Genomic DNA, 56,615 nt, shown 5'->3' with positions numbered 1-56,615 from the left:
CGTCGATCCCGGAATCGGCTTCGGCAAGACACTTGCGGAGAACCTCGCCTTGCTCAATGGCCTGGCGATCTTCCACGGCCTCGGCTGCCCGGTCCTGCTCGGCGCGAGCCGCAAGCGGATGATCGGCGCGCTGTCGAACGAAGCCGCGGCGGATGCACGGCTCGGCGGGTCGATTGCGCTTGCGTTGAAGGGTGTCGAGGCTGGCGTTCAGCTGCATCGCGTTCACGATGTCGCCGAAACGGTTCAGGCGGTGCGGGTGTGGCGCGGGTTGCGCGATCAGGCGCTGGTGGCGGGGTGAACGCCTGGTCGGCTCAATCGCCCCGTTCGTCACGGTCAAGCGTCCGTAGCGGAAAATAACACTCTGGTTATACGTATGACACGCAGGGATGCGTACCGGCGGCGCGTGGTAAGGGCGCGCTCAGTCCCATGGGTTCCATGCTGAACCTAATGGCGCCATGTTCGTATCGCACTGCAACATCGCAACGCCTGGAGGAAATTGATGATCATCGACGCAGTCCCACGATATCGGCAGATCGTCGCCGAAGTGTGGCGGCCGCTGCTCGCGCTGTTCGTGTGGGACGTGATCGTTACGGTTACCTACTACATCCTGCCGTTCAAGGCACCGTCGCTGCCGCTGACGCTGTTCGGTTCGGCGCTCGCGCTGTTCCTCGGGTTTCGTAGTACTTCGGCGTACCAACGCTGGTGGGAAGGGCGCGAACTGTGGGGTCGGATGATCAACGCGTCGCGCAGCCTGTCGCGTGCGGCGCGCAGCTACCTGCCCGACGAAGAGGGCCGCGACCTGCAACGCGCGATCATCCTGCGCCAGATCACCTACGTCCACGTCCTACGGTGCCAGTTGCGCAAGCAGGATACACGCGAGGAAGCGCTGCGCTTCCTGTCTCCCGACGAGGCCAAGCCCCCGCTGTCGCGCAACAACGTCGCCAACGGCATTCTCGACGGCACGGGTCGCCGAGTCGACCAGGCGCGTCAGAAGGGTTGGATCGACACGATCCAGCAGGCGTCGATCGAGCGCGTGCTGGTCGATATCGCCAACGCGCAGGGTGGGATGGAACGGCTGAAGAACACGCCTTTGCCCAACCAGTATCGCTTCTTCCCCGAATTCTTCGCACGGCTGTTCTGCATCCTGCTTCCGATCGGGCTGGTCGAGACGCTGGGGTTCGCCACGCCGATCGGATCGACGGTTGCAGGGTTGATGTTCCTCGCCGTGCTCAAGATCGGCGACGATCTGGTCGATCCGTTCGCCAACACCGTGCACGACGTACCGCTGACGTCGATGTGCACGACGATCGAAATCGATCTTCTTCAGGCACTCGGCGAACCGGCGCCCGAACCGGTCAAGCCAGTGAAGGGAATCCTCTGGTAAAGCCCGATCAGGCGGCGGCGTTGTCGATCCCGAGTTCGCCGAGCTTGCGATACAGCGTCGACCGTCCAATCCCGAGCCGCCGCGCAACCTCGGTCATTCGCCCGCGATAATGGCCGATCGCGAGGCGGATGACGTCCGCTTCGATCTCGTCCAGCGCGCGCAAATTACCATCCGCGTGAAACAGTGTGACTCCGCCCGATGTCCCCAGCGGCGCGGAAGCAGGGGCGGCGTGGCGTTTGCCGCCGAGCGCCGCGATCTGCGGGAAATCGGCCTGGGTCAGCGCGTCGCCGTCGCACAGTACGGCGGCGCGGAAGAGCGCGTTCTGCAACTGGCGGACGTTCCCGGGCCAGTCATAGCGTCCCAGCAAAGCCAGCGCGTCGTCGGTGATGCCGAGTTGGCGGAGCCCGGGTTGCTGCGCAATTCGCGCCATCAAGTGGCGGGCGAGTGCGGGGATGTCGCCGGTGCGTTCGCGCAAGGGGGGAATCGTCACCTGGACGACGTTGAGGCGATAATAGAGGTCTTCGCGGAAGCGCCCGGCTTCGACTTCGTCGGTCAGCCGCTTGTTGGTGGCGGCAATCACGCGGACATCGACTTCGCGCACTTGTCGCGCGCCGATCGACTGGACCTCGCCCGATTGCAGGACGCGCAACAGTTTGACCTGTGCCTCGATCGGCATTTCGCCGATTTCATCGAGGAAAAGCGTTCCGCCGTCTGCTTCCTGGAAGCGACCGGTCTTGCGTTCGAATGCGCCGGTGAAGGCGCCTTTTTCATGGCCGAACAGTTCGCTTTCAACAAGATTGGCGGGGATCGCACCGCAATTGACCGCGATCATCGGCTTCTTGCCGCGCGGCGACGCTGCATGGATCGCCTCCGCGACGACTTCCTTGCCGACACCGCTCTCGCCTTCCAGCAGAACAGGCACGCGCGCCCGCGCGGCCTTGGCCGCGATCGCGAGGGCCGCACGGAAATCGGGGGCGGACCCGACGATCTCGTCGAACGCCAGCAAGGCTGGAATTTTTTCTGTCAGGGGGCGTAATTCGCCCGCGGTCTTTTCGGCGACTGCGGCATCGAGCGCCGCAAGCAGCCGTTCGGGTGCCAGCGGCTTGACCAGAAAATCAGTCGCGCCGGATCGCATGGCGTTCACCGCCTGCGCTACGGAGCCGTTGGCGGTCAGCAGCAGCAGGGGGAGCGCGGGGCGGCGCGCCCGGATTTCGGCGATCAGCGCGGTGGGATCCGCTTCGGGCGCCCAATGGTCGAGGAGGATCGCATCGAGTTGCATCCCTTCCGCCGAGCCGAGCATGGCGATTGCGGTATCGCCGTCGTTGGCGAAGATCGCACGCCATCCGCGCCGCGCGGCGATTGCCGCGATCAGCCTGCGCTGCGCGGGTTCGTCGTCGATCAGCATCAGCAGGCGTTGGCCGTTACGCGTCATGCTCTTCCCCGAATTCACTCTGTTTGGAGCGATTCTCTAACGGCAAGGTGTAAAAGCCGCCTTAAACGACCCAGCGCGGGACGCGAGAGACACGCGGCTCTAAGTAATTGCAGGGGTTGAGGGGTTGCAAGACGCCCGCTAAGCACAGGCGGAACGATAAGGTGAGGAACGATCCGATGGCGAACGAGGGCGATCTGCAAGTCCACCGCGCGACCTATACCAAGGTCATCGGAGTCCTTAAATACGGAGCGGTTGCATGCTTCATCATCGCGTTTGCGGTGGTGTGGCTGATCTCGGGTAAGTAGCGGTGAAGATCGCCGTTCTCCGCGAAACCGCCGAAGGCGAGCGCCGCGTCGCCGCCACCCCGGAAACGGTCAAGAAATTCATTGCCTTAGGGGCCAGCGTCGCGGTCGAGGCGGGTGCCGGCAGCACCGCATCGATCACGGACGCGGACTATGCCGCGGCCGGCGCGAGTGTTGCGGACCGTGGTTCGACGCTTGCGGGCGCCGATATCGTATTGGGGGTACAGGGGCCGGACGCGGCTTCACTGGCAGGCACGACGTCCGGCGCGTGGCTGGTCGCCGCGCTCAATCCCTTCGCCGACCGTGCGCGGATCGATGGCTATGCCACCGCGGGGATCGAGGCGCTGGCGATGGAATTCATGCCGCGGATCACGCGTGCGCAGTCGATGGACATCCTGTCATCTCAGTCGAACCTCGCGGGCTATAAGGCGGTGCTGGATGCAGCGGCGGCGTATGGCCGCGCTTTCCCGATGATGATGACCGCGGCGGGGACGATCTCGGCGGCGCGGGTGTTCGTGATGGGGGTCGGTGTCGCCGGGTTGCAGGCGATCGCGACCGCACGACGGCTCGGCGCGCAGGTGTCCGCAACCGATGTCCGTGCCGCGACGCGTGAGCAGATCCAGAGCCTTGGCGCCAAGCCGATCTTCGTCGAGAAAGTCGCCGGGATCGAAGGCGAAGGGTCGGGCGGCTATGCGGGCGAGATGAGCCCCGAATATCAGGCGGCGCAAGCCGAACTGGTGTCGGGCCATATCGCCAAGCAGGACATCGTCATCACCACCGCGCTGATCCCGGGACGCCCGGCACCGCGGCTGATCTCGGCGGCGCAAGTCGCGAGCATGCGGCCTGGTTCGGTGATCGTCGACCTTGCGGTCGAGAGCGGCGGGAATGTCGAGGGTTCGGTCGTTGGTGAGGTGGTCGTCGTCAACGGTGTGTCGATCGTCGGCCATCGCAACGTTCCATCGCGGCTTGCGGCGGATGCCTCGGCGCTGTTCTCCCGCAACCTGTTCAATTTCCTGAGCGCATTCTGGGACAAGGAGCAGGGCAAGCCCGTGCTCGACGCCGAGATTGGGGATGCGATCCGGCTGACCCAGGACGGCAAGATCGTCAACGCACGGTTGTTGGGGTGATGGGGCTGCTTAATGCAACCGCGGCCTCGGCGGCCGAACTGATCGACAAGCACGGGGATGCGTTGACCGATCAGGAAGATGTGCGGTTCGTGTTCAAGACCGTCCGCGATTTCATCGCGTTCACGAATTGGCGCGTGCTGTACATCAACGTGCAGGGTCTGACTGGCGCAAAGCGGGAATATCTGACTGTGCCGTACCGGTCGATTACCGCCTTCTCGATCGAGACGGCGGGCACGTTCGATCTCGATGCAGAACTGAAGATCTATCTATCCGGTCGGGCGCCGATTGAATTTCGGATCGGGCGCGATTCCGACATCCGCGGGCTGCAGGGTTGGATGGCAACCAAGATCGACCGATAGGGGCACAATCCATGGACTTTATCTCAATCCTGTCGATCTTCGTAATGGCCTGCTTCGTCGGCTATTACGTCGTCTGGTCGGTTACTCCGGCGCTGCATACGCCGTTGATGGCGGTGACCAACGCGATCTCCTCGGTGATCATCGTCGGCGCGCTGATCGCGTCTGCGGCGGAAGGGTCGGTCTGGTCGAAATGGCTCGGGCTGCTCGCGGTGGTGCTGGCGAGCGTCAACATCTTCGGCGGCTTCGCGGTGACGCAGCGAATGCTGGCGATGTACAAGAAGAAAGAACGACCGGTCGCGAAGTGACGCGATACGGGCGGCTGAACGGGCGGGCAGGGGTTTAGACGATGGAACATACGGCACCGGTAAATCCCTGGGTTGCGCTCGCGTATCTCGTCGCGGGGGTGTGCTTCATCCTCGCGCTCCGCGGCCTGTCGTCGCCCGCGACTGCGCAACGCGGCAACCGGCTCGGCATGATCGGCATGGCGCTCGCGGTCGGCACGACGCTGTTCGCGCATCATCTCGCGTCGCCGTTCGAGATCGGGGTCGCGATGGCGATCGGTGCGGCGATCGGAATCGTTACCGCGCGACGGATTGCGATGACCGACATGCCGCAGCTTGTTGCGGCGTTCCACTCGCTCGTCGGCATGGCGGCGGTGCTGGTTGCGGCGGCGGCGTATCTCAACCCCGGCGCGTTCGGGATCCTGGGCGATGACGGGCAGATCCTGACCGTCTCGCGGATCGAGATGGGGCTTGGCATCGCGATCGGTGCGATCACCTTCTCCGGCTCGGTGATCGCCTTCCTCAAGCTCAACGGCAACATGTCGGGCAAGCCGATCCTGCTGCCCGGACGGCATGTCATCAACATCGCGGTGCTGGTGGCGATCGTCGGTCTCGTCGGCTATTTCACCCAGGATCAGAGCGCCTGGATTTTCTGGACGATCACCGGCCTCAGCTTCGTCATCGGCTTCTTGCTGATCGTGCCGATCGGCGGTGCGGACATGCCGGTCGTCGTGTCGATGCTCAACTCCTATTCGGGCTGGGCGGCAGCCGCGATGGGGTTCACGCTCCACAACAGCGCGATGATCATTACTGGCGCGCTGGTCGGGTCTTCGGGTGCGATCCTCAGCTACATCATGTGCAAGGCGATGAACCGCAGCTTCGTCAGCGTCATCGCAGGCGGCTTCGGCGGCGATGCGGCGGCTGCGGGCGGCGAAGCGAAGGAGCAGCGTCCGTGGAAGCGTGGGTCCGCCGACGACGCGGCGTTCCTGCTCGGCCAGGCGGAACAGGTCATCATCGTCCCCGGCTACGGCATGGCGGTCAGCCAGGCGCAGCACGCGCTGCGCGAAATGGGCGACAAGCTGAAGGAGCACGGCGTCCGCGTGAAATATGCGATCCATCCGGTCGCCGGCCGCATGCCCGGGCACATGAACGTGCTGCTCGCGGAAGCGAACGTGCCGTATGACGACGTGTTCGAGCTGGAGGACATCAACAGCGAGTTCGCACAGACCGACGTTGCTTTCGTGATCGGCGCGAACGACGTCACCAATCCGGCGGCAAAGACCGACAAGACCTCGCCGATCTATGGCATGCCGGTGCTCGACGTCGGAAAAGCGAAGACCGTGCTGTTCATCAAGCGGTCGATGGGCGGGGTCGGCTATGCCGGCGTCGACAACGATGTCTTCTATATGGACAATACGATGATGTTGCTGGGCGACGCCAAGAAAATGGTCGAGGAAATCGTGAAGTCTCTGGACTGATAGCGCAATTCCCCATTTCGAATCGGCCTGTTTCTCCTATGGGCGCAGACTGACCCGGCGATTTGAGTGTACTTAGGCAATTGGGTCCGTTCTGGTGCAATCCGGAGTGGGATGCTCTGGATCTTGCATAATGATCGCCGAAGTGGCGCGAATTGTGCTGTTCCCTTTTGGCAGAATGCGTACTTTACGAAAGCGAGGGCTGGGGAGCCTCGCAGCGTGGGGGAGCGCAACCATGACCGAACCGATGGCCTTCGACAATTTCGGTCGATACGGACGCGACCCGGCACGTATCGACCAACGATCCGTCCTGCTGATCGCGAATGATTGTTCGGCGGGGGCGGAGGCAATCCATGCCTGTGATGCGCGGCTTCTCGGCCCGGTGCCGTGGGAAGAAGCAGCCGGCAGGCTCGAACGCCAGGGATTGTGCCATGCGATTCTGGCGGAAGCCTCGAGCGTTCCCGATGCGGTATTAGAACGCGTGCTGTCCGTGCTTGCCGATCTGGCCGTCACCGGGGCGACCCGCGCGGTGATCGTGCTCGATCCGTCCCAGATCGATTGTGTTACGGGGACAATCGGGACCGCGCCGATCGACCTGCTGTGTTCCCCGACGACGACCGAGCGAGTCGCCAGTCTATGCGTGGCGCTGAGCCCTGACTCGCGGCGATTACAGGATATTGGCGGAACACCCGATTCGGTTAGGTTAATGCGTCTCAACGAGGAAATCGCTCGAATCGCGGAGACGTTGACGCGGCTTACCCGTGGCGAGGATGAACTATCGCGCCTGCCTGCGGTCTCCGACCCGGGTCTGACCTATCGCTCGGCGCCCCTGCTGGAACGGCCCGACATCCGCGTCCGGGACGTACGCGACGCGATCCGCGCGCGCCGCCTTCGCGACCAGTTCTTCGGGGCGGGGCTGTTCGAGGATCCAGCGTGGGACATGTTGCTGGACCTGTTCGCCGCCGAACTCGAGCGCGTCCAGGTTTCGGTGTCCAGCCTGTGCATCGCCGCCGCCGTCGCGCCGACCACGGCGCTGCGCTGGATTTCGCGGATGACCGATGCGGGGTTGTTCGAACGCCGCCCCGACCCGTTCGACCGCCGTCGCGCCTTCATGGCCTTGTCGTCGCAAACCAGTCTGGGGATGCGAACCTATCTGTCGGCGGTCCGCCGGACGGGGTCGGCGTTGCCCTGACGAGGCTCGTTTCGCTCCCGCCGGTAGCGGGGGAGGCGCTCCGAGCGCCCCCCCCCGGGTACCGACAATCTTCAAACACATGCGGAAGCCGTAACGGCTCCTTGGGTTTGGCCCGACCTTAAACAGTTCGGGCCATTGGCTCGGGCAATAATCCAACGCTGCGATGAGAGCGGGATGCAACCCACTTGCGAGACCAATTGTTCATTGGTCGCTTGATCCATCGATAGCTGATCGCCGCACAGCCGAGTGTCATGGCCAGCCTAAGGATCGACATCGCGTCACCGCCGCTGTTGGGATCATGCGTCTCGTTGATAAGGTGCGGAGATCAACAGATCGGTTTCGGGAAGGTAACATTTAGCGGACTTCCCGCCCCGCGCAGAATCGCTTCGGGAATCCTTCGGGACTTCGCGTTCCGGATGCGTCCTCCCGTTTCCCGTTTGATCCGCGAATTATCTGCAATCATGCGCTTGCTCGCGGTCAAAACCACGCTATTACGCGAGTCCCCGTCACGGGGGCGATTAGCTCAGTTGGTAGAGCGTCTCGTTTACACCGAGAATGTCGGCGGTTCGAGCCCGTCATCGCCCACCACCCCCCCTTCATAGCCAGTACCGGCTAATCGAGCCCAGGCCGGCGATCACATCGATTGAGCCTTGTTAGCGTTAGCATAGGGCCGTATCCCCACTCGAGCGTTGCGTGAGACAACAGGAGAGAGTGGAATGCGGATTGTTGGCGCCCTTGTGGCTGGGGGAATGGTGCTTGCGGCGACGGCGGTGTCGATCACCGCGGCAACGCCCGCCCCGAAGCTCTCGAACCCCATCGTCCGGGACAAGTTCACCGCCGATCCTGCGCCGATGGTCGTGGGGGATACGCTGTACCTCTACGTCGGTCATGACGTTGCGCAGCGCGACGAGATGTTCAACATGCGCGAATGGATGGTCTATTCGACCAAGGACATGAAGCGCTGGACCGATCACGGGCCGATCATGAACGTCGCCGACTTCAAATGGGCGAAGCAGGACGCCTGGGCCTCGCAGGCGATCCAGAAGAACGGCAAGGTCTGGTTCTATGCTGCGGTCGAGCACGATGCCACGCACCCCGGCAAGGCGATTGCGGTGGCCGTTGCCGACACGCCGACCGGGCCGTTCCGCGACGCCAAGGGTTCCGCGCTGATCACCAACGAGATGACGCCCAAGGGCACGCATAGCTGGGAAGACATCGACCCCACCGTGATGACCGACGAGGACGGGATGACCTGGATCGCGTGGGGCAACCGGCAATGCTATATCGCCAAGCTCAAGCCCAACATGATCGAGCTCGACGGCCCGATCACCGAGATCACGCCGCCGCATTTCGAGGAAGGCCCATGGCTGCACAAGCGTGGCAAGATCTATTACCTGACCTACGCCTCGCTCGACCGGAAGACTCAGCGCGACGAGCATGTCTCCTACGCGACCGCATCGTCGCCACGCGGGCCGTGGACGCCACACGGGCTGCTGACCGGATCGGGCAAGTACAGCTTCACCATCCATCCCGGGATCGCGGAATTCCGGGGGCAATCGTATCTGTTCCTCCACAATGCCGATCTCGCGATCGACGATCAGCGCGGCGCGATCGGGCGGCGTGCGGTGACGGTGTATCCGCTGACGTACAACAAGGACGGGACGATGCGCCCGGTCGTGCAGACGCCGAATGCGGTGACGATGGCACCGCCCAAGTAAGCGCGGTGGTGCTCGACCCGGTCAGCGATCGTGGTCGAGGATCGTCTCCATCGCGACAAAGGTCGACGTGCTCGCGACATGCGGCAGGCTGGAGATCTTCTCCCCCAGCACATAGCGGTAGCGGCGGATGTCGGTGGTGCGCACCTTGAGCAGATAGTCGAAGCTGCTCGCGATCAGATGGCATTCCTCGACTTCGGGAATACGGCGCACCGCGGCGTTGAAATCGCGCAGCGCATTCTCGCGCGTGTCGGACAGCTTCACCTCGGTGAAGGCAACATGGTCGAGCCCCAGCTTGGCGAGATTGGTCACTGCGCGGAAGCCGAGGATATAGCCCTGGTCGACCAGCCGCTTGAGCCGCACCTGCGTCGGCGTCTTGGACAGCCCGATCTGCGCGGCGAGATCGGTGACGGACATCCGCCCATCCTGTGCCAACAAATCGATGATCGCACGGTCGAACCGGTCCAATTCACTGTCAGACGGTGGTTGTGCAGGCGATTTGTCTTTCATAGCCCCGAAATGCGGTCGAGATTGAGTGCTCGTCAAGTTTGAACGGGAAGATTCTCTCCGGAATACGCGCGTATGGCGAAGATCTACCCAGAGGATCGCCATGACCACCGAACCGTCCATGCCATTTGCGTGCTTTGCTCCGACGGTGCGCACGCCCGATCCAATGCGTGCGGCAATCACCGCGGCGATGCGGACGCCCGAGCCAATCTGCGTGCCGCCATTGGTCGAGGCGGCAACCGTTCCCGACACCGTTCGCCGCGCTGCCGCCGGGACTGCACGCGCGCTGATCGAAGGGTTGCGCGGGTCGAAGGCGCGCGGCGGGGTGCAGGCGCTGGTGCAGGAATATGCGCTGTCGAGCCAGGAAGGCGTCGCGTTGATGTGCCTCGCCGAAGCGTTGCTCCGCATTCCCGACACCGCGACGCGCGACGCGCTGATCCGCGACAAGATCGCGGGCGGCGACTGGGCGGCGCATATCGGGGACGGGCGCTCGCTGTTCGTCAATGCCGCGACCTGGGGGCTGGTCGTCACCGGCAAGCTGGCGGCGAGTGCGGACGACCGCGGTCTCGCGACCGCGCTGACGCGGCTAGTCGCGCGGGTGGGCGAGCCGGTGATCCGGCGTGGGGTCGATCTGGCGATGCGGATGATGGGCGAGCAGTTCGTCACCGGCCAGACGATCGACGAGGCGCTGCGACACGCAAAGGACCGCGAGGCGCGAGGCTATGGCTTCTCCTACGACATGCTCGGCGAGGCCGCGACGACCGCGGCGGATGCGGCGCGCTATCTCAAGGATTACGAGCAGGCGATCCACGCGATTGGCAAGGCATCGGACGGGCGCGGCGTGTATGGCGGGCCGGGTATCTCGATCAAGCTGTCCGCGCTCCACCCGCGCTACAGCCGCGCGCAAGCGGGGCGGGTGATGGCCGAGCTCCTGCCGGTCGTGCGTGGCCTCGCGCTGCTCGCCAAGGGCTATGACATCGGCTTCAACATCGATGCCGAGGAAGCCGACCGGCTCGAACTGTCGCTCGACTTGCTTCAGTCGCTTGCCGAGGATCCCGCGCTCGACGGCTGGAAGGGGCTCGGTTTCGTTATCCAGGCCTATGGCAAGCGGTGCCCGCTGGTGATCGATTTCGTCATCGCGCTGGCGCGGCGGACCGGGCGGCGGATCATGATCCGGCTGGTCAAGGGCGCCTATTGGGACGCCGAGATCAAGCGCGCGCAGGTCGACGGGCTGTCGGGCTATCCGGTCTATACGCGCAAGATCTACACCGACGTCGCGTATATCGCGTGTGCGCGCAAACTGCTGGCGGCGCGCGATGCGGTGTTCCCGCAATTCGCGACACACAATGCGCAGACGCTGTCGACGATCTATCAGCTAGCGGGCGAGGATTTCGTCGTCGGCGATTACGAGTTCCAGTGCCTCCACGGCATGGGCGAGCCGCTGTACGACCAGGTCGTCGGCGCGAACGGCCTCGCGCGGCCGTGCCGGGTCTATGCGCCGGTCGGCACGCATGAGACGTTGCTGGCGTATCTCGTCCGGCGCTTGCTCGAGAACGGCGCGAACTCGTCGTTCGTCAACCGGATCGGCGATCCCGCGGTGCCGATCGAGGACCTGATCGCCGATCCGGTCGAGATCGTCCGCGCGATGCCGGTGCCCGGCGCGCCGCATGACGAGATCGCGCTGCCCGCGGCGATCTATGGCGCGCGGCGCAATTCGCAGGGGCTCGATCTCAGCGACGAAGCGACGCTCGCCATGCTGTCGCAGACGCTGGTAGCGAGTGCCGCGTCCGAATGGACCGGCGGCGTCGATACGGGCGCACGCCTTGCGGTCGTGATCCGCAACCCGGCGGACCACCGCGACATCGTCGGCCATGTCTTCGAAGCGGACGAAGCCGCGGCGCAAGCGGCGGTCGATCGCTCGGTCGATGCGGCGGCGCGGTGGGCGGCGACTCCCGTTGCGGAGCGTGCGGACTGTCTCGATCGCGCGGGCGACATGCTCGAAGCGGCGATGCCGACGCTGCTTGGGCTGATCATGCGCGAAGCGGGCAAGTCCGCCGCCAATGCGATCGCCGAAGTGCGCGAAGCGGTCGATTTCCTGCGTTATTATGCTGCTGAGGCGCGTGCCACCCTGGACGGCACTACGCCGCTCGGGCCGGTGGTGTGCATCAGCCCGTGGAATTTCCCGCTCGCGATCTTCACCGGGCAGATTGCGGCCGCATTGGTCGCTGGCAACCCGGTCGTCGCCAAGCCCGCGCAACCGACCCCGCTGATCGCGGCGGAAGCGGTGCGCGTCCTGCACCGCGCGGGCGTGCCCGAGGACGTTGTGCAACTGGTGCTGGGTGACGGCGCAGTCGGCGCGGCGCTGGTCGGCGCGGCGGCGACGGCGGGGGTGATCTTCACCGGATCGACCGGGGTCGCGCGGACGATCCAGCGGCAACTCGCCGGGCGTTTGACCGCAGAGGGCAAACCGATCCCGCTGATCGCCGAGACCGGCGGGCAGAATGCGATGATCGTCGATTCCTCGGCGCTCGCCGAACAGGTCGTGGGCGACGTCCTCGCCTCCGCGTTCGACAGCGCGGGGCAGCGGTGTTCGGCGCTCCGCGTGCTGTGCCTGCAGGAAGAGGTTGCGGACCGCACGCTCGCGATGCTGCGCGGCGCGGTGGCGGAACTGACGATCGGCCGCACCGACCGGCTCGCGATCGACGTCGGCCCGGTCATCACCGCGCAAGCGCGCGACGGAATCGACGCGCATATCGCGCGGATGAAGGCGGCGGGGCACCGGGTCGAGCAGGCGCCTTTGCCCGCCGCGACGGGGTACGGCACGTTCGTGCCCCCGACGATCATCGAGATCGACGACATCGCGCAGATCGAGCGCGAGGTGTTCGGGCCGGTGCTGCACGTGCTCCGCTTCCGCAGCGGGGCGATGGAGGCGCTGGTCGAGTCGATCAACGCGACCGGCTATGGGCTCACCTTCGGCCTCCACACGCGGCTCGACGCGACGATCGATCGCGTTACGCGCGCGATCGGCGCGGGGAATGTCTACGTCAATCGCAACACGATCGGCGCGGTCGTCGGCGTCCAGCCGTTCGGCGGGCGCGGGCTTTCCGGCACGGGGCCCAAGGCGGGCGGCCCGATGTATCTGACGCGGCTGGTCCATGCCGCGCAGACGGCGGCGGTTTCGGCGACGGGCGGCGATCCGGTCGCGCGGACGCTGGCGACGTGGCTCGGAACGCAGGGCGAGCCCGAGATGGCGGCGGCGGTCGGCGCGATCGCGGATCGGTCGCGGCTTGGGCTTGAAGTCGAACTGGCGGGGCCGGTCGGCGAGATCAACCGCTACGCGCTCCACCCGCGCGGGCGGATCGCGGCGATCGCGCGGACCGCGCACGGGCTCTGGCGACAGATCGGCGCGGTGCTGGCGACGGGGAACCATGCGGTGGTGATTCCGGGCGGGCCGCTGGCGGTGGCACCGGCGGGCTTGCCCGCTGTGGTTGCGGCGCGGATCGACTGGGCGACGCAGGGGCTGGCGGAGGTCGATGCGCTTGCGGGCGCGCTGGTCGAGGGAGATGCGGCGGACGTTGCCGCCGCGTCGCGGGCGTTGGCGGAGCGGGATGGGGCGATCGTGTCGCTTCATGGCGCTTCGAGCGCGGACGTGGTGGCGCGGGCGGATGCGTATCCGCTCGACTTGCTGTGCGAGGAGGTTTCGGTTTCGATCAATACCACCGCAGCGGGTGGGAATGCGAGTTTGATGACGCTGGCGTAGGGACCGGGGTTCGCCCCTCCCCTTCAGGGGAGGGGTTGGGGGTGGGGCTGTGCCTCGTAGAGAGCGCGCCTCTGCTGGACTGCCCCACCCCAACCCCTCCCCTGAAGGGGAGGGGCTAAGTGGTTACAACGCCGTTGCGAACGTGATCGCGCCGAGCACCACCCCCGGCGCGTTCGCCAGCGCCACCGGCCAGTCGCGCTGCGGCTTGAGCAGCCCGTACGCCACCCACAAGGTACAATTCACCGCCGTCGCGAGCGGCTGGATCACCGAGCCCTTGTGCCCGGCGATGTTGAGCTGGATCTGCGAGATGTACGACACGTACATCATCACCGCCGTCGCCGTCGCCACCCAACCGAGGATCAGGATCGCGCGCTCGGCGGTGAGGGGTTTGGCCGTGCTGGCCATAAGCAAATCTCCCTTTGTGTTGCAGTGCACAACAAAGGTTGGACCGTTCGGTTCACTCCGGAAGCGGCATCGCCGTCTGCGTGAGGCTCGCGGCGACCGCTTCGGCGATCTTGATCCCGTCGACCGCCGCCGAGAGAATGCCCCCCGCATAGCCAGCCCCTTCGCCCGCCGGATACAATCCACGCGTGTTGAGGCTCTGCAGATCGTCGCCGCGCTTGAAGCGGACCGGCGAGGAGGTGCGCGTCTCGACCCCGGTGAGCAGCACGTCGGGATGGTCGTACCCCGGGATCTGCCGCCCGAACACCGGAAGCGCCTCGCGCATCGCGGTGATCGCGAATTCGGGGAGGCATTCGGACAGGTCGCCCATCGTCACGCCGGGGCGATAGGACGGCACGACTTGCCCGAGCGCGGACGACGGCTTGCCCTCGAGCAGATCGCCCAGCCGTTGCGCAGGGGCCTTGTAGCTCGATCCGCCCGCGACATAGGCGAGCGACTCCCAGTGTCGCTGGAACGCGATCCCCGCGAGCGGGTCGCCCGGATAGTCGCGCTCGGGGTCGATGCCCACGACCAGCCCCGAATTGGCGTTGCGCTCGTTGCGCGAATATTGGCTCATGCCGTTGGTGGCGACACGGCCTTCCTCCGAGGTCGCGGCGACGACGGTGCCGCCAGGGCACATGCAGAAGCTATAGACCGTCCGCCCGTTCTTGCAGTGATGCGACAGGCTGTAATCCGCCGCCCCCAGGATCGGGTTGCCAGCACTCGGCCCGAAGCGCGCGGTGTCGATCCACGATTGCGGATGCTCGATCCGCACTCCGAGCGAGAACGGCTTGGCCTCGACATAGACCCCCGCCTCGTGAAGCATCGCGAAGGTATCGCGCGCGCTATGCCCGATCGCGAGGACGACATGATCCGCGCGCAGATAGCTGCCGTCGTGAATGTGGAGCCCGCGCACGTGGCGGCTGCCGTCGCCGCGCGTCTCGATGTCGATTCCCTCGACGCGCTGCTGGAAGCGATATTCGCCGCCGAGCGCCTCGACGCTTTCGCGCATGCTCTCGACCATCGTCACCAGCCGGAAGGTGCCGATGTGCGGATGCGCTTCGGTCAGGATCTCCTCGGGCGCGCCCGCCTTGACGAACTCGGTCAGCACCTTGCGGTCGAGGTGGCGCGGGTCCTTGATCCGGCTGTAGAGCTTGCCGTCGGAGAAGGTGCCCGCACCGCCCTCGCCGAACTGGACGTTCGATTCGGGGTTGAGCACGCTCTTGCGCCACAGCCCCCAGGTGTCCTTGGTCCGCTCGCGCACGACCTTGCCGCGATCGAGGATGATCGGGCGGAACCCCATTTGCGCGAGGATCAGCCCGGCGAACAGCCCGCACGGCCCCGCGCCGATTACGACCGGGCGGATCTCGCTCTGAACGGCGGGGGCCTGCGCGGTGAATTTGTAGCGCGTGTCGGGGGTGGTGCCGACGTTGCGGTCCTTGCGGAACTTGGCGAGCACGGTCGCTTCGTTCTTCACCGCGACGTCGAGCGAATAGACCAAAAGGATCGCCATCTTGTCGCGCGCATCGTGCGCACGGCGCGCGATCTTGAAGCGGATCAGGTCGCGTGGGCTGATCTTGAGCCGCTTGCAGATCGCAGCGGGGAGCGCCTCATCGGGATGATGGAGCGGAAGGGCCAGTTCGGTAATGCGCAACATCGCCGGCCCTTACCGCGAGATGCGCCATGATGCCATGACCGGCGTTGTCGTTTGAGAGGTGGTGGCAAATCAGCCCTTGGGCGTGACCCACACCGCCACCGGCACCGCGAACTTGCCCGGCGCGGGCTTGCCGACTTCGACGCGGTCGGCGGTGACGAGCTCGCCCGTCTCGAGATTGAAGGATACCCACGGCTTGGGCATCCGGCCGAATACCATTTTCTGGATGGGCTGGCCGGTGGCCGTGTTCATGATCGTTGCGGTAATGCTCATGGGCGGGGGCGATACCGGCGGCGCGCCCCGGCTGTCCAGACCGGAACGCGCATTCCCCCCCGTCCGTCTATTTCGAAGAGGCGGTGACCGTAGCAAACGCCTGCGGGGCATCGCGCAATTGCAGGTAGACCTTTCCGTCACGGCTGCCGGTCGTGGTGATCTTGGGTGCGACGAACCCGTCCGGGATCTCCTGCAGCGCATCCGGCTGCTCGCTCGCGCCCGCCGCCTTGATGAGGAACAGACGATCCCCCGCGATCTGGCATTTCTCGCGCGCGGGGCAACTGACCGATCGTATGTCGGGCAGCCGAACGATCGTCGCGAGCGAAGTCCAGTTGGAGGCGACATCGCCTTCCAGGATACGGAACCGCACCGGACCATAAGCGAGCGCGCCAAGCGCTTCGACCGGCGAGAAGGCGACGATCCCGGTGGTCGCATCCTGCAGGTCATAGCCCTTGCCGGCCTTGATGATCCCGGAGGCGCGCCCGTCCGCGGTCGCGATCTCGACCGATTCCTGCCCGTCGAGCGTTTCCATCGCATCCTTGTGGAAGGCAAAGCTGATTCGCGCATCCTGTGCGAAAACGGCGTCGGTGCGCATCACGAGGGGTACCGTGCCTTCGTGTGCCGGCACCTGGCCTGCGATGTGGACCAGTGTCGCGCCCGTGCGCCGTGCCGCGATCGTTACCGGGACGGTCTTCTTGCGACCAGCGGCAAAGGTGACTTCCGCACTCAGGCTCGTCCCCGCGCCGATCGTCTGCGCCTTGGTGGGGTCGTCCGCGAGCAAGGTCAGTCGATCCTGATTGTCGACTCGCGTCAGCCCACCAGGGTGGAACGACAGCTGGCCCAGCGTCATCCCGCGCACCTGATCGAGCCGCGCACCGGTCAGGATCGCCTCGGCATCGCCGGCGTGGAAGGTCAGGTCGTCGACGCTGCCCGCTTCCTGCAACGCGGACAGGGTCACCACCGCGGGCGTTGTGCCCGCTGCACCCTCGATCACGATCGACACTGGTCCGGGCGCCATCTTCTCGAGCGGGAGCGTCGCGACAATTCCACGGGTGCCCGCCTGTTTCCACGTCACGGGCCGGGCCGCGCCGTCACCGCGGCGCAGCGACACTTGCGTTACGCATCCCGAACCACCGCCCAGCACCTCGACATCGTTCGCGCGCCCGACGACGAGCGACGTGCCGTCGGCGGTCTTCCAATTGTTGAGCAGCGGGTTGGACAGCGCGAAGCTCGGTCCCTCGAACGGGGCAAAGCCCCAGAACCCGTGGATTTGCGCCGGGATCGCGCCGCCGAACGGGCCGTCCAGAATCGGCTTGTCGAGGACATAGCCGCCGCGACGCGGATCGGCATGGATCGGCACGTCGACCAGCGTTCCGTCCGGGCGCTTCAACCGCAGCGCCATCTCGCGCGCATATTGCGTGGCGTAGATTAGCGGCGCACCCTCGACCGGCAAGGTCATGCCCGCGTTGGCGCACAAGGCGATGTCGGGCGTGGTGGCGCGGAGCGGGGGCGGCTTGGCCGCTTCCACCGCGGGCATCGCGACGACCATCACCGAGGTCGGTTTGGAAAAGGACAGCGGCGTGTTGAGCAGCAGCGTCGCGCGACCGTTGCCGATTTGCGCCAGCGCCGGGATGAACTGCAACTGGGTCGACTGGAACGCCCCCATCAGCCGGAACAGGTCGCGGACCACGCCGATGTACGAGCTGTATGACCCATATCCGCCCTGCGGAGTCGCGCTCAGCTGGAACGCGAGGTCGGTCGGCGCCCCCGCCAGCGTCGAGGCCAGTTGCGAGCTGTGCGTATCCGCCAGCAGCAGCGTCTCACGGTCGCCGGTGAGGCACGCCGCCTGCAGTTCGGCGGGTTGCTGGAGGCATTCCGCCTTCAGCTTGATCGACAGGCTGCGCGTCAGGCTCTGCGACGCCGCCGAGACGCTGTCGGGATTCTCGCGCTCGACCTTGAGTGTTTCGCGCAGGAACGCATCGAGCCGCGCGCGATCGAGCGTTGCCTGGTTGAGCTCTTGAATTGCGCGGACGAACGCGCCGGGGCGTTTGCGCACGGTACTGATTACCGCATTCGCGCCACCACCGCTCTCGGGGATGACGAGCAGCGCCATTTGCTGCGCGCCCTTGGGGACGGTCAGCGAAAAGTCCGCGCCCTTGCCCTTCCAGCTGCGCGCCTCGTGAAACCAGTCCTTGGACGGACGGTCGATCACGCCACGCAGGAACCCCGCGACGATCCGGAACCCCTCGGTCTGGTTCTCCGGCAAGTCGAGCTTGACCGAGACGACGTCGCCCTCGACGAGATTGGGGACCGATTCGAGCGGCAGCGTGACCGCCCCGTGCTTGACCGTCACGATGACGTTCGGACCGACCAGATCGAACGAAGACGATGCGCCGAGGGAAGGCGATGCAGCGCACAGGCCCGTCAGGGATACGCCCAGAACAAGCGATAACGATCGCGCGCGGCGCAGTACGGATTTCGGCATCGCTCTGAAAAGCATCAGATCTCCTGCTTCCGACCTGTGTTCACAATAAGGCCCGCGGCGGTGTTCAACGGCGGTGGACTTAACCTCTGTGCCACATGGCGCAAGGGGGCGCGGGTTCGCCGCCCGCGATACGGCTCGGTCCGCCGCGCCGTATCAGCGGCAGGCACGCCACCCCGTGTCGCCGCGATCCGCCTGATCGAGATGCAGGTGATCGCGGTGCGCGGCATTGTAATCCGGCGACAGGACCGTCGCGAACAGCGTGCATCCCCCGTCGCGCACCGCGTGCAGGAAGCGTCCACGCGCATCGTCGCGCGACCAGTCGCGGAGCACCGCGATGCGACGGCCGTCGGTCAGCACGAAGGCGCTGACGTCGATCGCGTTTCCGGTCGCATGCTCGCTCCAGCTGCCTTCCTGGCGACCGTACATGCGGCGGCAGGAGTAGCTGCCGAAATGCTCGATCCGCGCCACCGTCGTGCCGAACAGGCGTTGCGCTGCGGGTTGAACGACGTTGGCCTGCCACGCAAGCAACCCAACCGTGATCGGGCAGGCGGTCGTCACTACGGGGCTGAGCGTCAGCATGTCCTGGCGTGGGGCCGCGCGAACGCTGTCGGGCGCCCGGCACTGGTCCGGGCCACGTGGCGGAACGGCAGTGAATTTGAGACCCGCCGTTTCCAGCAGCGCACGGCAGGCGGCGGGATCGCGGCCAAGCGCGACGATCTTGCGCCCGGTGAACAGCCCGGGCGGCTGGTCCAGCCGCAACGGCGTCCACGGCAAGTCCTGCGGGGCGGGGCGGAACAGCGCAAACACCACCAGCGCGACCGCCGCGCACAGCACGAGCACGATGATCCGGCGCAGCCAGCGGAGAGCGATCGGGTAAGCCATCAGCGCAGCCAACGCGGCGAGGGCCGCTTTGGCTGCGCCCCGTGCGCGCGATCAGTCGTAGCGCGCTGCCCACATCCCCGATGCGATGTCGCTTTCGTCGACGACGGCGCAATCGGGCCGGGCGACTCCCTCCACGATCGCCTGCCGCGCGACCGCGGTGGCGATGCGCAGCGCGATATCGCGCAGATGCGTGATCGGCGGGAGGAGCGTGCCGCCTTCACCATCCATCGTCGCCAACTCACGCGCAGCGGCCATGAACATGCCCTCGCTCACGCACCGGGCGCCTACTGCTAGCGCGCCAAGCCCGACGCCGGGGAAGATGAAGACGTTGTTGACCTGGGTCACGCCCGCGACCCCGAACGGGCTGCCGGTGCCGACGATTGCGCGGCCCCCGGTCCAGTCGAACAGGTCGGCCGGATGCGCTTCCGCACGCGAAATCGGGTTGGACAGCGGGAAGATGATCGGATGCTCGACGCTCGCGGCCATCGCGCGGATTGCCGCCTCGCTGAAGCCGCCGCTTTGCCCCGACGTGCCGACCAGCACCGTCGGCGCAACTAGCTCGATGGTGGCGAGCAAATCGTACCCGTTCGGATTGAACAGATCGCGCGGGGTGTCGTGACGGGCAAACGCCAGCTGCGATTCGGTCAGCCCCGGCATGTCGTCGACGATCAGTCCGTTTCGGTCGACCGCCCAGATCCGCGTGCGCGCCTCGGCATCGCTCAACCCGTCAGCGACCATCGCGCGGACGAGCAGTTCGCCGATCCCGCAGCCCGCTGCGCCCGCCCCGAACAGCACGATTCGCTGGTCCGCCAGCGTGCCGCCGGTCCGCCGAACCGCGGACAAGAGCGTGCCGAGCGCCGTGGCGGCGGTCCCCTGAATATCGTCGTTGAAGCTCAGCAACCGGTCCCGGTAGCGGTCGAGCAGGCGGTGCGCATTGTGGCCTGCGAAATCCTCCCACTGGAGCAGGACGCCCGGCCACCGCTCGGCCACCGCGGTGACGAAGCTTTCGAGGAAGCCGTCATACTCGTCGCCCCGGACACGGGCATGGCGCCAGCCGACGTACAGCGGGTCATCGCGTCGCGCAGCATTGTCGGTGCCCACGTCGAGGAGGATCGGCAGCACTTCGGCCGGGTGCAGCCCCGCGCACGCGGTGTACAGCGCGAGCTTGCCGATCGGGATCCCCATCCCGCCCGCACCCTGATCGCCAAGCCCAAGGATCCGCTCGCCGTCGCTGACGACGATCACCTTGACTCGGTCGAACGCCGGGTCCGCCAGGATATCGGCGATGCGGCTCTGGTTGGGATAGCTGAGGAACAGCCCGCGCGGGCGGTGCCAGATTTCGCTGAACCGCTCGCATCCTTCGCCGACGGTTGGGGTGTAGATCAGCGGGAGCATCCGCGGCAGGTCGCGCTGGACCAGCGCGTGGAACAGGATCTCGTTCGAATCCTGCAGTTCGCGCAGGAAGGCGTAACGGTGAAAATCGTCCGCCATCCCGTCGAGCGCGCGCATCCGCCGCTCGATCTGGCTGTCGAGCGTTCCGATGTGCGGCGGAAGCAACCCGTGCAATCCGAACGTGTCGCGCTCCGTCTCGGTAAAGGCGGTGCCTTTGTTGGTCAGCGGATCGGCGAGCAGTGCGCGTGCGGCGGCGTGATGGGCGGGAGCGATGAGAAGGGGGTCCTTTCAGAAGCGCAGGCTGATCCAGCCTGCCAGGAAGTCCGAGCTCTTATAGCCTGCGTCGCGCAGCGCCGGCCCGGCGGCGAGATGTTCGTAGCGTCCCGTCAGCGAGACGCGGGGCGACAGCGTCCACACGGCCTGCAACCGCGACACGTTGGCGATTCGCGCGGCGCGGAAGTTCTGCGTTCCCGCGAACGGTGCGCCGCTGGCACGGTACACGGCATCGGTGACGTTTGCGCGCCAATTCAACGCATATTCCGCCGTCACGCGCAGCGCCTTGGTCGGGGATACTGTCACGTTGGGGGCAAGCGTGACGAGGTTCGACGGCGTCAGGAACAATTGATAGCTGTAATAGATGTTGTTCCCGAACGGCGCATAGGCGTTGCGCAACGTCTGCCCGCCATACCCGCCGCCACCGCTCGAATAGTCGAAATGCACGCCGACGCGTGGCGCGGTCTTGGCCTTGCTCACGCGGTACGTCTGCGCGATGAAAAACTGCCACGCGTCGATCCGCTGGTCGATATAGGTCCCGAACTGGTGGTTGACGGTCCAGTCGATCGTCACCGGGCCAGCATCGCCATATGCGTGAACGCCCGCATAGAAGCGTTCCGCGGGGCCGATCCTGCCGCCCCAGGCTCCGACCGAATTCTTGCGCCGCCAGAAGAACGGATCGACGAACAGGTTCGACCCGCCGAACGTGGTCTTGGGCACCACGAACCCGAGCGACACGCCCGAGAAGCGGCGCGCGGGGTCGCTCACGTCATCGTCGGTCCCGAGATCGCCGTAGGCGGTCGGCTTGAGGTCGAACAGGTCGGCACGCACGGTCTTGCCCTTCGCCCACAGCCGGATGCCGTTGAGCGTGTAGCGGATCGTGTTGTTGTCGCGCTGTGAGACGAGCAAATTTGGGCCGTCGGTAAATTCCTGGCGACCGTAGCGTGCGCCAAACTGCACCGAACCGACATCGACGTCGCCTTCGACGAACGCCTGCTGGACCGATAAATCGTTGCGCAGGTTGGCGGCGGGCTGGCCCAGTTCGACCCCGCCAATGCCGCCGTGCGCCAGCTCGATGTAGCCGCGCAGATGCGGCCCGACGTGCAGGTCCGCGCCTCCGACGATGCGGGTGATGTCCTGCCGCTGCGCTTTGCTGTCGCGCAGGTTCGGGTTGGTGGTGTGGTTCATCCGCAGCCGCAATTCGCCCGACAGCGTCAGGTAGACGTCACCGTTCGAATCGAGCGGCAGGAACTTGAGCCGGTCGAGCGGATCGTCGCGCTTCGCCGGATCGCGGAGATTGCTCCAGTCCTCGGCCCAGCGGGAGAGGTTGTAGCCGTTGGTATTGGCGCCTTCGCCCCCGCCTGCGGCGGGATAGCTGGTGGCGATCTCGGTCGCCGGGGCCTTTTCTCCCGCACTCTTCTGGGCATACGCGCCCGATGCGGCGAGGGCGGCGTAGGGCGCGAGGAACGCCGTGGCGACACGCAGTCGCGAAGCAATCATCATGACAAACGTCCTTTCCGGATCAGTTCGCGACGCCGAGCGTCACGGCAGCCGGGCTGGCAGGCGCAGGCGAGGCGACCGTCGTCTTGCCGGAGAGCGCGGCATTGAGCTGCTCCAGGTCGAGCTTGCCCTCCCATTTCGACACAACGACGGTTGCGACCGCATTGCCGATGAAGTTGGTCAGGCTGCGGCATTCGGACATGAAGCGGTCGACCCCGAGGATCAGCGCCATCCCCGCGACCGGCACCGACGGCACGATCGACAGCGTTGCGGCGAGGGTGATGAACCCTGCGCCGGTAACGCCCGCCGCGCCCTTGGACGACAGCATCGCGACGCTCAGCAGCAGCAACTGCTGCCCCAGTGTCAGGTCGACGTTGCACGCCTGCGCGATGAACAGCGCGGCCAGCGTCATGTAGATGTTGGTGCCGTCGAGGTTGAAGCTGTAGCCGGTCGGCACGACCAGCCCGACGATCGACTTGGGGCAGCCGGCGCGCTCCATCTTCTCGATCAGCGAGGGCAGTGCGCTTTCCGACGACGAGGTGCCGAGCACCAGCAGCAGTTCGGCCTTGAGGTAGAGGATCAGCTTGATGATCGAGAAGCCGGTCAGCCGCGCGACCAGCCCGAGCACGACCAGCACGAAGATCAGCGAGGTCGCATAGAAGGTGCCGACCAGCGTCGCGAGATTGGCGAGCGTGCCGACGCCGTATTTGCCGATCGTGAACGCCATCGCGCCGAATGCGCCGATCGGGGCCGCGCGCATCACGATGCCGACCAGCTTGAAGAAGGTGATCGACACATCGTTGAGCAGATCGAGCACCTTGGCCCCGCGTTCGCCAATCAGCGCGAGCGCGATCCCGAACAGGATCGAGATGAACAGCACTTGCAGGATGTTGCCCTGCGTCATCGCCGACAGGAACGTGTCGGGAATGATGCCCGTCAGGAAGCCGGTCAGCGTCGTCTCATGCGCCTTCGCGGCATATTCGCTGACCTTCGATGCATCGAGCGAGGCGGGATCGATGTTGAGTCCCGCGCCTGGCCGGACGACGTTGGCGACGACCATCCCGACGATCAGCGCGAGCGTCGAGAAGAACAGGAAATAGGCGAACGCCTTGCCCGCCACGCGTCCGACCGACCCGAGATCCCGCATCCCGGCAATGCCGGTGACGATCGTCAGGAAGATGACCGGCGCGATTACCATCTTTACCAGCTTGATGAAGGCATCGCCGATCGGCTTCATCGCTTCGCCCGTCTGAGGCGCGAAATGGCCGAGCAGCACGCCCGCGACGATCGCGAGCAGAACCTGGAAATAGAGTTGCGCGTACCACCGCTTTGGAGCGGCAGGCGGCTGTTCGCCGGCAGCGGGGATCGAAATGGACATGGGGCCTTCATCCTCTGAACACGCGGTTCGGCTCTGCGGCGATACCTGCTGCCCGAAGTATCGCGTCCATTGCCGCGCGGCTTGGCACATATTCGTAATTCACCAAAAACCCCCGCTTTTCGGTGGTTTGTGGAAGTTTCTCATGAAACCAAGTGTCGAAAATGGCCGTCACGATCCGGCGCTTGTGCCGAAAGTTGCACATCGTCGCCACGATGCTAGGGTTTCGCATGCGGATGGTCTTTTCTGGACGACGAGTCGGCGTTGCCGTCGTTGCGATCCTCCTCGCGCTTGCGGTCGCGTGGGCCGTTGGCGGGGTGATCGAACACCAGGCCCGTATCCGGCTCGTGGCATCGTTGACGGCGGATGCGCGGCTGCGCGCCGCGCTGCTCGCCAGCGAAGTCGCGCGGTTCCGCCTCCTGCCGCTTGCGCTGGCCGATGATCAGGATGTCGTCGCAGCGTTGGAGGGGCGGACGAATGCGCGAGCGATCCTCGATCGCAAGCTCGAACGCCTGGCCGTCGAAACCGGCGCGGAGGCAATGTACGTAATCGCGCCCGATGGTCGAGCGATCGCAGCGAGCAATTGGCGCAGTAGGAAGAGTTTCGTCGGCAACGATTATCGCTTCCGCCCGTATTTCCAGCAGGCGCGCGGCGGCGGTGAGGGACGGCAGTTCGCGCTCGGCACGGTCAGCAACCGCCCCGGCCTCTATCTTGCGCGACGGACATCGGCGGCTGGCGTCGTCGTGGTGAAGCTCGATTTCGGGTCGATCGAACGGCAATGGGCGGCGGCGGGTGGCGTCACCTTCGTCACCGACCCAGCCGGGCTGATCCTCATTGCGAGCCGCCCGCAGTGGCGCTTTGCGATGACACGACCGCTGTCGTCCACCGAACGCGCGACCGCCTTGCGAACCAGCGGCGCCGCTGCCTTGCTGCAGGTCCCGTTCCGGGCGGCACGGGGCGGACGGATCGCGGTTCCGGGGGAGAAAGGCACCTTGCTCGTCGTGCAGACCGCGCCGGACGGCGCGGGGTGGCGCGTAACGCTCGCGCAACCGACGCGCGTCGCGGTGGACGATGTCGCCCGGGCGGGGGCGATCGTCGCGGGGATGGTCACGCTAGTGCTGTTGTGGCTTACCGGGGCGGGATGGTCCGCGGCGCGGCGCCGGGCGGACCGGACGAGCCAGCTCGAACAGGCGGTCGCCGACCGGACCGCCGCGCTCCGCCACGAAATCGAGGAACGGACCGAGCTGGAAACGCGCGCGGCGATCCTGCGCGAGGCGTTGCGCCAGGCAAACCGGTTGGCCACGCTTGGGCAGATCACCGCGAGCGTCGCGCATGAAACAGCGCAGCCGGTTGCCGCGATCCGCACTTATGCCGCGACTGGGGAGACGCTGCTCGACCGCGGCGCGACCGAGGACGTCCGCACCAACCTCCGCGCGATCGCCCGCCTGACCGAACGGATCGGCGCGGTCACCGCGCAGCTGCGCGGGTTCTCGCGCAAGGCGAGCGGGGAAATCGGCCCGGTGCCGCTCACCGAAGTGATCGAGGGCGCGCAGTTGATCCTGCGCGAGCCCTTGTCGCACATCCGGGTCGCGTGGCCGGCGGTCGCAGCCGACCTCTGCGTGATCGCGGGGCGGATCCGGCTCGAGCAAGTGTTCGTCAACGTGCTGCAAAACGCGACCGAAGCGCTTCAGGCGCAGCCGGACGGGGCGATCGTCGTGACGGTCGACCCCCGGGACGACAACGTCGTCGTCCGGATTCACGACAACGGTCCGGGTATCGCGCCCGAGATCGCGGAGCGCCTGTTCACGCCGTTCGCGACCAGCCGGGCGGCGGGACTGGGCCTGGGATTGGTGATCGCAAAGGATATCATGGAAGATCTGGGCGGGTCGCTGCGCCTCGCCCCGGAGCCGCACGGCGCCTGTTTCGAACTCGTATTGCGGAGAGCGCCATGACCGCCGGCCTGCGCGTCGCGCTGATCGAGGATGACGAGGACCTGCGCGTCTCGACGACGCAGTTGCTGTCGCTCGCCGGGTTCACGGTCGATGCCTATCCGGCGGCGACCCCGGCGCTGGCCGCGATCCAGGCAGACTTTCCGGGCGTCGTCGTCACCGACGTGCGCTTGCCGCATCTCTCGGGAACCGAAGTGTTCGAGCAGTTGCGCGCGCGCGATCCGAGCCTGCCCGTGATCCTGATCACGGGGCACGGCGATGTCGAGATGGCGGTTTCCGCGCTGAAGGCGGGCGCGTGGGATTTCCTGACCAAGCCGTTCGATCCCGACGTATTGCTGGCCGCGGTCACACGCGCGGCGACCGCGCGGATGCTCGAGCTGGACAACCGGCGACTCCGCGCCGCGGCGCAGGCGACGGGCGCGCCGGAGGACGATGCCAGCAACGGCCTGATCGGGTATTCCCCCGCGATCGAGCGACTGCGGTCGATGATCCCGGTGTTGGCCGACGCGGACATCGACTTGCTGATCGAGGGCGAGACCGGGACCGGGAAGGCGCTGCTCGCGCGGCGCATCCATGCGGCGGGCAAGCGGCGACGGCATCGCTTGCTCGGCGTCGCCTGTGGTGCGTATCCGGACGCGTTGCTCGACAGCGACCTGTTCGCCCGGGTCGGCAGCGGGAGCGTGGTCGCGGCGAGCCGCGGCACCGTGCTGCTTGATGATCTCGACCAGGCATCGCGCGCGCTTCAGGCGCGGCTGACCGCGCTGGTCGAGGCGCGCGCGCTGGTCACCCCCGGCGTGCGCGATGCGGTTCCGATCGATCTGCGCGTGATCGCCACCGCCGCCGAACCCGGCGCGCGCGCGGAAGATGCGATCGCGCCCGCCTTGTTATACCGGATCGCGGCGGTGCGATTGCGGATGCCGCCCTTGCGCGAACGGCGCGAGGACGTGGTACCGTTGTTCGCCCATTTCGTCGCCGAGGCGGCGCAGCGCATCGAAGGACCGGTGCCCGCGATGACCGCGGCGGCGCAACATCATCTCGCCACGCACGACTGGCCCGGCAACGTTCGCGAACTCGCCCATTTTGCCGAGCGGTTCGTCCTCGGGCTCGACGCGACCGCGGATACCACCGAAGCGCAGCCGGCGAGCCTGCCCGAGCGGCTCGATGCGTTCGAGCGCGCCGCGATCATCGCCGCGATGAGCGCGGCTGGCGGAGAAGTCGGCGTGGCGATCGAGCATCTCGGGATCCCGCGCAAAACCTTCTATTACCGCGTCAAGCGGCTCGGGATCGCGTTGGGGCCTTTGAAGCGCCCAGGGTAGTGGCTGGCCGTGTAGTCCAGCGTTGGCGTTATCCGACGCTGCGTTCGCCATGTTGGAGGAGCGCGGGGATCACGAGATCCTCCTCGTCCTCCAGATGCCGTGCCAGCAACTGGATCAACCGGTCGGTCGCGTCGGAATAGCCGTCGCGGGCAGCGGCCACGGCACTCCCCCCGCGCGGGAGCGCGGTCACGAGCTGGCGGGCGGCGTCGAGGGATGTCAGCACTGCGCCGTGGATCAGGTGGTGATCGCTTTCCAGCAAGTCGAAGCCGTGCTGCATCCGGGGATCGAGCGCGCGGAACTTGGGGAAATAGGCAGCGTCCTCGATCTGGTGATGCCCCTCCAGATGCTGCAGGAACTGGTTAAACCGAGGTACGAACGCTTGCTGGAACGCGTTCGCCTCCAGGGTACCGTCGCGGAAAGCCTGGGTGATCTGCTGCAATTGGTTGCCCTGATCGCGCAAACTGGCGTGAACCTGCAACCAAAACGCGGCGAGTTCGCCAAAATTGTGGTGTTCCCGCCACGTCGGCGCCGGATACGTGTCGCGCAGATAGGCGATCGTGCCGGGCAATCCCGATCGGCTTTCCAGTGGCCAGGCGGTGGAATCATCGGACATGCGAACGGCTTAAGCGGTAGCGGGGCGACGCCGCAACCGCCAACCGCCCTTTTCACGGACGCAAGGGTTTGCTCTACTTCGTGCCATGACCCTTTCCCGCAGCCTCATCGCCCTTTCGCTATCGTCGGCGATCGCCATTGCCACGCCGCTCACGGCCCAATCGACGTACGATCAGGTCGATCCGATGATCGGCACCGGGGGGGAAGGGCATACGTTTCCGGGCGCGGTCGCGCCGTTCGGCATGGTTCAGCTCAGCCCGGACACCGACACCGGGCATCTCGTGCGGGACAGTTACAAATGGGCGGCGGGCTATCGGTATAGCGATCCGACGATCCAGGGCTTCTCGCACACGCATTTCTCGGGTGCCGGGCATTCCGACCTCGGCGATTTCCTCGTGATGCCGGTGGCGGGGAATACGGTGTCGCTAGAACCCGGCGACGCGGCGCAACCCGGCTCGGGCTATCGCTCGCGGTTCGATCACGGCAGCGAGATCGCAGTGCCCGGCTATTATGCGGTGACGCTGCGTGATGCGAGCGTCCGCGCGGAAATGACCGCGGGTACGCGTGTCGGCGTGCATCGCTATACCTTCCCGACGGGCAAGGCGGCGCATCTCGTGCTTGATCTGCGCAGCTCACTTTATACCTATCCGGGCAAGATCCTGTGGTCCTCGCTCCGGCTGCTGCCCGACGGCACCATCGTCGGCGCGCGGCAGACACGGGGGTGGGCCCCCGATCGGCAGCTGTTCTTCGCGATGCGCTTCTCGGCACCGCTGACTGACCATGCCTTCGTCAGCACCGAGCGCGATGTGCCATACAAGGGCTTCCAGGGGCCGGGGCGCGGAAGCGATGCCGTGGCCGAACGGTCGGGACGGGCGCTGGCCGCGCGGCTCGATTTCGGACAATTGACGCAGCCGCTCGAAGTACGGGTCGCGATTTCGTCGGTCGATGAGGCGGGGGCGATCGCCAATCTTGCGAGTGAGCCGACCTCGTTCGACGCGGTCCGCGCGAAGACGGTGGCGGCATGGCACACGGCGCTCGATGTGCTAACGCTGCAGGCACCCGCGCCGATGCAACGCAACGTCGCGACTGCGCTATATCACAGCTTGCTCGCGCCATCGGTCGCGGGGGATTTCGACGGACGCTATCGCGGGCCGGACAATCAGGTCCACCAGGCGAAGGGCTACACCTTCCGCTCGACCTTCTCGCTCTGGGATACGTTCCGCGCCGAACATCCGTTGCTCACCCTGGTCCAGCCGGCGGAGACAACGCGCGAAATCGTCCAGTCGCTGATCGACAGCCGGGTGCACAGCCCGGACGGCATTCTACCGGTCTGGCAGTTCCAGGGCCGCGAGACGTGGACGATGATCGGCTATCACGCGGTGCCGGTCATCGCCGACGCTTATCTGAAGGGGATCCGCGGGTTCGATGCCAACGCCGCGCTCGATGCGATGGTCGCGAGCGCGACCTACGGTCCGTACGGTGGCCTGAACGACTATATGAAGCTCGGCTACGTCCCGATCGACCGGGAGCCCGAAGCGGCCTCCAAGACGGTCGAATATGCCTATGACGACTGGACCATATCCCGGATGGCCGCGGCGATGGGGCGCAAGGACGTTGCGGCAACCTTCGCCAAACGCGCAGGCTATTGGCGCAACAGCTTCGATCCAAAGACGGGTTTCGTCCGCGCGCGAAAGAGCGACGGTGCGTTTCGCGTGCCGTTCGACCCGACCGCGATCAACTACGGGTCGGATTATACCGAAGGCAACGCCTGGCAATACAGCTGGTTCGTACCCCAGGACCAAGCCGCGCTGGTCACCGCGCTGGGGGGCGACCGCGCGACCGTCGCCAAGCTCGATGCGATGTTCGACTATGACAATTCGAAACTCGACTACAGCCACGCCGAGGATATCGCTGGCCTGATCGGCCAGTACATCCACGGCAACGAACCAAGCCACCATGTCGCCTATCTTTACGGTTACGCAGGTGCGCCCTGGCGGACCCAGGCGCGGCTACAGCAGATCGTTGCCAGCCAGTACCATCCGACGCCGGATGGGTTGGCAGGAAACGATGACTTAGGGCAGATGTCGGCATGGCTGGTCTTCACGGCGCTCGGCTTCTATCCGGTGACGCCGGGCAGCCTCGAATATGTCATCGGTCGTCCGTTCGTTGAGCGGGCTGTGCTGGCGCTGCCCAACGGCAAGCGGTTGACGATTGTAGCGGACGGACTTGATCCGACGCACCCCTATGTCGGCAGTGTGACGCTGAACGGCAGACCCGTCACGAAGGCGTATCTTCGGCATGACCAGATCCTTGCAGGCGGCGCATTGCGCTTCCGCATGCAGGCATCGCCGAACATGACATGGGCGACCACGCCCACGGATCGCCCGTTCTCCTTGAGCAGGCAGCGATAAAAATTCGCTTGGGGATGGATCGAAAACGCGGGTCGAGCGTGCCACGTTAATAGCTGTAAATTGGTTAACAAACCCCACTGTCAGTGGATTTTACACATCGAGCGAACGGTTTAGCGGCGTTTCCCACAAAACGTGGGTTGGCACGGAGCTTGCTAGTAAGGTTTCGTCAATTAATGGAGTGTTGTAAATGCGTACCAAGCTTCTTTCCGCCGCTGCTGCCGTCGCCATCGCAGCTGTTGCAGGCGTTGCGCCCGCTTCGGCTGCTGTTTTCCCCGTCAACGCAACTGCACAGAACGCTGCGAACAACGGCTTCTTCACCGCCGCTGCAGGCGGCGCTGGCACGTTCAACGGCTCGTTCGGCGTTCGGAACATTGCCCAGGGCAATTTCTCGGAAATCTTCACGTTCACCCTGCCGACCGACGGTCTGGGCAGCGGTTCGGTAACCTCGATCGCATCGGGCATGCTGTCGGCGCTCACCGACGCCAACTTCACGTCGGTGTTCTTCAACGGTCAGGCTGCTCAAATCGCACCGAACGGTCGTTTTGAGTTCGCTTCGCTCGAGCTCGTTCCGATCACGGCTGGCCAGCTCAACACGCTGACCGTGAACGGCTTCTCGTTCGGCGGCGCATCGATCGGCGGCAGCCTGTCGTTCACGCCGACTGCAGGCGCTGTTCCGGAAACCGCAACGTGGATGATGATGCTCGCCGGCTTCGGCATGATGGGTGCAGGCCTGCGCTATCGTCGTCGCAGCTCGACCGTCGCTTTCGCTTAATCGCGGTAAGTCAGGAAATGCCGCCGGTGAAAACCGGCGGCATTTTTTTGTCCGTCAAAGATCGGGCAGGAAAACTTTCACCAGCGCATTCCCCGACTGCGTGCGGTGGATCGCTTCGTCAGACGTAAGCTCGTCCGCGAGCTCGAGAGCGTCGTCGCGCGAGAAGAACAGGGCATAGAGCGAGCGCGCCACGGCGCCCGTCGACAGATCGCCCGCAGCGGCGTCGATCCGCCGCCGGATGCTCGAAATCTCCAGCCACATCAGTTGCGACGGCGCGCCGACGCTGGTGTTGGTGCGCGGTGTGCCGATCGACTTGAACCCCAGCATTGCTTCGTAAAACCGCCGGTGCCGCGGATTGACCTCGATAAACAGGTCGGTGCAGCGGTGGTGATGATAGCCGTAGATGAAGACGATATGGAACAGCGCGGCGAGCAGCGGCTTGGAGGGCAGGCCGGTTTCGAACGCAAGCCGGCTGAGTTCGCAGATCTTGCGACCCGTCGTTTCGCGGAATGGGTTGAGCTCGTCGGCGAAGATTGCGTCAGCGGCCAGCCCGGCCTCGGAGTCCACCACCAGCGTGACGGTCCCGAGCACCTGGGCGTCGGCCGTTGCGGTAAAGGTTGCGCACGCCCGATGGGCGGGAAGCGCATGATTGCTGCCATAACCACGCCAGGCATAGCGGCGGTTGATCAGAGAACAGGCATTTTCCCGACGATCGCTCGTGTCGGCCAGCTCGATCTGCACCGGCCGTCCGAAAACGCCCGGCGGAAAGCGAGGCGCGTTGTAGGGTTGTGTCCCCATCGACCGACCGCGATGCTGGCGAGGCGAACCCACCGTGCGGAACGAACACCCCCGGCTGCATACCCATCGCAAACCCCCAATTTCAGCAACACATACTGATCTCGCGACCACGTCTTGAAGGCAGTCTCCATAAATTTGTCTTTACGGAATGCCTTACCGGACAGTGCGGAGTTGCCGAATAGGGTTAATAAACGCCAGCCTTTTGAACAGGCTGCTCGGTCAGTCGTGCCGTTTGTAAGGTTAACGCGCGACGGCTACTTGCGGTGCGCCCCAAATGAAACAGACGTTCGTACAAAAGGATGATCTGTCCGGGAGGGGGGTATGAACACGCCATATGCCGCAATCGGCGCGATCGATTCGCGGAAAGGGGGGGCGGAACGCCGCGCGGCGGTGTTATAGAACACCCCATCCTGCCAAGCGAGTCGACGGATCTCGTCCGCCGCATCGTATGGACACGACATCGTCGTTCCCGACCGGTTGCCCGCATCCGTGAACCCCGCCTCGAAGGCGTCGATCAAACTGTCTAGGCAAGTATCGCGCAGCATAAGTGTTAAACCTTGTGTTCCCCCGAGGGTTCCGACTGGTTAAGCATTTTCCAGTACCTACCATATTAGGACGGTCTCGCAAAATCGGGCAGGCGCGGACAGGCCAAGAGGGTCACCGGGCATCATCGAGCGGGTCCTGGTCGCGGTTTGTACGCATCAGCACTGCGGTGACGAACGCCACCGCACAAATTGCGGTCACGTACCAATAGAAGCCGGATTCATTGCCGGCGGCCTTGAACGACAAGGCAACATATTCAGCGGAGCCACCGAACAGCGCGTTGCCGATCCCGTACGCAAGGCTCACGCCCAGCGCGCGGACATGCACCGGGAACAGCTCGGCTTTGAACAGACCGCTGATCGACGTGTACAGGCTGTTGATCGCCAGGCCCGCCAGCACGAGCGCGAAGGCTGCACCCGCACTCTGCACGTTGGCGAGCAGCGACAGCAGCGGCACCGTCGCCAGCGTTGCAAGTGCGCCGAACAGCAGCATGTTGGTTCGCCGCCCAATCCGGTCCGACAGCAGGCCGAACACCGGTTGCAGCAAGGCGAACGGGATCAGCACCGCCGTCATCACCCAATTCGCGGACTTGGCGTCCATGTGCGCGGTATTGACCAGATACTTCTGCATGTACGTCGAGAAGACGTAGAACATCAGCGATCCGCCGGCGGTCAGCCCCAGCACGGTCAGGAATGCTCGCCAATGCGGGATCAGGCCGCGTAGCGTGCCGGCATCGGGATGCTTGGCACCGGTATTGGTCGTCTCGTGCAGGACATGCCGGAAGAGAAGGATCGTCAACGCCGCCACCGCGCCGATCGCGAACGGGATACGCCAGCCGAACGCGCGCATTTCCTCGGTAGTGAGGACTTGCTGCAGGATCAGGATCACCGCGAGCGCGAGCAACTGCCCGCCGATCAGCGTAACATATTGAAACGAGGCGAAGAAGCCGCGCCGCCCGGTGAAAGCGATTTCGCTGAGATAGGTCGCGGCGGTGCCATATTGCCCGCCGGTCGAGAACCCCTGGATCATCCGCCCGAGCAGTAGCAGCGCGGGGGCGAACGCGCCGATCGTTGCGTAGGTCGGCAGCGACGCGATCAGCGCGGAGCCGATCCCCATCAGGATGATCGACACCACCATCGCGCGTCGCCGCCCGTGCTGGTCCGCGAACCGCCCGAAATACCATCCGCCGAGCGGCCGCAACAGGAAGCCGACAGCGAAGATCCCCGACGTGCCGAGCAACTGCGCGGTACGGTCGCCGGTGGGGAAGAACTCGGCGGAAAAGTACAGCGCGGTGAAGGCGTAGACGTAGAAGTCGTACCATTCGATCAGATTGCCCATCGACCCCGCGACGATCGCGCGTGCGCGCGCGGCGGTGCTCAGTTCCGCGGTCGATCCGCTCGAGGCGGGCGCGGCGGGGGCTCGGTCTGGCTGGGCTAAGGTCATGACCATGCTTGTGAACCGTCATGATCCGGGTCGCAACGTCGCGGTAACATTACGTTGCAAACGGACAGGATGGCCGCCGCCTAACCAATGCTTCCCAACGCCCGGACGCGGGCTCTCGCGTGGATTTCGTTCTGCGACAGCACGACGGTCGCGGGGCGGACGCGTTCGATCACCGAGCGCACGAACGGACGGATCGTCGGGTTGGTCAGCAGGCACGGGATCTCGCCATCGCCGGCCAACCGGTCGAACGTCTCGCGCACCGCGGCGATGAAGCCTTGCAACGCGGACGGCGCCATCGCGAGCTGGCGTTCGTCGCCGTGGCCGATGATGCTTTCGGCAAAGGCGGCGTCCCAGTCGGGCGACAGCGTGACGATCGGGATCGCGCCATCCATCGCCTGTTGCGCCGAAATCTGTCGCGCGAGGCGCGCGCGGACATGCTCGGTCATCTGCGTGAGGTTGGCGGTAATCGGCGCCGCCTCGGCAATCCCTTCGAGGATCGTCGGAATATCGCGGATCGACACGCCCTCGCTCAGCAGGTTCTGCAGGATCCGCTGGACCCCCGACACCGAGATGCGGCTCGGCACGATCTCGGCGACCAGCTTGGCCGAATCCGGATGAATCTCGCCGAGCAGCTTCTGCACCTCGGTATAGCTCAGCAGGTCGGCGATGCTGCCTTTGACCAGCTCGGTCAGGTGCGTGGTGATGATCGTGCCCGCATCGACCACGGTCAGCCCGCGGAACCCGGCTTCCTCGCGCAGATCGCGGTCGATCCACAACGCGGGCAGGTTGAAGACGGGTTCGCGCGTCGCGTCGCCGGGAATGCCGGTCGGGCCGCCACCGGGGTTGATGACGAGCAGCCGGTCGAGCCTAATCTCACCGCGCGCCGCCTCGGTTTCCTTGATCGTGACGAGATATTCGTTGGGCTTGAGCGCGAGATTGTCGATGATCCGTACCGCGGGCAGCACGAAACCGAATTCGGTCGCCATCTGTCGCCGCAAAGCGCGGACCTGATCGTCGAGCCTCGGCTCGCGCGCCGTATCGTTGATGATCGGGAGCAGGCCGTAGCCAATCTCGATCCGCACCGCATCGATCGCGAGCGTGCGCGAGATCGGTTCCTCGGCCACTGCGGACGCTTCCGCTTCGGCGGCCGCGCTGGCGGCGGCGGCGCGCGCGGCAGTGACGGTGGCGGCGCGCGACAGCGACCAGGCGGCATAGCCCGCCAGCCCCGAGAACAACGCGAACGGCACGAACGGCAACCCCGGCAGCAACGCCAGCGCGCCCATCAGCGCGGATACCATCCCGAACGCCTTGGGATAACGCCCGAGCTGTTCGCCGAGCGCCGCGCCGGTCTTGCCCGCGACCCCGCCCTTGGACACGAGCAGCCCCGCCGCCATCGACACGATCAGCGCGGGGATCTGGCTGACCAGCCCGTCGCCGATCGTCAGCAACGTATAGGTGTGGAACGCTTCGCCGAACGGTACGCCGTGGATCGCAACGCCGATGATCAGCCCGACCACCACGTTGATTGCGGTGATCAGCAACGCCGCGATCGCATCGCCCTTCACGAACTTGGACGCACCGTCCATCGCGCCATAGAAGCCGCTTTCGGCCTCGACCTCGCCGCGGCGATCTCGCGCCTGTTGCTCGGTGATCATGCCCGCCGACAGATCAGCGTCGATCGCCATCTGCTTGCCGGGCATTGCATCCAGGCTGAAGCGCGCCGCGACTTCGGCGATGCGCCCCGCGCCCTTGGTAATGACGACGAAGTTGATCACGACGAGGATCGCGAAGATGGTGAGCCCGATCACGGTCTCCCCGCCGATCAGGAATTCGCCGAACGCGCCGATCACGCCGCCCGCCGCCTGTGCGCCTTCGTGCCCATGCGCGAGGATTAATCGGGTAGAAGCGAGGTTGAGTCCGAGCCGAAGCATCGTTGCGATCAACAGGATCGTCGGAAAAGCGGATAGCTGCAGCGGCTTTTCGATGAAAAGCGCGGTCATCAGGATCATCACCGACAGCGTGATCGACAGCGCGAGCCCGAGGTCGAGCATCCATGCGGGCAAGGGCAGGATGAGCATCGCAATGATTGCGACCACGCCGATCGCCAGCGCCATGTCACGGTTCGCGCCGATCCGCGCGAACATCTGGTTGAGCACGGGCATCGCCTCAGACCGCCGGTGTCACGGCGATTCCCGCCTCGACGAAGGTCTTGAGCTTGTTGCGCATCGTCCGCACCGAAATGCCGAGGATCTGCGAGGCGGAGGTGCGGTTGCCGCGACACCGTTCCAGTGTCAGCAGGATCAGGTCGCGCTCGACGTCCTCGACCGTGCGCCCGACCAGCGCGTCCATTTCGGCGGGGCCATTCCCGCGCGTCGCAGTCGCCGCGATGCGTGACCCGTCCGCCAGAACCAGCGCGTCCGGCGAGAGGTCCGGTCCCGCGCCGAGCAGCACCGCGCGGTGCATGACGTCCTGGAGTTCGGCGACGTTGCCCGGCCAGTCATAGCCGGCAAGCAGACGGCACGTCTGATCCGACAGCGTCGGAGCAGGGCGCCCTTCCGATGCCGCAAAGCTTGTGGCGAAACTCCGCGCGAGCAAGGGGATGTCCCCGCCGCGCGCGCGCAGCGGCGGCAGGATGATCGTCGCCAGCGCGAAGCGCGCGAGCAGATCCGCGCGGAACCGCCCCGCGTCGACCAGTGCCTCCAGCGCTCTGCGCGCGCTCGCGATCATCCGGGGCGCGCCCGCCTCGTCGATCGCGCCGAGCAGGCGCGCCTGCAACGCCGCGGGCAGCACCTCGATATCGCGCAGGAAGACGGTGCCGCCGCGCGCCGTCGTCATGGCGCCGCGACGGTGTCCGCGCGCCATCGGGAAGGCGGTCCCGTCATGGCCGAACAGTTCATATTCCAGAATGTCGGGGGCGACCCCGGCGCATTCGATCGTCACGAACGTCCCGCCGCCGCGCCCGGCCTGATGAATCGCCTGTGCGACGCGTTCCTTGCCGGTGCCGCGTTCGCCGGTCAGCAGGATCGGAGCGTGGCTCGCGCCCATCGCGCGGGCAAAGTCGAGCGCGCGCAGGAAAGCGGGATGCGCGCCGATCAGCGGCCCGGCCGGAAGGGCGGCGATCTCGCGGATCGCCGCGGCGATCAGTTCGCGGTCCGGCGGCAGCGGCACATAATCACGCGCGCCTGCGCGGATCGCGGCGACCGCGCGCGCCGCCGAGGCATCGATCCCACACGCGATGACGGGAACCGCGAACCGCTCGGCGGCAAGATCCGCGAGGAACCCGCAGACGTCGGTCGCGATGTCGATCATCACCAGCGCGGCACCCTGTTCGCGCAGGCATGCCAGCGCCGCCTCGACCGTGGTCGCGGTCGCGACTTCGGCCCCTGCATCGCGCGCCATTCCGGCGGCGACGTGAAACGCACCATCGGCAGGGCCGACGAGCAGCATCCGAACGATCGAACCGCCCATCCGCTCAGCGCCCCGCCCGGACGATTTCGGTGAGCGTCACGCCAAGCGCATGATCGACCAGCACGACTTCACCGCGCGCAACCAGCCGGTCGTTGACGAACACGTCGACCGGTTCGCCTACGCGACGGTCAAGCTCGAACACCATGCCCGTGGACAGGTCGAGCAAATCGCCGACGGGCATTTGCGCCCGCCCCAGTACCGCCTGCACCTTGACCGGAACCTCGTGCACCGCCTCGAGCCCGGTCGGTCTGGCGCGATGCTGTTCCGTGGGATGGTCGTCGAATTCCTGATAGACGGGGGCTATCCCATCGTCGCCGGCGCCACTCAGGGTCGCGAGATCGTGCGACATCGGATCGCCAGCGGGAAAGGCGTCGTCGGACATGGTCTGCTCCATCATGCGTTCATCCATTGCCGCAGCACCGCGGCGGCTTCGGGCGGGCTGGCCGCCACGCTGTCCCCGATCTTCTTGAGCACCGACGCCTTCACGCGGCCGTCGACTTGCGCGACGGTGATCTCATGGTCGAGCAACGGCTGGTCGGTTTGCGACGCCTGCAGCGCCTCGAGCCGTCGCAGCGCCTCGGGGTCGCCGCCTGCCGCCTGTTCGGCAATGGCGAGCATCTCGGCCTGCTGATCAACCAGCGCGGCTTGCGCTGCCTCGGGGTCGGTCGCCGGCGCCGGGTCCCGGCGGGCGCGGAGCATCCGAAGCGCGATCAGGCCGACGACGGCGATCATCAGCAGCTTGACCAGCCCGACGACCTGGTCCGACGTCAGCACCGACCACCATGCGCTCTTGCTGTCCGCCAGCGCATCGTCCGTGGCAAACGCCATGCTTTCGATGACGACGCTGTCGCCGCGTTGCGCGTCCAGCCCGACCGTGTTCTCGACCAGTCGTGTCAGCCGCTGGATCTGCGGCGCGGGGAGGCCTTTGGCCCCGCCGTCGACCATCACCGCGACCGTCAGCCGATTGATCTTGCCCGGCGCCCGAACGACCACGCTGTGCGTCGCGCTGTTCGAATAGGTCGTATCCTCGGAGGTTTCCTTCTTCGCGGTCTGGCGCGTGTCGCTGCCGCCGGTTGCGGGGGGCTGCCCCTGCGCTTCGGGCAATTGCGTCGCGACGCTGGCCGCGCCGGTGCCCTGGAGTTCACGGTTCTGGTCGTCGCTGTCGACGGTCACCTGATGCGCGATGACCTGCTTGTCGGGATCGAACACGGTCGAATCCTCGCGCGTCTGGTCGCGGTCGATCTGCGCCGACACTTCAGCCCGGACCTTGCCCTGGCCGACGATCGGCTCGAGCAAGGCGATGACCTGATCGCGTAGTTTCGCCTCGACCTGCGTCTGGCGCGTGTCGGCATCCGCGCCGCCGCCCGCGTTCGCTTCCCCCGCCCGCGCGAGCAGCGCGCCGGTCTGGTCGACGATCGACACCGCTTCGGGGGAGAGCTCGGGCACCGCGGACGCAACGAGGTACCGGATCGACTGGATCGTCTCGCCCGGCAGCCGGCCGCGCGTCTTGACCGTGACCGACGCGGACGCGTGCCGCGCTTCGGCGGCGAACATCTGGCGCTCGGGCATGACGAGATGGACGCGGGCGTGCGTGACGGCATCGATACTCTGGATCGACCGGGCGAGTTCGCCTTCGATCGCGCGAGTCTCTTCCATCTTGGCGCGCGACGCGGACACGCCGAACGGCTGCTGGGCGTCGAGCACGTCATAGCCGATCTTGCCGCCCAGCCGGTCCCCGGCGAGCGTCATGCGGAGTGCCGCGACCTTGTCCTGCGGCGCCATCACCGCGCTGCCGTCGGCGGACAATTGGAACGGGATGTTCTGTGCGCGCAGCTTCTCGCCGATCGCGGCGGCGGCGGAGGGGTCGAGATCGGTGTAGAGGAACGCCATCGTGCGATCCTCGCCGCGCAACGCGACCGCGCCCAGCACCGCGAGCAGCGCCGCAGCGACCACGCCCATGATGATCAGGCGTTTCGGCCCCAATTGGGCCATCAGAGTGCGAACCTGCTCCAACCCAGACCCCGTCGCTGCGCGAGGCAGCGGCCCCGCTTTGGCAATTTATAGGGAGGATGCGGATCGGCAGGTCTTGCCGGGGGGAAATTTTTGCCGGGTCGCGACGGCTTCCGCCGCGCGCCGGTCAGCGTTCGAGCAGCGCGGCGGTCTGGCTAGCGAGCGCGGGGCGGCCGAAATGATAGCCCTGGCCGAGTTCACACCCCAGTCCGATCAGCAATTCGGCTTGCGCGGGGGTCTCGATCCCTTCCGCGACGATCGTCATGCCGATCGTCCGGGCAAGCGCGACGATCGCGCGGACGATCCCGTCGCCCTTGCCGTTCCCGTCCATCGCCATCACGAAACTGCGGTCGATCTTGAGCACGTCGAACGGCAGCCGGTGCAACGACGACAGCGACGAGAAGCCCGTGCCGAAATCATCGAGACTGGTCTGCACGCCCCATTTGCGGATTTCCTGGATGACCGCGCAGGTATGATCGATGTCGACGATCGCAGTGCTTTCGGTCAGTTCCAGCCGGATCCGGGTCGGCTCGACGCCCGTTTCGAGCACGATCTGGCGGACTCGCGCGGCAAAGCCCGGTTGCGCGAATTGACGCGCGGCGATGTTGATGCTGATGAACGGGGCCTGCCCGCCGGGCGCCGGCCAGCTTGCGGCGGTGCGGCATGCCTCGCGCAGCACCCAATCCCCCAGGTACAGGATCAGCCCGCTGCTTTCGGCGACGGCGATGAACTCGGCCGGCAACAGCCGCCCCCGCACCGGATGGTTCCAGCGGACCAGCGCTTCGAATCCGCAGACCGACTTCGCCGAATCGAGCGTGACGATCGGCTGATAGTCGAGCTCGAATTCGCAGCGCTCGATCCCCTCGCGCAATTCGTTCGTCAGCCGCGCGCGGTCGCGCAGCGTGTCGCCCAGGGCGTCGGTGAACCCGACCGTCCGTCCGCGCCCGCCGGCCTTCGCCTCGTACATCGCGAGGTCCGCGTCGCGCAGCAGCTGGTCGACGCTCGCGTGGACCGCGCTGCCGATCGCATAGCCGATCGAGGCGCCGACCTGTGCGGGCTCGCTCACCGAACCGAGATTCTCATCGAGCGCGCGGTGAAGCGCGGTGGCAATCGCGTCGATCGCGCCGTGCTGTGCAAGATCCTCACCCGCAAGATCCTCGACCAGGACGGTGAACTCGTCGCCCCCCATCCGCGCGGGGGAGAAGCGTATGCCGTCGAGGTCCGTACCCGGCCGTTGCTCCAGCAGCGTCAGCGCATCGGACAAGGCGCGGCCGACGCGGATGAGCACCCGGTCGCCGGCATGGTGGCCGAGCGTGTCGTTGACTTGCTTGAACCCGTCGAGATCCAGTACCAGCACCGCGAGCGCATGGCGGCGCGCGGGGGTGAGGCGTTCGAAGCTTTCCTGCAACCGGTCGTTGAACAGCGCGCGGTTGGGCAGGCCGGTCAGCGGGTCGTGCAGCGCATCATGGATCAGCGCGCGCTGCGCGCGGTCCCGTTCGAACACGCGGCCAAGCTGGATGCTCGCCTGTTCGAGGATCTCGACGATCTCGGGATCTTCGGGGACCGCCTGGCGCATGTAGAATTCGAGCACCGCGACCACTTCGTCCCCGGCCAGCACCGGAAACGCGCAACCCGTACCAAGATCGCAGCGAATCGCTTCCGGCGCGCGGACGAACATCGCCGAATGACCGGGGTTGGCGATCCATTCCGACCGCCCGGTCGCAAACACGCGGCCCGGAAGGCCTTCGCCGATCGGGAACCGCATCCGACGCGATGCCTCGACGAACGCCATCACGCCGCTTGCGTCGTTGGCGCGCCAGATGTCGCATCCCTCGACGTAGGTGCGGTCCGCCGACACCATCAGGACATTGCCGATCGTCCAGTTCATCCGCTCGCAGATCGCCTCGAGCGCGGTCCCCAGCGCTTCGGCGATGGTCCGCGCGCGATTGGCGACACCCGTGATGTGCTGGAGCAATTGCAGTCGCTGCTTGCTTTCGTACAGCGTGCGCAGGCCGTGCTCGGCGATCCGCTCGGCTTCGAGTCGCGCGGTGCGTTCGCGGATCGTCGCGCGCTCGGCACGAGCAAGCCGCGCCTCGAGCGAAGGCGGTTCCGCCACCCCGGCGTGGATCATTCGACCCACCGGACCCGAATCCGGCATAACGGGCTGCCGTCCAGCATGCACGCGAGGTGCGTAATCGTCACCTGCTCGCCATAATGCGCCGCCGCGCCGAGGATGAACCCCTCCGCCAGCGCGCACAGCCGCCGTGGGGATTGATACCCGATGATCATGGCGCCTTCGGCGTCGGTGCTGAACTGGAAATGCGGGCAACCGGCGCCCGAATAGAGCTTGCGGACTTCGGGGTGGATGATTTCGTTGACGCTGAGGATGAAGCTCCGCGCGCCGGAATGGCCCGTGAAGAACACGCCGTAGCGTTCGGCAAGCAGCGGCATGGCCGCGGTGCCGAACCAGCGGAGCACGTCGCTCGGGGTCTTGCCGGTGGCCGCCGCCGCCGTATCGACGAGCGCCAGCAGCGTTTCGTCGGGATAGCTGCCAAGCGACGTGAACGCTCCGTCGACTCCCGTCGCATCGATCAGGTCGGTCCAGGTGTCGGGACCGTGTTCGAGCACCACGGCCTCTTCCAGGAGATTGAAGATGACACCTTTCATGGACGCACAAACCCTTATGAGCGAAGCGAATTATGATCCAATAAGGTTTCGAATTCGTTGCGGATAGCGGCCTCGCGCGCGGCACGATCCAGGCACGACCCGCCTTCATCCCAATCGATCCGGGCATCGCCGATGGCAAGCGTTTCGTCGGCCTCGACATGCAGCCGCAACCGGCGGCGGTCGTTGCCCTGCCGCACCGCGATCCGCGCTTCGATTTCGGGCAGCAGGTCGGGATGGACCCGGACGACGAGTTCGGTCCCCCGTGCGACTTGCGCCAGCGCGCGCCCGATCGCCGCGTCGATCGGCGCGGCGGGGTCGAGCGCAAGCGTATGCGCGGCCAGATGCGTTGCGGCGGCGCGGGCGAGGTCGGCCGCGTCGTCGATCAGCCGGGCGCGGGTTTCCTCGACCGTCTCGGTAAGCGACTCGACCCCGACGTGGAGCGCATCGATCGCCGCCAGCAGCGCAGTCTCGCGGTCAGCGCGCGCATGGACCAGCCCCGCCTCGAACCCGTCGGCGCGTGCGCGCGTCAATTCCGCGTGGTGGTCCGCATCGCGCCGCGCGATGTCGGCCTGGAGCAGTTCGAGCTCGATCGCGAGCGACACGGCATCGCGGTCGGGCGCGCGGCCCGGCGGCGCCGACGGCGCGGCGGTGAAGATCCGATCGAACGCGAACGGGCGCGCCTGGAACGACAGGTCCATCGTCTTACCTCTGCATCACAGGATCATCGTGTCGTCGCTCTTGGGGTCGACCAGCACGATCTCTCCCCGTTCGGCGAGCGACTTCGCCAGGCGGACGAGCGTGTTTTGGGCTTCCTCGCAATCGCGGGCACGGATCGGGCCCATGCTGCCCATGTCCTCGCGCAGCAGCTTGGCTGACCGTTCGGTCATGGTGGAGAAGAACAGCTGCCGAATGACCTCGGGCGCCCCCTTCAGCGCCAGCGCCATCTGCCGCTTGTCCGCCTGGCGGACGATCACCCCGATCGCGGCAGGGAGCAGATTGGCGAGATCCTCGAAGGTGAACATCAGCGCGCGGATCCGTTCCGCCGATTCGGGCGCCTTGGCGTCGAGTGCCTCGAGCATCGCTTCCTCGGTCGACCGGTCCATCGCGTTGAACAGTTCGGCCATCGCCTCATGCGGGTCGCGCCGTTGCGACCGCGCGAAATTGGCCATGAATTCGTTCTTGAGCGTCGCTTCGACCTGCGCGAGCACTTCCTTCTGCACCGTGTCCATCCGCAGCATCCGTTGGACCACGTCGACCGCAAGATCGCGCGGCAGCGCGGCGAGCACGCGCGCGGCATGGTCCGACTTGAGCTTGGACAGGATCACCGCGATCGTCTGCGGATATTCGTTCTTGAGATACCCCGCGAGCACGCCTTCGCTGACGTTCGACAATTTGTCCCACATCGTCCGGCCCGAAGGCCCGCGAATATCTTCCATGATGTCGCGGACATTTTCCGGCGGCATCATCCCCGCGAGCAACCGCTCCGTCGTCTCGAACGAGCCGTGGCAGGACGCGAGCGTCGAGATTTCGGTGGTGAATTGCAGCAGCAGATGTTCGACCACCGCCGCGGGCACGCGCCCGAGCTGCGACATCGCCGCGGACAGCTCCTTCATTTCCTCGACTGACAGCTGTTCCCAGATCGGTGCGCCATAATCCTGTCCGAGCGCGAGCATCAGCGCGGCGGCACGCTCGCGCTGGGTGAAACGCTTCAGTTCGACGGGTTCGGCGACGGGGGCCATCAGCATGGCAGGACTGCTCCAGCGACATCGTTACCGCGGCCAAACGCTGCGCGGCGCGTCTATTATAGAGGCGCGCCACGGGTATTCGGGCTCGGCATCGCGCAATACGGTCAACGGAGGGACGCAACGACGATGACAGACCTGATGGCGGGCGCCGCGCAACAGATGCACTTTCTCGCGGCACGTCAGCGTGTTGTGGCGCAGAACATCGCCAACAGCGAAACGCCGGGCTTCAAGGCGCAGGACGTGACCGCGCCCGACTTTTCGGATCTGGTCGGTGCGGGGGGGAGCAGTACGCGGGTTGCCGCGCCGCGCGTGGCGGCGACGGCGGCGATGGTTGCGCTCGGCGCGCGCACCGGGGTCGGGGCCGGCGTCGTCGCGGATCCGGACACGTTCGAGACCAAGGCCGACGGCAACAATGTCACGCTGGAGGACCAGTTGCTCAAGATGGGCCAGATCCAGGCCGATTTCGCCGCGGTCACCAACATCTACCGCAAGCAGCAGGCGTTGCTCCAGACGGCGCTGGGCAAGCACGGCGGGTGAAGACTTGAGGTTGTTCTCCCGCGAAGGCGGGAGTCCAGGGTAACGGGCGAAGCGTTCGTAATTCTGGGCTCCTGCCTTCGCAGGAGCACGGCAAGTGCCCCTACAGACTCGCGTTGATCGCGATCGGGGCAGCCTGTTCGGTGCTCCACAATACACCCCCCGCGCCATAAGCGGTGGCGGTGGCGCCGGTCTTGCGTTGCGCTTCCTGTGCGATCACCGCGAGCAGTTCGTCCGACAGCGCGATCTGCCGCGCAAGCACCGCGGCATTCGCGCGCGCTGCATCCATCAACGTTTCGGAGGCCGTCGCCAAGGCGACGCGGTCTTCGGGATCGAGCCGGTCCTGCCATCCGGGCGTCTCGCGCTCGGATTGCGCCAGCCGCGTCTCCAATTGCGCAACGACGCGCGCCTTGGCGGTCGCCAGTTCGCCGATCCGACGATAGCCGCCGGGCTGGCCGAGCAGCGCGCTTTCCTCTTCGATCAGCAACAGCAGCGACTGGACGCAGTCGAGCAGGTCATTGGGCATCGGGGGTTCCTTGCTTGAGCCGGAGGATCTGATCGAGCACCGCGGGCGCGAGGCCCAGTCCGCCGCGTGCCGCCATCGCGGTGCCGAGCTTTTCCGCGAGCACGCCGCGGAACACTTCCTCGCCGTGGCCGCCGGAGAAGGTGCCGGTGTCGACGCTTTCCATCATCAGCTGCGTCATCTGGCCGAGGAACACCGCCTCGAATGACTGCGCGGTGGCGCGGTCCTTCGGGGTGATCGTCGGCAGGGGCGTAGCGCGGGCGGGCGTGATCGGGTCCATCATTGCACCTGGATATCGGCCTGGAGCGCGCCTGCGCTCTTCACCGCCTGGAGGATCGTGATCAGGTCGCGCGGGCTGACGCCAAGCGTATTGAGCCCGCTGACCAGCGCGGCGAGCGTCGGTTCGCCGCCGACAAGGCCAAGCGAGGCGTTGTTGCCGTCGTTGACGGTGATCGCGGTGCGCGGGACGGTCGTCGTCTGGCCGTTCGACAAGGGCGCGGGCTGTGACACGACCGGGCTTTCGGTGACGCTGATCGTCAGCCCGCCTTGCGCGATCGCGACTGGGCTGATCCGCACGTCCGCGCCCATCACGACCGTGCCCGAGGCCTCGTTGATGACGACGCGCGCAGGCTGATCGACCTTGACCGGCAGGTTCTCGATCGCGCCGACGAGGTCGACCATCGATCCGCCGAAGCCGCTGCCCGAATGGAGCTCGACCGTGGCGGGGTCGAGCACCGTCGCGGTGCCCGCGAACCGGCCGTTGACCGCCGCCGCGATCGTGTTGGCGGTGGTGAAATCGGGGTTCTTGAGCGCGAGCTTGAGCGTCGTCGCGGAGCGCAGCGCATAGGGCACCTCGCGCTCGATGATCGCGCCGTCCGCGATCCGTGCGGAGGTGGCGACGCCGCGGCTGACGCTCGCGCCGGCCCCCTGCGCCTTGAAGCCGGAGACCGCGAGCGGCCCCTGCGCGACCGCGTATATCTCGCCGTCGAGCGCGCGCAGCGAGGAGACGATCAGCGTGCCGCCCTGCAGGCTGGTCGCATCGCCGATCGCGGAGACGGTGACGTCGATCCGCGAGCCCGCGCGCGCAAACGGCGGCATCGTCGCGGTAATCGAGACGGCGGCGACGTTCTGCGTCTTGAGCGGCGAGCCGCGGACGTTGACCCCCATCCGCTCGAGCATCGCCTGGAGCGATTCCTCGGTGAACGGCGCGTTGCGGGTGCGGTCGCCCGTGCCCGCGAGCCCGACGACGATGCCGTAACCGACGAGCTGGTTCGAGCGGACGTTCTCGACGTCGACCACGTCCTTGATCCGGCCGCTCGCCATCGCCGGGCTCGCCAGCAGGAGCGCGAGCGCGCCGCCGAGCGGCAGCACCAGCGTGATGCGGAGTATCGCGGCCATGCGCATATTTCCCTTCCCCCCGGCCACCGAAGGCCGTTCGCCTCTCTTATAGAAAGGGAAGGCGAGGTCGGTTCGCCGCGGAGGCTAGGTTTTGCGGGTCGAAGGCGTATCCCTGCCGGTACAGGCGTTGCTCGCGGCGCTGCCGCGCGCGACCGGGGCGTTCCGTGCGAGCGACGTCGCCGCGCCCGCGACCGAGCTGCCCCCGCCGCCGCGTCCGTTGCAGGCGGCGACGTCGGTCCAGATGCTCGTCGCGCTCGCCGCGACCGAACCCCCGCGCGAGCGACGTCGCCGGATGGTGGCGGCGGTCGATCGCGGGCTGGGCTTGCTTGAGCGACTGCACGCGGTGTCCGCGACCGGGCCGGTGGCCCCTGCGATGCTCGCCGAGCTCAGCGACTGGGTGGAGCAGTTCGTGCCGCCCGACGATCCGCAAGCCGCTGAAATCGCGCGCGATGTCGAACTGCGCGTCCGCGTCGAACTCGCGCGGCACGAGCGGCTGGCGTGATCGCATTGACGATCCACGATACGAAACATATACGAACCATATGGTAATAGGTACGGAAGCGCACCGATGGGTATCGTGAAGATCGACGACGTGCTGCACGAGGAAGCGCGCCGCGCCAGCACGGTGATGTGCCGCTCGATCAACGCACAGGCCGAATTCTGGATGAAGGTCGGCATGCTCGCCGAGGCGCATCCGACGCTGTCGTTCAACGACATCGTCGCCGCGCAGCTCGCGTCCGCCAAGGTGCATCTTCCCGCCGACGCGTCAGCCTGAGATGGTCAAGACCACCGACGAGCTCGCCTTGATGCGCCAGTCGGGCACATTGCTCGCGGCGGTGTTCGAGATGCTCGACACACAGGAGCTCGCGGGCCGGTCGACGTTGCAGATCAACGATCTGGTCGAGCGGTTCATCACCGTGGACCTCGCCGCGCGCCCCGCGAGCAAGGGGCAATACGGCTTCAAGTATGTGCTCAACTGCTCGATCAACCAGGTCGTCTGCCACGGGGTGCCGAGCGAAGACGACATCATCGCGGACGGCGACATCATCAATCTCGACATCACGCTCGAGAAGAACGGGTTCATCGCGGATTCGAGCAAGACCTACATCGTCGGCACCGCATCCCCCGCCGCGCGGCGGCTGGTGCGGGTGACGCAGGAGGCGATGTGGAAGGGGATCGGTGCGGTCCGCCCCGGCGCGCGGCTCGGCGACATCGGGTTCGCGATCGAGCGGCATGCCAAGAAGCACGGCTATGCGGTGGTGCGCGACTACGCAGGCCACGGGATCGGGCGCGAAATGCATGAGGCACCGACCGTCCTCCACTTCGGGCGCGCGGGCACCGGCATGGTGTTGCGCGAGGGGATGACCTTCACGATCGAGCCGATGCTCAACCAGGGCACGCGCAAGGTCTCGACCGAGGAAGACGGCTGGACAGTGGTGACCGACGACGGCAAATTGTCGGCGCAGTTCGAACATACCGTCGCGGTGACCGCCACCGGGGTCGAGGTTCTCACGCTGCGGCGCGACGAGACCGCGGGCGGGCCCAAACGCTTCCCATAACGTGCGGCAAGCGCTAACGGGCTCGGCATGAACGCACCGCTTCCCAAGGCCTGGGTCATGGCCATCGCTCCTTATGTTCCGGGTCGCTCGACCACGGATGGCGATGCCCCCGTGATCAAGCTGTCGTCGAACGAGAATCCGCTCGGCACCAGCGCGCAGGCGGTCTCCGCTTTCTCGCGCCATGCGGGTGACCTCGCACGCTACCCCGATGCGGGCGCGATCGCGCTGCGCGAGGCGATCGCCGCGCATCACGATCTCGACCCTGCACGCGTCATCTACGGCACCGGCTCGGACGAAGTGCTCCACCTGATCGCGGGCGCCTATGCCGGGCCGGGCGACGAGGTGATCCAGGTCCGCTACGGTTTCGCGGTGTATGAAATCGCCACCCGCCGCGTCGGCGCGACGCTGGTGACCGCGCCGGACACCGACTATGCGACCGACGTCGACGCGATCCTCGCCTGCGTCACCAATCGCACCCGGATCGTGTTCGTCGCCAACCCCAACAACCCGACCGGCACCTTCGCGCGCAAGGACGAGATCGCGCGGCTTCATGCTGCGCTGCCGGCGCACGTGGTGCTCGTGCTCGATCAGGCCTATGCCGAATATCTCGCGCCCGAGGATGACGACGGCGGGCTCGAACTCGCGCGCACCCAGCCCAACGTGATCGTCACGCGGACTTTCTCCAAGATCCACGGGCTTGCCGCGGAGCGGATCGGCTGGGGCTATGGCTCGGAAGAGGCGGTCTCGGCGATGCACCGCATTCGCGCGCCGTTCTGCTGCACCACCGCCGGACAAGAGGCGGCGGTTGCGGCACTCGGCGCGGCGGATTTCATCACCCAGTCGCGCGAGCATAATCGCGTATGGCGCGCCTGGTTTGCCACCGAAATGGCCAGTCTTGGCAATGCGGGGCTCCGCCCGGTGCCGAGCGAGGCGAACTTCGTGCTCGTCCTGTTCGAAGGCGCGGTCACCGCGGAGACCGCGTACAAGGCGCTGCTCGAACGCGGCTATATCGTCCGCTGGCTGCCGGGGCAGGGGCTGGCGAACGGATTGCGGATGACGATCGGTACCGAAGCGGAGACGCGCGGTCTGGCGGAGGCGCTGCGAGAAATCGTCGCCGGGTAAGCGCCCCAGGGTGGTCGGCGCCTGTCCTGTTCAGACGACGACCTTGCTCGCGATCCGCCCCTCCGCGCCGAACACGCGGAGGTAGCGGTCGATTTCCGCCGGATTCCCCGTCGCCTTGGCGGGGTTGTCCGACAGCTTGACCGCCGGACGACCGTTGGCCTCCGTCACCTTGCACACCAGCGAGATCGGTTCGAGCGTCGCACCCCCGCGCGGGTCGCAGCCACGGAAGTCGTTGGTGAGGTTGGTCCCCCAGCCGAAGCTCATCCGCACCCGCCCGTGGAAATGGCGATAGACCTGCTCGATCGAGTCGACGTCCATCCCGTCCGAGAAGATCAGCAGCTTCTCGCGCGGGTCGACACCGTGCTGTTGCCACCAGGCGATGATCTGCTCGCCCGCCGGAATCGGTGGCGCGCTGTCGGGGCGGAAGCCGCTCCATTCCGATAGCCAGTGCGGCGCGTTCGCCAGGAACGCGGTGGTGCCGAACGCATCGGGCAGCGCGATCAGCAGATTACCTACATAATGCCGGCGCCAGTCCTCGAGCACCTGATAGGGCGCAGCAGCAAGCTCGGCATCGTCCCGCGCGAGCGCCGCGGCGACCATCGGCAGTTCATGCGCGTTCGTGCCGATCGCCTCGAGATCGGTGTCCATCGCGAGCAGCACGTTCGACGTGCCGATGAACCGGTCGCCGAGCCCTTCCTTGAGCGCTTCGACGCACCAGCGTTGCCACAGGAATCCGTGCCGCCGTCGCGTCCCGAAATCCGACAGGACCAGGCCGGGCAATTGCTTGAGTCTTTCAACCTTGTCCCACAGTCGCGCCTTGGCGCGCGAATAGGTGATGTCGAGTTCGAACCGCCCGTGTCCGCGTAGTGCCGCGCGCGAGCGCAGTTCGTTGAGAATTGCGAGCGCGGGGACTTCCCACATGGTGGTGTGCGTCCACGGACCGTCGAAATGCAGCTCATATTGCCCGTCGACCACGCGCAGATCGTACGGCGGGAGCTGGAAATCGGCGAGCCAGCCGATGAAATCCGACGCGAACATGCGCTCCTTGCCGTAGAAGCTGTTGCCTGCGAGCCAGATCAGCTCCTTCTTCCCGAACCGCACCGCACGCGCGTGATCGAGCTGTGCGCGGAGTTCGGCCTCGTCGATCACCTCGGCGAGCCGGACCGACCTCGTGCGGTTGATGACCGAGAAAGTTGCGCTCACCTCGGGGTGGAGGTGGCGGATCATCTGGAGCATCAGCAGTTTGTAGAAATCGGTATCGAGCAGGCTGCGCACGATCGGATCGAGCCGCCAGCCGTGGTTATAGGTACGCGTCGCGATATCGGTGAGGATCATGCGCGCGCTTGTTCCGGGAATGGGCGGGAATGTCCACCATGGGCAAGCGATGGACAAAAGCCCCTCCCCTTCAGGGGAGGGGTTGGGGTGGGGCCGTGCAGCACCCCGACCGTTGGAAGCAGGCACGGCCCCACCCCCAGCCCCTCCCCTGAAGGGGAGGGGAGCCGCCCGCCACCCTCCTACAGCATCTCGAGCGCCCGGCGCTTCTTCGGCCGCGGAAACGCCGCCTCCAGCCGGTCCAGCAACACCCGGTCCAGCACCAGATCGAGCGCGGCGTGGTTGTCGCGGACATGGTCGACCGACCCCGCCTTGGGGATCGCGACTACCGACGGATCGCGCATCACCCACGCCAGCGCGACTTGTGCAGGCGTCGCATCGAACTCCGCGGCGATCGTCCGCAATGTAGCCTTCCCGAGCAGCCGGCCCTGTTCGACCGGACTATACGCCATCACCGGAATCCCGCGCTCGCCGAGCCACGGCAGCAGATCGAGCTCAGGTCCGCGCCGCGTCAGATTGTAGAGAATCTGGTCGGTCATGCAGGCCGTGCCGCCAGCTGCGACCAGCTCGGCCATGTCGTCGGCATCGAGGTTGCTCACCCCCCAGCGCGCGATGAGCCCGTCCGCGACCAGCCGCTCCATCGCCTCGACCGTCTCCGCGAGCGGCACCGAGCCACGCCAGTGCAGCAGATACAGGTCGAGCTGCTCGACGCCGAGCCGCGCGAGGCTCGCCTCGCACGCCGTGCGCAGCCGCGCGCGCGACGCATTCTGCGGCAGCGCCTTGCTGACGAGGAAGACGTGTTCGCGTACCCCCGCGATCGCTTCGCCGACGAGATGTTCCGACCGTCCGTCACCGTACATTTCGGCGGTGTCGATCAGCGTCATCCCACGCTCGATCCCCTCGCGCAGCGCAGCAATCTCGGCGTTGCGCGTGGCGGCGGAGTCGCCCATGTTCCACGTGCCTTGCCCCAGCGCGGGAACCAGCGTGCCATCGGGAAGCGCGACCGTCTTCATGCGAACCCGACCACCGCATGCGGCACGTACGGTTCCTCCAGCCGCGCGATCTCGTCCTCGGTCAGCCCGATCTCGAGCGCCGCGATCGCATCGTCGAGATGCCCCGGCTTGGACGCGCCGACGATCGGCGCGGTCACTTCGGGCTTGGCCAGCACCCAGGCGAGCGCGATCTGCGCCCGGGGCACGCCGCGTTCCTTGGCGATCTCCGCCACCCGCTCGACCACGCGGCGATCCGCCTCGGCGGTGTGGCTGTAGAGCGTCGCGCCGAACTGGTCGGTCTCCGACCGGTTGGTCGCTTCGTCCCAATCGCGCGTCAGCCGTCCGCGCGCGAGCGGGCTCCACGGGATGACGCCGATCCCTTCCGCCTCGCACAACGGCAGCATCTCACGCTCTTCCTCGCGGTACAGCAGGTTGAGATAACCCTGCATCGTCGAGAAGCGCGTCCAGCCGTTCGCGTCCGACACGTGGAGCATCGTCGCGAACTGCCACGCGTACATCGACGATGCGCCGATGTAGCGCGCCTTGCCCGCCTTCACGACATCGTGGAGCGCTTCCAGCGTTTCCTCGATCGGAACGTCGGAATCGAAGCGGTGGATCTGGTACAAATCGACGTAATCGGTGCCAAGTCGCGTCAAACTGGCGTCGATTTCGGTCATGATCGCCTTGCGGCTGAGGCCCGCGCCATTGGGGCCGGGGCGCATCCGGCCATGCACCTTGGTCGCGATCACGACTTCGTCGCGCCGCGTGAAATCCTTGAGCGCGCGTCCGACGATCTCTTCCGAGGTGCCGTCCGAATAGACGTTGGCGGTGTCGAAGAAATTGATTCCCGCCTCGACCGCCTTTTGCAGGATTGGGCGGCTGGTTGCTTCGTCGAGCGTCCAGGCGTGGTTGCCGCGATCGGGAATGCCGTACGTCATGCACCCGAGGCAGAGCCGCGAGACGTCGAGGCCGGTCATGCCGAGCTTCAGATAATCCATCGCTTTTTCCTTCAGAACAGGTTGCGGAGTAGGCCCGCGTTGGTCTTGCCCAGTTCGATCACCGAGTCGCCGCGCCCGCTGAGGATCGCCTTCGCCATGTAGAGCGTGAAGCCCCTCATTTGCTCGAGCGTTATCTTGGGCGGCATCGACAGTTCGTCACGCGCGGTGACCGCGTCGAGCAAGGCGGGGCCCGGATGATCGAGCACCTCGCGCACGCCACGCGCGAGATCGCCCGGGTCGGTAACGCGCACCGCTTGCATCCCCATCGCGCGCGCCATCGCCGCGAAATCCGGGTTGTCGAGCGCGACCCCGGTCTCGACCAGCCCCGCCGCCTTCATCTCCATCTCGACGAACCCGAGCGTCCCGTTGTTGAAGACGACGATTTTCACCGGCAGCCCGAGCTGGCGAACCGTCAGCAACTCGCCCATCAGCATCGCAAGCCCGCCGTCCCCCGATAGCGACACGACTTGCCGCCCCGGCGACGCCGCCTGCACCCCGATCGCCTGCGGCAGCGCGTTCGCCATCGACCCGTGGTTCCACGATCCGATCAGCCGACGCCGTCCGTTCATTTTCAGGTAGCGCGCGGCCCACACCGTCGGCGTACCGACATCAGCGGTGAACACCGCATCCTCGCTCGCCATCTCGCTGACCAGCCGCGCGACATGCTGCGGGTGGAGGACCCCGCCGGGCTGGCCATCCGCCAGCGCGTCGAGATCTTCGCGGGCCTTAGCGTAGTTTTTCAAAGACTTGTCGAGGAAATCCCGATCCCGCCCATCGTCCAACACCGGCAGCACCGCCTCGATCGTCGCGGCGACATCGCCGACCAGCCCCAGGTCGATCGCGGTCCGCCGCCCGAGGTTCTCGGGCCGGAGGTCGACCTGTGCGACCTTGGCGTCGGTCGGCAGGAACTGGCGATACGGAAAGTCGGTGCCGAGCATCAGCAACGTGTCGCACGCCATCATCGCATCATAGCCCGAGGCGAAGCCGATCAGCCCGGTCATCCCGACGTCATAGGGGTTGTCGTACTCAACCCATTCCTTGCCCCCGAGCGCATGCACCACCGGCGCCTGCAACGTCGCAGCCAGCCGGATCAGCTGCGGATGCGCATCGCGGCAGCCGCGACCCGCGAGGATCGTGACCTTGCCCGCATCGTTGAGCAGCGCCGCCAGCTTCGCGATCTCGCCCGCGGCGGGCGTGATGACGGGGGCGGCCGGCAGTAACGCATCGGCCGAGCGCGCGAGCGTGCCGGTCGTGGTGCGCAAGGCAACGTCGCCGGGAATCGCGACGACCGAAACCCCGCGATGCCCCACCGCCGCGCGGATCGCGGTGTCGAGCGTGCGCGGCATCTGGTCCGCGTCGCTGATCGTCTCGCAATAGACGCTGCATTCGCGGAACAGCGCCTCGGGCCGCGTCTCCTGGAAGTAGTTCGAGCCGATCTCGCCGCTCGGCACCTGCGCCGCGATCGCTAGCACGGGGACGCGCGTCCGGTTGCAGTCGTACAGCCCGTTGATCAAATGCATGTTCCCCGGCCCGCACGATCCCGCGCACGCCGCGAGCTTCCCCGTCAGCTGCGCCTCGGCCCCGGCCGCAAACGCCGCGGCTTCCTCGTTGCGGACATGGATCCACTTGATCTTGCCCTGCGCGCGGATCGCCTCGGTCAGGCCGTTGAGGCTGTCACCGACCACGCCGTAGATCCGTTCGACCCCCGCAAGATGGAGCGTCTGGGCGAACAAATCTGCGATCGTGGTCTTCGACATGTGGTTTCTCCTGGGGAGGGAGGGCAGGGGATTACTTCTTGGCGTGATCCGCGACCCACTGGTCGGGGTCCTTGTCGACCGGCTTGACCCCGGTGATGTGCTGCGCGCTGAACGCTGCGAACTTGATCGCGAGGTCGTGCCGCTCCTGAAGCGTCGCATTTTCGCGGAAGTCGGTCAGGCCCTGGCGTTCTTCCTCCGCCAGATGGTCGCCATTTTCCTCGTTCGCCTTGCCGATCGCCTCGAACCACGCGTCCGATCCGACCTCTTCCTTGTTGACCGCAGACGAGGCGTCCCGGATCTTGTTATGATCCTCGATCGCGTCCTCGGTCTCCTCTGCGGCGCTGTCCGCATCGTTGCCGCCGGTGCCGATCTGCATCAGTCGCGGGTAGAAAAAGCGCTCCTCCGCCTCGGCATGCGTATCGAGCAGCGCGTTGAGCCGGCCCCAAATCGCGCCGAGCGAGTCCGTGTCCGATCGGTCGATCTGCTCGATCTGGGCGAACAGGGTGCGGATCTGATGATGGTCGTCGAGAATGAGGTCGGTGATATCCATGAGGCAACTCCTTGATGGTGATGTCGTGCGGGTTTGACGGTGGAAAATTAGCCGAACGTGCAGGGCACGGGGTCGAGCGCACAAACACCCGAGCTGGCGATCCGGTCCCAAGATGAAACGGAAATTAGCGGCGGTCCGCGCTGCTGACGGGGGCGAAGCGAAATTCTTGACTCATGCGTGGCGGTTTCGCGTAAGGGCGCGGAATGGATCGCTTCCCCAGTCCGCGCCCGACTGTGCGCCGTTTATGACCGACATTGCGGCCGAGTCTGGCACCGAGTCGCTTCGCCCGGGCGACACGTGCTGGCGAATCGAGCAGGCGACAGCGGCCTCAGTCATCGTCGATGCAGACGATTATTTTCGTCACGCGCGTTCCGCAATGCTCAAGGCCCGCAAGCGGATCATGTTGATCGGTTGGGACTTTGATGCGCGGATACAACTCGGCACCAGCGACGAGGCGCGTGATGCGCCATCGCGGGTCGGAGATTTCGTCCTCTGGCTGGTCGACAATAATCCTGAACTCGAGGTCTTCCTGCTGCGCTGGGATCTCGGCGCGATGAAGACGCTGTTCCGGGGGCGGACGATCTTCACCGTGGTGAAGTGGATGCGCCATCCGCGAATCCACACCAAGCTCGACGCGAAGCATCCCCCCGCCGCGTCGCATCATCAGAAGATCGTCGTGATCGATGATTGCTTCGCTTTTTGCGGCGGGATCGACATGACCGGCGACCGCTGGGACACGCGCGAACACCGCGATGACGAACCCGGTCGACGGCAGCCCAACGGCAAGCTGTACAAACCGTGGCACGACGCCACCACCGCGTTGACCGGTCCGGTCGCAGCCGCGCTCGGCGAGCATGCCCGGATGCGGTGGGAACGCGCTGGCGGACATCCGATCGAGCCGGTGCGCGGCGGAAGCGATTGCTGGCCCGACGCGCTCGAACGCCACTTCGGGGAAGTCACCGTCGCGATCGCACGCAGCGCGCCCGAAATGCCCGATTGCGAGCCGGTGATCGAGATCGAGCGGTTGTATCTCGACCAGATCGCGCGCGCCAAGCGCTTCATCTACGCCGAAAGCCAGTATTTCGCGTCGCGCAAGATCGCCGAGGCGATCGCCAAGCGGCTCGAGGAGCCCGATGGCCCCGAGATCGTGCTGATCAACCCGGTGTCCGCGCAAGGATGGCTCGAACCGCTCGCGATGGATACCGCGCGGGCGCGGTTATACGAGACGTTGCACCGTCGCGATCGGCAGCATCGCTTCCGCATCTATCACCCGCATACCAGGGGCGGGGAAGCGATCTACGTCCACGCCAAGATCATGATCGTCGATGACGTCAGCCTGCGGGTCGGGTCGTCGAACATGAACAACCGCTCGATGCGGCTCGACACCGAATGTGACGTCACGATCACCACCGCGAGCCCCGGGAACGAGGGGTACGGCCCGGTGATCACCGGGATCCGCGACGGGTTGATCGCCGAGCATTTGGGATGTTCGCAAGAGCAGGTCCGCGCCAAGATCGACGAAACGGACTCGCTGATCGCGACGATCGAATCGCTGCGGGGAACGGGCAAGACGCTGATCCCATACGAAACGCCCGATCTGACCGCGGTCGAGGAATGGCTTGCCGATAACGAGGTGCTCGACGCCGAAGGGCCGGGGGCCGCGATCGAGGGGATCGTCAAGGGCGGGCTGTTGCGCCGATTACGCCGCCGCAAGCGCTGACCGCGGCGGCGCATCTCTCCGTAAAATTCCCGATTCTCGGCGTCCGCGGCCCGACCTAGCGTGGGGCGTAACGCTGACACGGGAGACGGTCGATGAAGAATATCCTGGTTCTTGTTCACGACGACGAAGGGCAGGAAGCGCGGCTTCAGGTCGCGTTCGATATCGTTCGGGCGGTACGCGGGCATTTGACGTGCGTCGATGTCGTGACGGTGCCCGTTTTCGTCGGGGATTATATTTCGTCGGGCGGGGACGCGCTGTTGCTGGCGGACGAGCAGGCGCGGGAATCGCGCAACGCCGTCGTGCTCAAGGAACGCCTCGCGCATGAGGATATCCCCTATGACTGGGTCGATGCGACCGGTGACCCGGCGACTTGCCTTCGGGCGGCGGCAAAACTTTCGGATCTGATCGTGGTGAATCGCCGGCTCGACGGTACGTGGTATCCCGACACGAGCGAGATTACCGGAGAGCTGGTGGCAAAGGGTCGGCGTCCGGTTCTGGCGGTGCCCGAGGGGGTCCATCATCTCGATCTGACCGGAAACGTCGTCATCGCGTGGGACGGGTCCGATCCGGCAGAAGCGGCGATGCGG

General features: G+C 66.2%; 51 protein-coding genes and 1 tRNA gene (2 of these 52 cut by a window edge). 22 read left to right on the top strand and 30 right to left on the bottom strand.

The window, feature by feature from the left end; all coding sequences use genetic code 11:
• Together folP and ABIC16_RS17810 are read left to right on the top strand one after the other, a co-directional pair.
• On the top strand, nt 1–298 hold the end of the coding sequence (folP, locus tag ABIC16_RS17815; protein ID WP_354292091.1) for a dihydropteroate synthase. The gene continues 767 nt to the left of window position 1, outside the view; only the last 298 of its 1,065 coding nucleotides appear in the window; the start codon falls outside the window, past its left edge; the stop codon is at nt 296–298.
• Between the two features lie 201 nt (nt 299–499).
• Complete coding sequence (locus ABIC16_RS17810) at nt 500–1,384, top strand: bestrophin family protein (RefSeq protein WP_277968946.1); 885 nt, start codon at nt 500–502, stop codon at nt 1,382–1,384.
• 7 nt (nt 1,385–1,391) lie between these two features.
• Here ABIC16_RS17810 and ABIC16_RS17805 read toward each other — a convergent pair whose 3' ends face one another.
• Nucleotides 1,392–2,816 carry a sigma-54-dependent transcriptional regulator gene (locus ABIC16_RS17805; RefSeq protein ID WP_277968945.1) on the bottom strand — a complete coding sequence of 475 codons (1,425 nt, stop codon included), beginning with the start codon at nt 2,814–2,816 and terminating at the stop codon, nt 1,392–1,394.
• Between the two features lie 176 nt (nt 2,817–2,992).
• On the opposite strand from ABIC16_RS17805, the gene ABIC16_RS17800 reads away from it, so the two are divergent.
• The 8 genes from ABIC16_RS17800 (at nt 2,993) to ABIC16_RS17765 (ending at nt 9,270) form a co-directional block, all read left to right on the top strand.
• Nucleotides 2,993–3,121, top strand: coding sequence for an aa3-type cytochrome c oxidase subunit IV (locus ABIC16_RS17800; RefSeq protein WP_277968944.1), 129 nt, complete (start codon nt 2,993–2,995; stop codon nt 3,119–3,121).
• Between the two features lie 2 nt (nt 3,122–3,123).
• Nucleotides 3,124–4,245 carry an NAD(P) transhydrogenase subunit alpha gene (locus ABIC16_RS17795; protein WP_354292090.1) on the top strand — a complete coding sequence of 374 codons (1,122 nt, stop codon included), beginning with the start codon at nt 3,124–3,126 and terminating at the stop codon, nt 4,243–4,245.
• A complete protein-coding gene (locus ABIC16_RS17790) occupies nt 4,245–4,604 on the top strand; it encodes a PH domain-containing protein (protein ID WP_277969037.1) in 360 nt (119 codons plus the stop codon). Before ABIC16_RS17795 ends, ABIC16_RS17790 begins: the two co-directional genes overlap by 1 nt.
• Nucleotides 4,605–4,615: 11 nt before the next feature.
• Nucleotides 4,616–4,909 (top strand): NAD(P) transhydrogenase subunit alpha part 2, encoded by a 294-nt coding sequence (locus ABIC16_RS17785; RefSeq protein ID WP_010218984.1) that lies wholly within the window; start codon nt 4,616–4,618, stop codon nt 4,907–4,909.
• A 41-nt stretch (nt 4,910–4,950) separates the two neighbouring features.
• The gene (locus tag ABIC16_RS17780; protein WP_354292089.1) at nt 4,951–6,363 is read left to right on the top strand and encodes an NAD(P)(+) transhydrogenase (Re/Si-specific) subunit beta; all 1,413 of its coding nucleotides are present in this window, start codon (nt 4,951–4,953) and stop codon (nt 6,361–6,363) included.
• Between the two features lie 232 nt (nt 6,364–6,595).
• Nucleotides 6,596–7,552, top strand: coding sequence for a hypothetical protein (locus ABIC16_RS17775; protein ID WP_354292088.1), 957 nt, complete (start codon nt 6,596–6,598; stop codon nt 7,550–7,552).
• Between the two features lie 512 nt (nt 7,553–8,064).
• Nucleotides 8,065–8,140: transfer RNA gene (locus ABIC16_RS17770), tRNA-Val, on the top strand.
• 128 nt (nt 8,141–8,268) lie between these two features.
• Entirely contained in the window at nt 8,269–9,270 is a 1,002-nt protein-coding gene (locus ABIC16_RS17765; RefSeq protein WP_354292087.1) for a glycoside hydrolase family 43 protein, read from the top strand.
• 21 nt (nt 9,271–9,291) lie between these two features.
• Here ABIC16_RS17765 and ABIC16_RS17760 read toward each other — a convergent pair whose 3' ends face one another.
• Complete coding sequence (locus tag ABIC16_RS17760) at nt 9,292–9,777, bottom strand: Lrp/AsnC family transcriptional regulator (RefSeq protein ID WP_354292086.1); 486 nt, start codon at nt 9,775–9,777, stop codon at nt 9,292–9,294.
• Nucleotides 9,778–9,877: 100 nt separating this feature from the next.
• Here ABIC16_RS17760 and putA point away from each other — a divergent pair, with 100 nt between their 5' ends.
• Complete coding sequence (gene putA / locus ABIC16_RS17755) at nt 9,878–13,534, top strand: trifunctional transcriptional regulator/proline dehydrogenase/L-glutamate gamma-semialdehyde dehydrogenase (RefSeq protein WP_502958328.1); 3,657 nt, start codon at nt 9,878–9,880, stop codon at nt 13,532–13,534.
• Nucleotides 13,535–13,657: 123 nt separating this feature from the next.
• Here the strand turns inward: putA and ABIC16_RS17750 are convergent, their stop codons facing one another.
• From ABIC16_RS17750 to ABIC16_RS17710, 9 genes are all read right to left on the bottom strand, one after another.
• On the bottom strand, nt 13,658–13,939 hold the full coding sequence (locus ABIC16_RS17750; protein ID WP_354292085.1) for a SemiSWEET family transporter: 282 nt from the start codon (nt 13,937–13,939) through the stop codon (nt 13,658–13,660).
• A 52-nt stretch (nt 13,940–13,991) separates the two neighbouring features.
• Nucleotides 13,992–15,632, bottom strand: coding sequence for an NAD(P)/FAD-dependent oxidoreductase (locus ABIC16_RS17745; RefSeq protein ID WP_277968937.1), 1,641 nt, complete (start codon nt 15,630–15,632; stop codon nt 13,992–13,994).
• Nucleotides 15,633–15,701: 69 nt separating this feature from the next.
• Nucleotides 15,702–15,902, bottom strand: coding sequence for a hypothetical protein (locus tag ABIC16_RS17740; protein WP_010214848.1), 201 nt, complete (start codon nt 15,900–15,902; stop codon nt 15,702–15,704).
• A 67-nt stretch (nt 15,903–15,969) separates the two neighbouring features.
• Nucleotides 15,970–18,402 carry a hypothetical protein gene (locus ABIC16_RS17735; protein ID WP_354292084.1) on the bottom strand — a complete coding sequence of 811 codons (2,433 nt, stop codon included), beginning with the start codon at nt 18,400–18,402 and terminating at the stop codon, nt 15,970–15,972.
• Nucleotides 18,403–18,540: 138 nt separating this feature from the next.
• Nucleotides 18,541–19,269 (bottom strand): extensin-like domain-containing protein, encoded by a 729-nt coding sequence (locus tag ABIC16_RS17730; protein WP_354292083.1) that lies wholly within the window; start codon nt 19,267–19,269, stop codon nt 18,541–18,543.
• 51 nt (nt 19,270–19,320) lie between these two features.
• Nucleotides 19,321–20,886 carry an NAD-dependent malic enzyme gene (locus tag ABIC16_RS17725; protein WP_354292375.1) on the bottom strand — a complete coding sequence of 522 codons (1,566 nt, stop codon included), beginning with the start codon at nt 20,884–20,886 and terminating at the stop codon, nt 19,321–19,323.
• Between the two features lie 63 nt (nt 20,887–20,949).
• On the bottom strand, nt 20,950–22,437 hold the full coding sequence (locus ABIC16_RS17720; protein WP_354292082.1) for an alginate export family protein: 1,488 nt from the start codon (nt 22,435–22,437) through the stop codon (nt 20,950–20,952).
• Between the two features lie 19 nt (nt 22,438–22,456).
• Entirely contained in the window at nt 22,457–23,812 is a 1,356-nt protein-coding gene (locus tag ABIC16_RS17715; RefSeq protein WP_354292081.1) for a dicarboxylate/amino acid:cation symporter, read from the bottom strand.
• Between the two features lie 7 nt (nt 23,813–23,819).
• Entirely contained in the window at nt 23,820–23,984 is a 165-nt protein-coding gene (locus ABIC16_RS17710) for a hypothetical protein (RefSeq protein ID WP_354292080.1), read from the bottom strand.
• Nucleotides 23,985–24,039: 55 nt separating this feature from the next.
• Here ABIC16_RS17710 and ABIC16_RS17705 point away from each other — a divergent pair, with 55 nt between their 5' ends.
• Both ABIC16_RS17705 and ABIC16_RS17700 read left to right on the top strand, forming a co-directional pair.
• Nucleotides 24,040–25,761 carry a sensor histidine kinase gene (locus tag ABIC16_RS17705; RefSeq protein ID WP_354292079.1) on the top strand — a complete coding sequence of 574 codons (1,722 nt, stop codon included), beginning with the start codon at nt 24,040–24,042 and terminating at the stop codon, nt 25,759–25,761.
• Nucleotides 25,758–27,074, top strand: a complete 1,317-nt coding sequence (locus tag ABIC16_RS17700) for a sigma-54-dependent transcriptional regulator (RefSeq protein ID WP_354292078.1) — start codon at nt 25,758–25,760, stop codon at nt 27,072–27,074. Before ABIC16_RS17705 ends, ABIC16_RS17700 begins: the two co-directional genes overlap by 4 nt.
• Nucleotides 27,075–27,102: 28 nt before the next feature.
• Here ABIC16_RS17700 and ABIC16_RS17695 read toward each other — a convergent pair whose 3' ends face one another.
• Nucleotides 27,103–27,687, bottom strand: coding sequence for a hemerythrin domain-containing protein (locus ABIC16_RS17695; protein ID WP_354292077.1), 585 nt, complete (start codon nt 27,685–27,687; stop codon nt 27,103–27,105).
• A gap of 85 nt (nt 27,688–27,772) precedes the next feature.
• Between ABIC16_RS17695 and ABIC16_RS17690 the strand changes: the two genes are divergently transcribed.
• Both ABIC16_RS17690 and ABIC16_RS17685 read left to right on the top strand, forming a co-directional pair.
• A complete protein-coding gene (locus tag ABIC16_RS17690) occupies nt 27,773–30,097 on the top strand; it encodes a GH92 family glycosyl hydrolase (RefSeq protein ID WP_354292076.1) in 2,325 nt (774 codons plus the stop codon).
• A 187-nt stretch (nt 30,098–30,284) separates the two neighbouring features.
• Nucleotides 30,285–30,869 (top strand): FxDxF family PEP-CTERM protein, encoded by a 585-nt coding sequence (locus ABIC16_RS17685; RefSeq protein ID WP_277968928.1) that lies wholly within the window; start codon nt 30,285–30,287, stop codon nt 30,867–30,869.
• 54 nt (nt 30,870–30,923) lie between these two features.
• On the opposite strand, the gene ABIC16_RS17680 is transcribed toward ABIC16_RS17685, so the two are convergent.
• The 10 genes from ABIC16_RS17680 to ABIC16_RS17635 all read right to left on the bottom strand — a co-directional run bounded on the left by ABIC16_RS17680 (nt 30,924) and on the right by ABIC16_RS17635 (nt 43,543).
• Nucleotides 30,924–31,667 carry an N-acyl amino acid synthase FeeM domain-containing protein gene (locus tag ABIC16_RS17680; RefSeq protein ID WP_354292075.1) on the bottom strand — a complete coding sequence of 248 codons (744 nt, stop codon included), beginning with the start codon at nt 31,665–31,667 and terminating at the stop codon, nt 30,924–30,926.
• A gap of 657 nt (nt 31,668–32,324) precedes the next feature.
• The gene (locus tag ABIC16_RS17675) at nt 32,325–33,653 is read right to left on the bottom strand and encodes an MFS family transporter (RefSeq protein ID WP_354292074.1); all 1,329 of its coding nucleotides are present in this window, start codon (nt 33,651–33,653) and stop codon (nt 32,325–32,327) included.
• An 80-nt stretch (nt 33,654–33,733) separates the two neighbouring features.
• Nucleotides 33,734–35,815, bottom strand: coding sequence for a flagellar biosynthesis protein FlhA (flhA, locus tag ABIC16_RS17670; RefSeq protein ID WP_277968925.1), 2,082 nt, complete (start codon nt 35,813–35,815; stop codon nt 33,734–33,736).
• 4 nt (nt 35,816–35,819) lie between these two features.
• On the bottom strand, nt 35,820–37,121 hold the full coding sequence (locus ABIC16_RS17665) for a sigma-54-dependent transcriptional regulator (RefSeq protein ID WP_354292073.1): 1,302 nt from the start codon (nt 37,119–37,121) through the stop codon (nt 35,820–35,822).
• A gap of 4 nt (nt 37,122–37,125) precedes the next feature.
• On the bottom strand, nt 37,126–37,515 hold the full coding sequence (gene fliN / locus ABIC16_RS17660) for a flagellar motor switch protein FliN (protein WP_277969034.1): 390 nt from the start codon (nt 37,513–37,515) through the stop codon (nt 37,126–37,128).
• Complete coding sequence (gene fliF / locus ABIC16_RS17655) at nt 37,515–39,113, bottom strand: flagellar basal-body MS-ring/collar protein FliF (RefSeq protein ID WP_354292072.1); 1,599 nt, start codon at nt 39,111–39,113, stop codon at nt 37,515–37,517. Before fliF ends, fliN begins: the two co-directional genes overlap by 1 nt.
• 145 nt (nt 39,114–39,258) lie before the next feature.
• The gene (locus ABIC16_RS17650) at nt 39,259–41,262 is read right to left on the bottom strand and encodes a putative bifunctional diguanylate cyclase/phosphodiesterase (RefSeq protein ID WP_354292071.1); all 2,004 of its coding nucleotides are present in this window, start codon (nt 41,260–41,262) and stop codon (nt 39,259–39,261) included.
• A complete protein-coding gene (locus tag ABIC16_RS17645; RefSeq protein WP_354292070.1) occupies nt 41,259–41,798 on the bottom strand; it encodes a heme NO-binding domain-containing protein in 540 nt (179 codons plus the stop codon). Before ABIC16_RS17645 ends, ABIC16_RS17650 begins: the two co-directional genes overlap by 4 nt.
• A 14-nt stretch (nt 41,799–41,812) precedes the next feature.
• On the bottom strand, nt 41,813–42,496 hold the full coding sequence (locus ABIC16_RS17640; protein WP_354292069.1) for a FliH/SctL family protein: 684 nt from the start codon (nt 42,494–42,496) through the stop codon (nt 41,813–41,815).
• A gap of 15 nt (nt 42,497–42,511) precedes the next feature.
• A complete protein-coding gene (locus ABIC16_RS17635) occupies nt 42,512–43,543 on the bottom strand; it encodes a flagellar motor switch protein FliG (RefSeq protein ID WP_354292068.1) in 1,032 nt (343 codons plus the stop codon).
• A gap of 126 nt (nt 43,544–43,669) precedes the next feature.
• Between ABIC16_RS17635 and ABIC16_RS17630 the strand changes: the two genes are divergently transcribed.
• Nucleotides 43,670–44,080: a flagellar basal body protein gene (locus ABIC16_RS17630; RefSeq protein WP_354292067.1), complete on the top strand. Its 411-nt coding sequence runs from the start codon at nt 43,670–43,672 to the stop codon at nt 44,078–44,080.
• A 100-nt stretch (nt 44,081–44,180) separates the two neighbouring features.
• Here the strand turns inward: ABIC16_RS17630 and ABIC16_RS17625 are convergent, their stop codons facing one another.
• The 3 genes from ABIC16_RS17625 to ABIC16_RS17615 are packed head-to-tail and all read right to left on the bottom strand — an operon-like array spanning nt 44,181 to nt 45,998.
• Nucleotides 44,181–44,603: a hypothetical protein gene (locus ABIC16_RS17625; protein WP_354292066.1), complete on the bottom strand. Its 423-nt coding sequence runs from the start codon at nt 44,601–44,603 to the stop codon at nt 44,181–44,183.
• Entirely contained in the window at nt 44,593–44,883 is a 291-nt protein-coding gene (locus ABIC16_RS17620; protein ID WP_354292065.1) for a rod-binding protein, read from the bottom strand. The genes ABIC16_RS17625 and ABIC16_RS17620 overlap by 11 nt, the downstream gene beginning before the upstream one ends.
• Complete coding sequence (locus ABIC16_RS17615; protein WP_354292064.1) at nt 44,880–45,998, bottom strand: flagellar basal body P-ring protein FlgI; 1,119 nt, start codon at nt 45,996–45,998, stop codon at nt 44,880–44,882. The genes ABIC16_RS17620 and ABIC16_RS17615 overlap by 4 nt, the downstream gene beginning before the upstream one ends.
• Before the next feature lie 91 nt (nt 45,999–46,089).
• On the opposite strand from ABIC16_RS17615, the gene ABIC16_RS17610 reads away from it, so the two are divergent.
• The 4 genes from ABIC16_RS17610 to hisC all read left to right on the top strand — a co-directional run bounded on the left by ABIC16_RS17610 (nt 46,090) and on the right by hisC (nt 48,679).
• On the top strand, nt 46,090–46,500 hold the full coding sequence (locus ABIC16_RS17610) for a flagellar assembly protein FliX (RefSeq protein ID WP_354292063.1): 411 nt from the start codon (nt 46,090–46,092) through the stop codon (nt 46,498–46,500).
• 66 nt (nt 46,501–46,566) lie between these two features.
• Nucleotides 46,567–46,773: a ParD-like family protein gene (locus ABIC16_RS17605; protein ID WP_277968914.1), complete on the top strand. Its 207-nt coding sequence runs from the start codon at nt 46,567–46,569 to the stop codon at nt 46,771–46,773.
• A 1-nt stretch (nt 46,774) separates the two neighbouring features.
• Nucleotides 46,775–47,557, top strand: a complete 783-nt coding sequence (gene map / locus ABIC16_RS17600) for a type I methionyl aminopeptidase (RefSeq protein ID WP_354292062.1) — start codon at nt 46,775–46,777, stop codon at nt 47,555–47,557.
• A 27-nt stretch (nt 47,558–47,584) separates the two neighbouring features.
• A complete protein-coding gene (gene hisC / locus ABIC16_RS17595) occupies nt 47,585–48,679 on the top strand; it encodes a histidinol-phosphate transaminase (protein ID WP_354292061.1) in 1,095 nt (364 codons plus the stop codon).
• Between the two features lie 30 nt (nt 48,680–48,709).
• On the opposite strand, the gene pncB is transcribed toward hisC, so the two are convergent.
• The 5 genes from pncB to ABIC16_RS17570 all read right to left on the bottom strand — a co-directional run bounded on the left by pncB (nt 48,710) and on the right by ABIC16_RS17570 (nt 54,308).
• Nucleotides 48,710–50,014 (bottom strand): nicotinate phosphoribosyltransferase, encoded by a 1,305-nt coding sequence (gene pncB, locus ABIC16_RS17590; protein ID WP_354292060.1) that lies wholly within the window; start codon nt 50,012–50,014, stop codon nt 48,710–48,712.
• 179 nt (nt 50,015–50,193) lie between these two features.
• Nucleotides 50,194–51,024, bottom strand: coding sequence for an aldo/keto reductase (locus tag ABIC16_RS17585; protein WP_354292059.1), 831 nt, complete (start codon nt 51,022–51,024; stop codon nt 50,194–50,196).
• Nucleotides 51,021–52,001, bottom strand: a complete 981-nt coding sequence (locus ABIC16_RS17580) for an aldo/keto reductase (RefSeq protein ID WP_354292058.1) — start codon at nt 51,999–52,001, stop codon at nt 51,021–51,023. The genes ABIC16_RS17585 and ABIC16_RS17580 overlap by 4 nt, the downstream gene beginning before the upstream one ends.
• 11 nt (nt 52,002–52,012) lie before the next feature.
• A complete protein-coding gene (gene poxB / locus ABIC16_RS17575; protein ID WP_354292057.1) occupies nt 52,013–53,758 on the bottom strand; it encodes a ubiquinone-dependent pyruvate dehydrogenase in 1,746 nt (581 codons plus the stop codon).
• A 31-nt stretch (nt 53,759–53,789) separates the two neighbouring features.
• Nucleotides 53,790–54,308 (bottom strand): hemerythrin domain-containing protein, encoded by a 519-nt coding sequence (locus ABIC16_RS17570; RefSeq protein WP_354292056.1) that lies wholly within the window; start codon nt 54,306–54,308, stop codon nt 53,790–53,792.
• Between the two features lie 244 nt (nt 54,309–54,552).
• Between ABIC16_RS17570 and ABIC16_RS17565 the strand changes: the two genes are divergently transcribed.
• Nucleotides 54,553–56,028, top strand: coding sequence for a phospholipase D-like domain-containing protein (locus ABIC16_RS17565; protein WP_354292055.1), 1,476 nt, complete (start codon nt 54,553–54,555; stop codon nt 56,026–56,028).
• Between the two features lie 92 nt (nt 56,029–56,120).
• On the top strand, nt 56,121–56,615 hold the 5' portion of the coding sequence (locus ABIC16_RS17560) for a putative universal stress family protein (RefSeq protein WP_354292054.1). It continues 309 nt past the right edge of the window; the window shows 495 of its 804 coding nt (coding positions 1–495); the start codon lies at nt 56,121–56,123; its stop codon lies off the right edge, out of view.

It is taken from the genome of Sphingomonas sp. PvP055, assembly GCF_040546365.1.
GTDB lineage: Bacteria > Pseudomonadota > Alphaproteobacteria > Sphingomonadales > Sphingomonadaceae > Sphingomonas > Sphingomonas echinoides_A.
Note: the sequence above shows the minus strand (reverse complement) of the source record. Positions and strands in the feature narration are given on the sequence as shown.

What these genes read in the sequence shown, in the direction of transcription:
- ABIC16_RS17810 (WP_277968946.1), top strand. Translation starts at nt 500, where the DNA reads ATGATCATCGACGCAGTCCCACGATATCGGCAGATCGTCGCCGAAGTG.
- ABIC16_RS17805 (WP_277968945.1), bottom strand. Translation starts at nt 2,816, where the DNA reads ATGACGCGTAACGGCCAACGCCTGCTGATGCTGATCGACGACGAACCC.
- ABIC16_RS17800 (WP_277968944.1), top strand. Translation starts at nt 2,993, where the DNA reads ATGGCGAACGAGGGCGATCTGCAAGTCCACCGCGCGACCTATACCAAG.
- ABIC16_RS17790 (WP_277969037.1), top strand. Translation starts at nt 4,245, where the DNA reads ATGGGGCTGCTTAATGCAACCGCGGCCTCGGCGGCCGAACTGATCGAC.
- ABIC16_RS17785 (WP_010218984.1), top strand. Translation starts at nt 4,616, where the DNA reads ATGGACTTTATCTCAATCCTGTCGATCTTCGTAATGGCCTGCTTCGTC.
- ABIC16_RS17780 (WP_354292089.1), top strand. Translation starts at nt 4,951, where the DNA reads ATGGAACATACGGCACCGGTAAATCCCTGGGTTGCGCTCGCGTATCTC.
- ABIC16_RS17775 (WP_354292088.1), top strand. Translation starts at nt 6,596, where the DNA reads ATGACCGAACCGATGGCCTTCGACAATTTCGGTCGATACGGACGCGAC.
- ABIC16_RS17765 (WP_354292087.1), top strand. Translation starts at nt 8,269, where the DNA reads ATGCGGATTGTTGGCGCCCTTGTGGCTGGGGGAATGGTGCTTGCGGCG.
- ABIC16_RS17760 (WP_354292086.1), bottom strand. Translation starts at nt 9,777, where the DNA reads ATGAAAGACAAATCGCCTGCACAACCACCGTCTGACAGTGAATTGGAC.
- putA (WP_502958328.1), top strand. Translation starts at nt 9,878, where the DNA reads ATGACCACCGAACCGTCCATGCCATTTGCGTGCTTTGCTCCGACGGTG.
- ABIC16_RS17750 (WP_354292085.1), bottom strand. Translation starts at nt 13,939, where the DNA reads ATGGCCAGCACGGCCAAACCCCTCACCGCCGAGCGCGCGATCCTGATC.
- ABIC16_RS17745 (WP_277968937.1), bottom strand. Translation starts at nt 15,632, where the DNA reads ATGTTGCGCATTACCGAACTGGCCCTTCCGCTCCATCATCCCGATGAG.
- ABIC16_RS17740 (WP_010214848.1), bottom strand. Translation starts at nt 15,902, where the DNA reads ATGAGCATTACCGCAACGATCATGAACACGGCCACCGGCCAGCCCATC.
- ABIC16_RS17735 (WP_354292084.1), bottom strand. Translation starts at nt 18,402, where the DNA reads ATGCTTTTCAGAGCGATGCCGAAATCCGTACTGCGCCGCGCGCGATCG.
- ABIC16_RS17730 (WP_354292083.1), bottom strand. Translation starts at nt 19,269, where the DNA reads ATGGCTTACCCGATCGCTCTCCGCTGGCTGCGCCGGATCATCGTGCTC.
- ABIC16_RS17720 (WP_354292082.1), bottom strand. Translation starts at nt 22,437, where the DNA reads ATGATGATTGCTTCGCGACTGCGTGTCGCCACGGCGTTCCTCGCGCCC.
- ABIC16_RS17715 (WP_354292081.1), bottom strand. Translation starts at nt 23,812, where the DNA reads ATGTCCATTTCGATCCCCGCTGCCGGCGAACAGCCGCCTGCCGCTCCA.
- ABIC16_RS17705 (WP_354292079.1), top strand. Translation starts at nt 24,040, where the DNA reads ATGCGGATGGTCTTTTCTGGACGACGAGTCGGCGTTGCCGTCGTTGCG.
- ABIC16_RS17700 (WP_354292078.1), top strand. Translation starts at nt 25,758, where the DNA reads ATGACCGCCGGCCTGCGCGTCGCGCTGATCGAGGATGACGAGGACCTG.
- ABIC16_RS17695 (WP_354292077.1), bottom strand. Translation starts at nt 27,687, where the DNA reads ATGTCCGATGATTCCACCGCCTGGCCACTGGAAAGCCGATCGGGATTG.
- ABIC16_RS17690 (WP_354292076.1), top strand. Translation starts at nt 27,773, where the DNA reads ATGACCCTTTCCCGCAGCCTCATCGCCCTTTCGCTATCGTCGGCGATC.
- ABIC16_RS17685 (WP_277968928.1), top strand. Translation starts at nt 30,285, where the DNA reads ATGCGTACCAAGCTTCTTTCCGCCGCTGCTGCCGTCGCCATCGCAGCT.
- ABIC16_RS17680 (WP_354292075.1), bottom strand. Translation starts at nt 31,667, where the DNA reads ATGGGGACACAACCCTACAACGCGCCTCGCTTTCCGCCGGGCGTTTTC.
- ABIC16_RS17675 (WP_354292074.1), bottom strand. Translation starts at nt 33,653, where the DNA reads ATGACCTTAGCCCAGCCAGACCGAGCCCCCGCCGCGCCCGCCTCGAGC.
- flhA (WP_277968925.1), bottom strand. Translation starts at nt 35,815, where the DNA reads ATGCCCGTGCTCAACCAGATGTTCGCGCGGATCGGCGCGAACCGTGAC.
- ABIC16_RS17665 (WP_354292073.1), bottom strand. Translation starts at nt 37,121, where the DNA reads ATGGGCGGTTCGATCGTTCGGATGCTGCTCGTCGGCCCTGCCGATGGT.
- fliN (WP_277969034.1), bottom strand. Translation starts at nt 37,515, where the DNA reads ATGGAGCAGACCATGTCCGACGACGCCTTTCCCGCTGGCGATCCGATG.
- fliF (WP_354292072.1), bottom strand. Translation starts at nt 39,113, where the DNA reads ATGGCCCAATTGGGGCCGAAACGCCTGATCATCATGGGCGTGGTCGCT.
- ABIC16_RS17650 (WP_354292071.1), bottom strand. Translation starts at nt 41,262, where the DNA reads ATGATCCACGCCGGGGTGGCGGAACCGCCTTCGCTCGAGGCGCGGCTT.
- ABIC16_RS17645 (WP_354292070.1), bottom strand. Translation starts at nt 41,798, where the DNA reads ATGAAAGGTGTCATCTTCAATCTCCTGGAAGAGGCCGTGGTGCTCGAA.
- ABIC16_RS17640 (WP_354292069.1), bottom strand. Translation starts at nt 42,496, where the DNA reads ATGGACCTGTCGTTCCAGGCGCGCCCGTTCGCGTTCGATCGGATCTTC.
- ABIC16_RS17635 (WP_354292068.1), bottom strand. Translation starts at nt 43,543, where the DNA reads ATGCTGATGGCCCCCGTCGCCGAACCCGTCGAACTGAAGCGTTTCACC.
- ABIC16_RS17630 (WP_354292067.1), top strand. Translation starts at nt 43,670, where the DNA reads ATGACAGACCTGATGGCGGGCGCCGCGCAACAGATGCACTTTCTCGCG.
- ABIC16_RS17625 (WP_354292066.1), bottom strand. Translation starts at nt 44,603, where the DNA reads ATGCCCAATGACCTGCTCGACTGCGTCCAGTCGCTGCTGTTGCTGATC.
- ABIC16_RS17620 (WP_354292065.1), bottom strand. Translation starts at nt 44,883, where the DNA reads ATGATGGACCCGATCACGCCCGCCCGCGCTACGCCCCTGCCGACGATC.
- ABIC16_RS17615 (WP_354292064.1), bottom strand. Translation starts at nt 45,998, where the DNA reads ATGGCCGCGATACTCCGCATCACGCTGGTGCTGCCGCTCGGCGGCGCG.
- ABIC16_RS17605 (WP_277968914.1), top strand. Translation starts at nt 46,567, where the DNA reads ATGGGTATCGTGAAGATCGACGACGTGCTGCACGAGGAAGCGCGCCGC.
- map (WP_354292062.1), top strand. Translation starts at nt 46,775, where the DNA reads ATGGTCAAGACCACCGACGAGCTCGCCTTGATGCGCCAGTCGGGCACA.
- hisC (WP_354292061.1), top strand. Translation starts at nt 47,585, where the DNA reads ATGAACGCACCGCTTCCCAAGGCCTGGGTCATGGCCATCGCTCCTTAT.
- pncB (WP_354292060.1), bottom strand. Translation starts at nt 50,014, where the DNA reads ATGATCCTCACCGATATCGCGACGCGTACCTATAACCACGGCTGGCGG.
- ABIC16_RS17585 (WP_354292059.1), bottom strand. Translation starts at nt 51,024, where the DNA reads ATGAAGACGGTCGCGCTTCCCGATGGCACGCTGGTTCCCGCGCTGGGG.
- ABIC16_RS17580 (WP_354292058.1), bottom strand. Translation starts at nt 52,001, where the DNA reads ATGGATTATCTGAAGCTCGGCATGACCGGCCTCGACGTCTCGCGGCTC.
- poxB (WP_354292057.1), bottom strand. Translation starts at nt 53,758, where the DNA reads ATGTCGAAGACCACGATCGCAGATTTGTTCGCCCAGACGCTCCATCTT.
- ABIC16_RS17570 (WP_354292056.1), bottom strand. Translation starts at nt 54,308, where the DNA reads ATGGATATCACCGACCTCATTCTCGACGACCATCATCAGATCCGCACC.
- ABIC16_RS17565 (WP_354292055.1), top strand. Translation starts at nt 54,553, where the DNA reads ATGACCGACATTGCGGCCGAGTCTGGCACCGAGTCGCTTCGCCCGGGC.